The organism is Massilia sp. IC2-476 (assembly GCF_020707295.1).
Classification (GTDB): domain Bacteria; phylum Pseudomonadota; class Gammaproteobacteria; order Burkholderiales; family Burkholderiaceae_D; genus Telluria.
Genome location: NZ_JAJFER010000013.1, coordinates 1 through 57,323 on the forward strand (window position 1 = coordinate 1; position 57,323 = coordinate 57,323).

The window sequence follows — 57,323 nt, forward strand, 5'->3', positions numbered from 1 at the left end:
ACTACATCCACTATTACAATAACGACCGCATCAAGCTCAAATTAAAAGGCCTGAGCCCCGTTCAGTACAGGACTCAGGCCTTGGCCGCTTAGCAAACTAACCGTCCAACTTTACGGGGTCAGTTCACTTGCGTAGGCCCTTTTGTTTTATGCGGAGATGGGGGCGCCTTAGCGCCACTTCTTCATCCACTGATCGTAGAACCCCAGATCCCGCGGCACCGCCCCCGGAATCGCGCAGATCGCGCCCGCGAACTCGTTGGCACGGGCCAGTGACACATCCAGCGGCCAGTCCCGCATTCTGCCCAGCAGGAAAATCGCCGAGAAGGCATCCCCCGCTCCTACCGTGTCAATGACGAAGGGCGGCGCCGGGTTGTCGCGGTGCATGAGTATCCCACCATCCGCGCCGAAGTACACCGAACCGCGGTGTCCCAGGGTGACGATCAGGGCATCCAGGGAGAACATCTGCAGCAGGGCCTGGCAAGAGGCGTGCACTTCTTCCGCCGCCAGCGCCGGGGCGTCCGGCTTGATCTGGAAATACCAGCCGAACATGGCCTGCAGTTCTTCTTCGTTGACCTTGGCGATATTCGCCGCCTGCAGCGAGCGCGTGACGATGCGTTCGTCGACCTGGCCGTCGCGCAGGTTCAGGTCGAGGTAGCGCAGCGCCGAAGTCGCTTCCAGCAGTGCCGTCAGGGTGGCGCGCGAGCGCTCCTTGCGCTGGGCCAGGGTGCCGAAGTAGAGGATGCCCGGCTGCGCTGCTTCCAGGGCGCTGAGCGCCGCTTCGCGCTCGATGAAATCGTAGGCCTGGTTCGGCAGGATCGTGAAGCGGTGGCCGCGCGCGCCGCGTTCGACCAGCACGCGGCCGGTCTCTTCGATGGCATCGAGCTGCAGGCCGGCCTCGCGCATGGCGAAGCGCTCGAATTCGGCGCGCACCGCCTGGCCCGGCTTGTCGTTGCCGATGCGGGTGATCATCAGCTGCGGCGCCATGAAGGCCGCCAGGTGGCGCGCCACGTTGAACGGCGCGCCGCCCACCACCTGCTCGGTAGTGAAATCGTCGACCAGGGCTTCACCGAAAATGGCGGCGGTGCCCATGGCGCCGGCAGGCAGGCTCACTGGCGTGCTCAAGCGGTGAAGGGGACGGTGTCGCGGAACGACGGACGCTCGGCCAGCTTGTCGGCCAGGCGCGCCAGGTTCGGATAATCGCCGCGCCAGTCGATGTCGGGGAAGCGGAAGGACAGCCAGCCGAGGGTGCAGCCGACCGCGACGTCGGCCAGCGTGTAGTGGATGCCCATGCAGTAGGCCGAGTCGCCCAGCCTGGACGACATTTCGCGCAGGCCCGCATGCACCTTGCCCATCTGGCGCTCGATCCACTTGGCGCTCTGCTGTTCCGGCGCGCGATCGCGGCGCTCGATGAAGACCAGGATGGCGGCATCGAGCACGCCGTCGGCCAGCGCTTCCCAGACCTTGACTTCAGTACGGTCGCGGCCGTTCGGCGGCAGTAGCTTGCACACGGGGGAAATGGTATCAAGGTATTCGGCGATCACGCGCGAATCGTACAGCGTGCTGCCGTCTTCCATCACGAGGCAGGGGATCTTGCCCAGCGGGTTGACCTGCTGGATCGTGGTCTCCGGCACCCAGACGTTCTCTTGCTCGAAGCTGAAATCGAGCTTCTTGTCCGCCATGACGACGCGGACTTTGCGCACATAGGGACTGGTGACTGAACCGATGAGTTTCATACATGCCCGAAGTAGAAGATTGGGTGCCAGTATAGCATCGCCGTTTCCTCGCTTGTCTGCGCCAGACGAGCCTCCCTGACGCGCTGCGCGGCCGTGCGCACAAGGCTGCGTGCGGCTCCCGGTGGTAAAATCCGCGTTTTTGCACGGACCGCCCGCCATGACCTCTACCGTTCCCTCATCTGCCCCATCGGCTACCCTGTCGGCCCTGTCCCCGCTGGATGGCCGCTACGCGTCGAAGACCGACAAGCTGCGCCCGATCCTGTCGGAAGCGGGCTTCATGCACCACCGCGTGAAAGTCGAAATCGCCTGGCTGCAGGCGCTGTCGCAGGCGGGCTTCCCGGAGATAAAGCCGTTCTCCAGCGAAGCGAACGCTCACCTCGAACGCATGGCGGCAAACTTTGGCGAGGCGCAAGCGGCGCGCATCAAGGAGATCGAGGCGGTCACCAACCATGACGTCAAGGCGGTGGAGTACTGGCTCAAGGAACAGGTGAAAGACGTGCCGGAGCTAGTGGCGGCGAGCGAGTTCATCCACTTCGGCTGCACCTCGGAAGACATCAACAACACCTCGCACGGCATGATGCTGAAAGCCGCCCGTGATGGCGTGCTGCTGCCGGCCCTGCAAGGCATCATCGCCAAGCTGACCGAGATCGCGCACACCAATGCCGATCTGCCGATGCTGTCGCGCACCCACGGCCAGACCGCCAGCCCGACCACCCTCGGCAAGGAATTCGCCAACGTGGTCGCGCGCCTGCAACGCGCGGTCAAGCGCATCGCCGAGGTCGAGATCCTCGGCAAGATGAATGGCGCGGTCGGCAACTACAATGCGCACCTGTCGGCCTATCCGGGCTTCGACTGGCCGGCCTTCTCGAAGGACGTGATCGAGAATCGCCTGGGCCTGGTCTTCAACCCCTACACCATCCAGATCGAGCCGCACGACTACATGGCCGAGATGTTCGACGCCATCGCGCGCGCCAACACCATCCTGCTCGACCTGAACCGCGACATCTGGACCTATGTCTCGCTGGGCTACTTCAAGCAGAAGCTGCGGGCCGGCGAGATCGGTTCGTCGACCATGCCGCACAAGGTCAACCCGATCGACTTCGAGAATTCGGAGGGCAACCTGGGCCTGGCCAACGCGGTGCTGCGCCACATGGCCGAGAAGCTGCCGGTCTCGCGCATGCAGCGCGACCTGACCGATTCGACCGTGCTGCGCAACATCGGCGTCGGCTTCGGCTACGCGCTGCTGGCCTATGACAGCTGCCTGCGCGGCCTGAACAAGCTGGAAGTGAACGCGGCCCGCCTGGAAGCGGACCTGGACGCGAGCTGGGAAGTGCTGGCCGAGCCGGTGCAGACCGTGATGCGCCGCTACGGCATCGAGAACCCGTACGAGCAGCTCAAGGAACTCACCCGCGGCAAGGGCATCACCCGCGAAGCGCTGCAGGAATTCATCGGCAAGCTGGCGATTCCGCAGGACGCCAAGGACCTGCTGCTGCAAATGACGCCGGCGAACTACACCGGCCTGGCGGCACAGCTCGCGGCTGCGATCTAATCCGTAGGGTGGGCGGCTTGTGATCTGGTCCACTGGACCAGATCACCCCACGCGGTGATAGTTTGCAGCAAGATCATCCGGTACGGGAACAGAGCCGGTAACAATCACCGCGTGGGCGGGAAACCCGCCCACCCTACATTAATACTCCCACACCACCTTCACCCCCAGGCGCCGCTCGATCTCGGCCCGCGCCAGGATCGATCCGTATTCCCCATGACCGCCGGTGAGGCTCTCGCCGGTCACCGACAGTTCCAGCCCCGGGCGCACGCGCCAGCCGAAGCGCGCGTCCAGCGCCGTGTAGGACGGCACGTCCGGGAAGGATTTGCCCGCCACCTTGCGCAGCGTGAGCTCGACATCGCGCCGGTCGTCGATGCCGTAGACGGAGCGCAGCTGGAAGGTATGCGCCGGGTCGCGCCTGGCGACCAGCGTGGCGTTGACGTCGGTGCTGCCCGGCTTCAGGCGCAGCTTCTGGTGCAGCGCGGTCCAGCCGGCCGACAGGCGCCAGCGTTCGGCCGCCTGCCAACTGCCCCAGGCTTCGATGCCACTCGAGCGTCCTTCCATCAGGCTGTCGAAGGTGATGAAGCCGGCCGGGTTGGTCTCGGTCGTGCGCAGGTAGTCGTAATCGTGATGGAACAGGGTCATCGAATACGAGAGTGGCGCCACCGGGTTGCCGCGGTAGCCCAGCTCGAACACCCGCGCCACCTCGCCGCGCACGCGCGCGCCGCCGCGCAGCAGGAAGGGCGGGCGTCCCGGCAGGTAGGCGTCGACGTCGAGCCGCGACGGCGCGCGCACGGTGCGCGAAGCCGCCGCCCACAGCGCATGCTGGGGCGACATGCGCCAGGACAGGCGCGCGCTCGGCAGCCATTCGACGCCGGTGTATTCGTTGTACTCGACGCGGCTGCCCAGGGTCAGGAACAGGTCCTGGCGCAGCGCGATCTCGTCCTGGGCGAACACGCTGGCCCACTGCTGGGTGGTGCGCGCCGGCAGGAAGGCGACGGTCGGGCTGTTGTCGACGCGGTCGCGGCTGTGGCGGTAGTTGGCGCCCCACACCACGCGGTGCGCACCGCTTGGTGCCAGGGTGTGCTGGAACTGCAGGTCGGTGGTATACAGGCGCTCGCCGAACAGCGGTTCGGCGCGCCGCAGCGTGTGGTCAAAATAGGCCTGGGCCATCAGGCTGGCGCCATCGTCCAGCGCATGCTCCCAGCGCGCGGTCAGGTTGAGGCCGTCCGAGCGCACCTGGCCGAGCGTCGGGCGCACGCCCGGGGCGGCGATCTCGCCCGGGAAGGGCTGGTCGAAGCGGCCGCGGTAGGCATTGCCGATCAGGCTCACGCGATCCGGTCCGCGCTCCCAGTCGGCCCTGGCGCCGACCAGGGTGCGGCGATAGGCATCGTTGACAGGGGCGCCGCTGGCCAGTTCGCTGTCCTCGCGCCGGGTGGTCTTGCCGAAGGCGCGCCAGGCGACGCCGTTCGCAGTCGTGCCGCCCTGGCGGAAGCTGCCGGTCACGCCGTCGGTGGCGGCCTGCAGGACCGCCATGCTGCCCTGGGTCTCGCGTGCGGAGCGTGTCGTGATGTTGATGACGCCGTTGACCGCGTTCAGGCCCCACATCACGCCGCCCGGGCCGCTGATCACCTCGATGCGCTCGACGTCCTCCAGCAGCACCTCCTGGGCATCCCAGAACACGCCGGAAAACAGCGGCGTGTAGACCGAGCGTCCGTCGATCAGCACCAGCAGCTTGTTCGAGTAGCTGTTGCCGCTCTGGTTCAGGCCGCGCGCGCTGATCGAGTAGCTGTAGCCGCTGATGCGCGCCACGTGCAGGTTGGGCGCCAGGCGCAGCACTTCCGGCAGGGTCGCGGCGCCGGAGCGGCGGATGTCCTCGGACGTGATCACGAACACGGCGGCGGCGGCGTCCTGCAGGCGCTCGGGGCGCTTGGACACCGACATGACCGGGATATTGGCCAGTTCTTCGATCGACAGGTCGGCCAGGTTCTCGGGCCGGGCATCCATGTTCTCGGCCACGGCCGGCAGCGCCAGCAGCAGGGCAAGGCTGGCCGCAAGCCGTTTGAGCGGCAGGGAACGGGAAGCTGCGATGCGTGCGTTCATATTTTTCTTTCTGGCACTAAACGATATCGCCAGTAATCTCTGCTAAACGGTTTTTTTGGCGATTTTACATTCTTGCCGCTGTGGCTGTGCAGGTTTTGCAATCCGTGCTAGTGTACCCAGCGAAAAATTGCGCTCGGCAGCAGGGGCCCGTAAAGACTGGTATAGTTAGTTCTAACGCGTACAACTTTCCAAAGAATAATCTTTATGCACCGTTACACCATCCCGGCCATCGTCCTGCACTGGCTGATCGCGCTGCTGATCATCGCGACCTTCACGCTCGGGCTGGTGATGACGGACATTCCCGGCATTACGCCGACCAAGCTGAAGTACTTCAACTGGCACAAGTGGGCCGGGGTCACCGTGCTGCTGCTGGCCACGCTGCGCCTGCTGTGGCGCCTGCTGCGTCACCCGCCCGCCTATGCCGACGAGATGCCGGCCTGGCAGCGCGGCGCAGCCCACGGCCTGCACTGGCTGCTCTACATCCTGATGTTCGCGGTGCCCCTGTCCGGCTATTTCTACAGCCTGGCGACCGGCTATCCGATCGTGTGGTTCGGTGTGATCGAACTGCCGGTGCTGATGGGACCGGACCCGGCCCTGAAGCCGGTGCTAAAGGATGTCCATTACTGGCTCAACATGCTGCTGGCCGGCCTCGTCGGCCTGCACGTGGCGGCCGCGCTCAAGCACGTCTTCGTCGACCGCGACGGCGTGATGGCGCGCATGCTGCCTTTTTCCACCCGCTAGGAGTTCGAATGAAACCACTGAAAGGCCTGTTGCTGGCCTCCCTGTTCGCCAGCGCCATCGCCGGCGCCGCGCCCCTGAAAACCGACCCGGCCAAGAGCAGCGTCTCGGCCACCTTCAAGCAGATGGGCGTGCCGGTCGAGGCCAAGTTCAAGGGCTTCACGGCGCAGATCGACTACGACGCCGCCAAGCCGGCCGCTTCGAAAGCGACGGTCGAGATCCAGACCGCCAGCCTCGACCTGGGCGACGCCGAGTACAACAAGGAAGTGGCCAAGAAGGAGTGGTTCAACGTCGCGCAATATCCGAAGGCGACGTTTGTCTCCACCGCCATCGCCCCGGCCGGCGCCGGCAAGTTCAACGTCAAGGGCAAGCTGACGATCAAGGGCAGGAGCGCCGACGTGAGCTTCCCGCTCACCCAGAAGGTCGACAGCGGCAAACAGGTATTCGAGGGCCAGCTGCCGATCAAGCGACTGGCCTTCAACATCGGCGAAGGCGAGTGGAAGGACACCAGCATGGTCGCCGATGAAGTCATCATCAAGTTCCACATCACCGCCCAGTAATTCACCAGCAGCTCTTACCTACGCAAGGGAAAGTCCTATGAAAATCAAGCACCTGATCGCGGCCCTGGCCGCTTCGAGCACCCTTGGCGCCGGCATCGCCTTCGCCGCCGACACCTACAAGATCGAACCGAACCACACCTACCCGAGCTTCGAGGCCGACCACATGGGCATCTCGGTCTGGCGCGGCAAGTTCAACAAGACCGACGGCACCGTGACCCTCGATCGCGCCAAGAAGACCGGTACCCTCGACATCACCGTCTACATCGACAGCATCGACTTCGGCCACGACAAGATGAACGAGCACGCCAAGAAGCCGGACATCTTCGACGCCGCCCAATTCCCGACCGCGACCTTCAAGTCGAAGTCGATCACCTTCACCGGCGATGTGCCGACCTCGGCCCAGGGCGAACTGACCCTGCACGGCGTGACCAAGCCGCTGACCCTGACCATCAACAAGTTCAAGTGCATCGATCACCCGATGCTCAAGCGCGAAGTGTGCGGCGCCGACGTGACCGGCACCTTCCAGCGCAGCGACTTCGGCATCAACTTCGGCCTGCCGAAGTTCTCGCCGGAAGTGAAGCTGGCGATCCAGGTGGAAGCGGTCAAGCAGTAATCGCCCCCCATAGAAAAAGCCTCGGCGCCATTGGCCCCGAGGCTTTTTTTCATCCGCACGCCGCCCGCGTCAAGGGCGGCGCTGGCGCTAATTAGCGGCCGTCGCGGTCGGCGTCGCCCGGAATGGCGCGCTCGACCTTGTGCCATGCGGCGCGCGAGGCGTGCTTGGCCTGGTCCCAGCTCAGGCGCGAGGCGCCCTTGGTGCGTTCCCATTCGCTCGACAGCTCGTTCTCGTGCATGTCGTAGCTGCCCGGATAGCGGCCTGCCGAGTTGTAGCCCAGCGCATAGGCCGGTGCGTAGTCGTCGTAGGTGTAGCCCGGGGTGTAGTACGGCTGGGTCTGGTACTGACCGCGCCAGTGCGCATCTTCTTCCTGCGGGTTGACCATCTTGGCCACGCCCTTGCCGGCCATGCCGCCCACGGCTGCGCCGATGCCGGCGCCGACCACCGCGCCGACCGGGCCGCCCACGGCGCCGCCGATCACCGAACCGCCCACGGCCGCACCAGCGCCGGCGCCGGCGCCGGTTGCCAGGTGGTGGTCACGCAGTTCGTCGCCCGGTTTCGGGTTGATGACTTCGCCGGTGCCCTGGCCTGCCGCGCCGCCTGCCAGGCCGCCGATCACGGCGCCCGCTGCGGTGCCGATCGGGCCGGCCACCGAGCCTGCCGCCGCGCCGAGGGCAGCGCCGCCGCCGGCGCCGACGCCTTGTGCCAGGTTATGGTCGTTCAGGTCGTCGTTTGCTTTCGGGTTCACGACTTCGCCGGCACCGCGGCCAGCTGCGCCGCCCGCCAGGCCGCCGACCACCGCACCGGCAGCCATGCCGATCGGGCCCGCCGCCGCGCCAGCCATCGCGCCGACTGCCGCGCCGCTGCCGGCGCCCACGCCCTTGGCCAGGTAGTGTTCCGACAGGTCGTCGCCCGCTTTCGGGTTCACGACTTCGCCCACGCCCTTGCCGGCCATGCCGCCGGTGACCGCGCCGATGGCGGCGCCGGCCACGGTGCCGATCGGGCCGGCTGCCGAGCCGATGGCCGCGCCGGCGACGGCGCCGCCTGCTGCGCCGATGCCGGTGCCGATGATGTGGGTGCCGCCGCTGTCGGTCCACGATTGTTCGATGTGGCGTGCGTCTTCGTCCGAACGGGCGTGCACGCCCATCACGATGCCGCCGCTCTTGATGCCTTCTTCATAGTGCTTGGCGCGTTCTTCCGGGATGCCTGCGCCGATCAGTGCGCCGATCAGGCCGCCGGTGATGCCGCCGGCGCCTGCGCCGGCCAGGGCTGCTGCCAGCGGGCCGGCGACAACCACGCCCAGGCCAGGCAGCACGAGGGTGGTGCCGACGGCGGCGATGCCTGCCAGGACGGCGCCGATGGTGCCGCCGATACCTGCGCCGATGCCGGCGCCTTCGGCGGCCTTGCTGCCCAGTTCAGTGTCGGTGTCGTGGAAGTGGGTCTTGCGGGTGCTGTCCGACATCATCAGGTTGACGTCGTCCTTGCCATAGCCGCGGGTCGAGATCGAGCTGTAGGCGCGTTCAGCGCTGGCACGGTCAGGGAACAGGCCGGTAACCATGCGGGAATTCTGGTTGTTATTCGAATCGTAGTTGCTCATGGCGAATCCTTTCAGAAGGTTCAGGTACTGGTGACTGCAATCGGTATTCAGTGTTGCAAGTGTTGAAACCTTATGCTCGCCCCCTCACCTCTTCTGTTCGTTGACGCACCATACCCGGTTCTTTTCGCTCATCCGTTCGGCGCGCCAGAACAGGCTTGCAGATTCGCCGTCTAACGTTCGTTGCCGCACCGACCTGAAGGGGACTGGTCTCTAGACTTTTCTCCATGGCCACGGCAATTCAATCGGCCTGGGGGTTATGTTTTCTTACACTTGAAGGAGGTACACCATGTTATTCATCATTTGGATCGTTGTCGGTGGCATTCTGGGCTGGCTGGCCAGCATGGTCATGAAAACCGACGCAGAGCAAGGCATGATTCTCAACGTCGTGGTTGGTATCGTCGGCGCCTTCCTGGGCGGCTGGCTCCTGTCGCCGCTGTTCGGCACCGGCACCATCAATTCGGACGACTTCAGCGTTTCGTCGCTGCTGGTTTCGTTCCTGGGCGCTGTCATCCTGCTGGCTATCGTGAACCTGCTGCGTCGCGGCCGTGTTCGCTAATCAGCGATTGTGTAGCCCTTTCTAAAAACCAACGCTTCATGCGTTGGTTTTTTTACGCCCGCGTTTTCCCATGCGCCCAAAACTGTTCTGGACCATCCTCGTTACCGCCGCCCTGACCCTGGTTGGCGGCATTCTCGCGCTCAATTTCATGCCCGGCGAGAAGCAGATCGAAACCCGCCTGGTGCGCCAGTACGAGACCAATGACCCGCAATTCCGCCGCTCGCTCGGCGTGCTGCTCGGCCCGCCCATCCTGGAAGGCAACAAGGTCGAGGTCCTGCTCAACGGCGACCAGATCTTTCCCGCCATGCTGGACGCGATCCGTTCTGCGAAGAAGACGATCACCTTCGAGACCTATATCTACTGGTCGGAATCGATCGGCAAGGAATTCGCGGACGCCCTGATGGAGCGCGCCCGCGCCGGCGTCAAGGTGCACGTGATGCTCGACTTCATGGGCAGCATGAAGATGGACCTGGCGCAGATCGATGAAATGAAAAAAGCCGGCGTGCTGGTGCAGCGCTACCACAAGCCGGTATGGTGGAAACTGGCGCGCCTGAACAACCGCACCCACCGCAAACTGCTCGTGATCGACGGCAAGGTCGGCTTCACCGGCGGGGTCGGCATCGCCGACCAGTGGCGCGGCAATGCCCAGGACGAAAACCATTGGCGCGACACCCATTTCCGCATCGAGGGTCCGGTCGTGGGCCAGGTCCAGGCCGTGTTCAACGACAACTGGCTGAAGGCCACCGGCACCGTGCTCGACGGCCCCGACTACTTCCCGGCCCTGCAGCCCGTGGGCGACATGCCGGCCCAGATGTTCTCCAGCTCGCCCACCGGTGGCAGCGAATCGATGCACCTGATGTACCTGATGGCGATCACTTCGGCGCGCAAGACCATCGACCTGTCCGCCGCCTACTTCGTGCCGGACGAGCTGACCATCCACACGCTGATCGAAGCGGCGAAACGGGGCGTGCGCGTGCGCATCCTGATGCCGGGCAAGATCATCGACTCCGACCTGGTCAAGGCCGCCTCGCGCGAGCGCTGGGGCGAACTGCTGGCGGCCGGCGTCAAGCTGGCCGAATACCAGCCCACCATGTACCACGTGAAGGCGCTGATCGTGGACGAGCTGCTGGTGTCGGTGGGCTCGACCAACTTCGACAACCGCTCGTTCAGCATCAACGACGAAGCCAACCTGAACGTCCTGCACCGTGAATTCGCGCGCCAGCAGACCGCCATCTTCGAGGACGACTGGAAGCGCGCGAACACGGTGACGAAGGCGGAATTCCGCGAGCGGCCCTGGTGGCAGCGCGTGACCACGGGCGCGGCGTCCCTGATCGGGGCTCAGCTGTAAAGCGCGACTGCAGTATAAGTTCCCATAGGAAATCATTCGCTTTGTCAGCACGAAATATCGGTTGACGATATGCATGCGGATTACGGATACTCTTGCGTGCTCCGCGGAGCCCACGTTCCCTTCCCATACACACAGACGCGAATGAAAAAGACCCTCCTCTCGCTGGCCATCCTCACCAGCTTCGCCGCACAAGCGGACGAAGGCATGTGGATGCCGCAGCAGCTGCCACAAGTAGCCAAGCAACTGAAAGCCGCCGGCCTCAAGCTGGACCCGTCGACCCTGACCAAACTGACCGAATTCCCGATGGGCGCCATCGTGAGCCTGGGCGGCTGCTCGGCCTCGTTCGTCTCGCCGCAAGGCCTGGTCGTCACCAACCACCACTGCGTGTACAACAGCGTGGCGGTCAACTCGACCCCGGAACGCGACCTGCTCGCCAACGGTTTCCTGGCCAAGAACTTCGCTGAAGAACTGCCGGCCGCGCCGGGCAGCCGCGTCTACGTGACCGAGGAAGTGGCGAACGTCAGCAACCAGATCATCACCCCGGAAGTCGCCAAGCTGAGCGGCAAGGCCCGCATCGACGCCATCGAGAAGAACCAGAAGAAACTGGTGGCGGAATGCGAAAAGGAAGCCGGCTACCGCTGCACCGTGGCCAGCTACTACGGCGGCCTGGAGTTCTACCGCCTCAAGCAGCTGGAAATCCGTGACGTGCGCCTGGTGCACGCACCGCCGGCCGGCGTCGGCAAGTTCGGCGGCGACACCGACAACTGGATGTGGCCGCGCCACACCGGCGACTATGGCTTCTACCGCGCCTACGTGAGCAAGGACGGCAAGGCCGCCGAGTTCTCGAAGGACAACGTGCCCTACCAGCCGAAGCACCACCTGAAGATCGCCACCGAAGGCTCGAAGGAAGGCGATTTCATCATGGTGCTGGGCTACCCGGGCCGTACCAACCGCCACCGCCTGCCGTCGGAAGTCGAATCGACCTTCACCTGGAACTACCCGGCCTTCGTGGCGGCATCGGGCGAGACCCTGGCGATCATCGAGCGCGAGACCAAGAACGACCCGGCCGCCAAGCTGAAGTACGCCGGCCAGATCGCCAGCGTCAACAACTACTACAAGAACCGCAAGGGCATGCTGACCTCGTATGCCAACAGCGACTTCCTGCAGCGCAAGACCGCCGAGCACAATGCCCTGAAGGCATGGGTGAACGCGACCCCGGCGCGCAAGGCGCAGTACGCGGCCGACATCGAGCAGGCCGAGAAGCTGATCGCCGAGCGTGACGCGAACGCCAAGAAGAGCTTCTACCTGGGCTACGCCCAGCCGAAGTTCCTGTCCTCGGCACGTTCGCTGTACCGCCTCGCCAACGAGCGCACCAAGCCGGACGCCGAGCGCAAATCGGGCTTCCAGGAACGCGACATGCCGCGCTGGAACTCGGTGGTGGCAGGCCAGGACCGCACCTACGACGAAAAGGTCGACAAGGCGCTGGTGCTGAACTTCCTGACCAAGTACAACGCCCAGCCGGCGGCCGAGCATGACGCCGCTTTCGACGCCGCCCTCGGCATCAAGCCGGGCATGAGCCAGGCCGAACTGAAGACCGCACTGGACCGCATTTATGCAGGTTCGAAGCTGGCCAACAAGGAAGAACGCAGCGCGTGGCTGAAGAAGTCGCCGGCCGAATTCCAGGCCTCGAACGACAGCTTCATCAAGGCCGCTGTCGCGATGTATGACGCAGGCCTGAAGGAAGAAGCCCAGGAAGAGGAACTCGGCGGCAAGATCCAGCAAGCCTACGGCAACTACATGAAGGCCAAGATCGCCTACATGAATAGCAAGGGCCAGGCCGTCTATCCGGACGCCAACGGCACCCTGCGCGTCACCTTCGGCAAGATCGCCGGCCGTGACGTCGGTTCCGACGGTACCGAAGGCTGGACCGCGTTCACGACCATCAAGGGCGTGGTGGCCAAGCACACCGGCGAAGGCGAGTTCAACGCACCGGCAGCCCAGCTGGCCGCGATCCAGGCCAAGGACTTCGGCAAGTATGTCGATCCGAAGCTGAAGACCGTGCCGGTCAACTACCTGGCAACGCTGGACATCACCGGCGGCAACTCGGGTTCGGCCGCGCTGAACTCGAAGGCCGAGCTGATCGGCCTGGCCTTCGACGGCACCCTGGACTCGATCATCTCGGACTGGGACTTCAACAAGGCCATGACCCGCGACATCCAGGTCGACATCCGCTACATCCTGTGGAACATGAAGCACGTGGACAAGGCGGATAACCTGCTGAAGGAAATGAACGTGCAATAAGCAGGGCTAGCTTTAACGAACGCCACGCCGCCGAGAGGCCGCGTGGCGTTTGCTTTTGTAGGGTGGGCGTTCGTGTTTTAGGCCAGTGGCCTAAAACACGAACGCCCACGCGGTGATGTTAGCTGACCGCGTGGGCGGCATAGCCGCCCACGCTACAACTTCTCCAGCGCAGCCAGTGCGGACGCCAAACTGCGGTCGAGCGCCAGGGCCTTGCGGTAGGCTTCCCGCGCCTGCACACGCTCGCCGAGCGCCAGCTGCGCCGCGCCGATGCCGTCCCAGGCATACGCGGCCTGCGGATGCTCCTTCTCCCACATCCTGAACACCACCAGCGCCTCTGCCGGCAATCCTTTCGCCAGCAGCGCATGGCCGGCCCGGTAGAACGCCATCTGCACATCCGCGTAGCGGTTGCGCGGCCGGGCGCGCCAGCCGGCATAGGCCGTCGGCAGCGCATCGGGCGCCGCCAGCAGCAGGTCGGCCAGCGGTGGCGCCGGCCGGTAGGCCAGGATCGCCGTGAGTGCCGGGTCCTCGCCGCGGCGGTAGGCGTCAAAGCCGAGCGGCGCCGCCACCGTGGGCGCTGTCCATGGCCGCCGGTCGCGCTCGTCCTCCTGCCACCAGAGGGTCGATACCCGCACCGTGATGCCGCTGTTGGGCAGCGTGATCCGGCGCGAGTCGCTGTGGGCGTTCGGCCTGCCGCCGGTCGGCTCGCCGACCAGCACGGCCTCGGTATAGTGTTCCAGGTCATTCACCACGAACTGCGCCGCCGAGAAAGTGCTGCGGCCGACGATCGCGAACAGTTCGCGCCTGGCCTCAAGCGGCGTGGCGCGCAGCAGCGCGGCAATCAATGGGGGCGCCAGCATGCCGTTGCCGCCGCGGTTCAGGCGCAGGTCGAGCACGATCTTCTCCACCGGCTGGCTTGCCGCCGCCTGCTGGATGCGCGCCGCGAACTGCGCCAGCGTTTCCTCTTTCTCGTTGCCGACCTGGTTGAGCTGCACGTAGAGCAGCTTGTGCGGCTTGAGGTACTCCATGCGGAACTTGCTGTCGGCATCCTGCAGCCACAATGGCGTCGTGAGGCGCGCGTCGACCCAGCCGGGGCGCGGCATGAAGCTGGTGTCGGTATCGGGCGGCATCATGGTGGCGGGCTGCGGCGTGGTCAGTTCCACGGTACTGCGTTTGCCGTCGCGTTCGATGACGAGGCGCGCACGGTCGGGCGAGTCGGACAGGCCGAAGGCGTGCAGCACTTCCGGCATCACCAGCAGGTGCGGGACGAAGAACAGCGCGTTCTGCTCGTTGTCGCGGCCAACGATCTGGCGCAGCGCCGCATAGGCCTGTTCCACCGTCTTGCCGCCGACGCCGACGAGCTTCGCGCCGACCAGCTCCCGGTGCTGCTCGTGGGCCGCGCGCACGTACAGGCCGTCGTCGAAGAAGTAGAGCGCGATCGGAAACGCGCGAAAGCCGATCTTCGGATCGCGCGTCGGCGCGATGTTGGTGTGCCCGTCTTCCACCATGCCCACAATGCGCGCCATCTCGACAATGACCTGGTGGCGCGGCAAGCTGTCCAGCTTCGCGTCGAGCGCCGCGACGGCGGCCTGGAACTGCTCGCGCGACATCGTGTGGTAGAGGTTGCGGTGCCGCACTGGCATCGTCTCCGCCATCACCTTCAGGTCCTCGCGCCACTGCTGCGGCGTGAGCTGTGCTGTTTGCCCGAATGCGGGCAGGCTGCCGGTCATGCATACCGCAGCCGCGACCCAACGCCACATGGTGCCTCCCCCAGCTTGTCGATGCGATCATCCTACTCATGACCTCGCGTATCGGCGTGGAGCCTGCGACAGCCTGCGCATCGAAGGGAACAGGCCGCACCAGGACAGGATGGACGTTACCGTTCGCCCCGCCGATCGTGCAGTTCGTCGCGTAGCGGGTGCGCATATGCAGATGCCGGGCTATGCTATTTCCATTGACCGGAAAGGACGCACACATGAAGAGAGCATGGCTGTTCATTGGCGCGCTGCTGGCATCCGCCTGCGCCCTGGCGCAGGAAGCCCCTGACCCGTACGCGAAGTCGCGCGCCATCATCGAAGACCTCAATCGCATCAGCGCACCCGGCGGCGTGCAGGATTCATACAAGACCCGCATCGGCGGCGTCGACCAGTGGCTGAACGTGCGCGGCCAGGACCGCGACAACCCGATGATCCTGTTCGTGCACGGCGGCCCGGCCTCGCCCGTCACCCCGACCATGTGGCAGTTCCAGCGCCCGATCGAGGAATACTTCACCGTGGCGAACTGGGACCAGCGCGGCGCCGGCAAGAGCTATGCCGAAGCCGAGCCAAGCAAGGTCGGCGCGACCATCCGCATCGAGCGCTACGTCGACGATGCGATCGAAGTGGCCGAGCACCTGAAGGCGCGCTATGGCAAGCGCAAGCTGATCCTGATGGGCCACAGCTGGGGCACCATCGTCGGCATGCACGCGGCCCTGAAGCGTCCCGACCTGTTCTACGCCTACGTCGGCATCGGCCAGGTCCTGAACGTGCGCGAGAACGAGCGGATCAGTTTCGAGTACGCCTACAAGCGCGCCAAACGCGAGAACAACGTGGAGGCGGTCAAGGAGATGGCCTCGATCGCGCCCTACCCCGGCGACAAGCCGATCACGCGCGAGCGCATCATCATCGCGCGCAAGTGGCCCCAACACTACGGTGGCCTGTCGGCCTTCCGCAGCGAGTCCGGCTACTTCTTCCGCGGTCCCCTGCTCTCGCCCGAGTACACCCCAAGCCAGGTGAAGGACATCGACAAGGGCAGCGTGCTGACACTTGGCCGGGTGCTGCCGGAATTCCTCGACGTGGATTTTTCAAGCGTGAAGCGCTTCCCCGTTCCCGTCGTGATGTTCCTGGGTCGCCACGACTACACCACGCCGGCAGCGCCCACGGTGAGCTGGATGGAGAAGGTCGATGCGCCTTATAAGCGCGTCGTCTGGTTCGAGCGCTCGGCCCACATGGTGCCGTGGGAAGAGCCGGGCAAGCTTCTCGTCAGCCTGCTCGAAGTGGTCAGGCCGCTGGTGAAATGATGGCGTCCAGCTCACCGGCGATCTGCTGGCCGAGCTGGTGGATGTGGAAGCCGTCGACGAAGCCGTGGTGGGCCTGTACCGAGAACGGCAGCTCGAGGCGGTCGCCCGGCAGGTCGCGGTACTTGCCCCAGGCGAAGGACGGGATGTCCGGCTGCGCCAGCGAGGCGCTCGGATGCTGGATCGAGGTGAACGCCAGCCAGGGGATGCAGGTAATGAAGACCTGCTCCTTGGCCTGCAGGGGCGTGCGCGCGGCATATTCCATGTTCAGGGCCGCCATATTGCCGGCCTCCTCGCGCGCCGCCACGCCGCGTGCGACGAATTCGCGCAAGTCGTCCGCCCAGTCGAACTGGGCGAAATTCAGGTCATTGTGCAGGTTCACCACCGTAAACGAAGGAATCAGGCGCTCGATGCGAATCACTTCGCCGTCCAGGATCCGGTAGCGGAAGTTCTCGACCTTCAGCACCGAACGCAGCACGGCATACAGCAGCACGTGGAAGGGCGCCAGGCCCTGCGCTTTGCACCAGGGCCGGAAGTCCGGCAGCTCCAGTGGAAAGCAGATGTTGACCGCCGCGCTGTCCATCGCATCGAACAGCGCAAAGCGGTCGCGCCGCCGTTCGAAGCTCTCCATTTACTGTGCCTTGTTCAGGCGGCTGTGGCGCACGCTGTACAGGAAGTAGGTGGCAACCGCCACGGCCATCCAGATGAAGAACACGCGGAAGGTGGCCGGCGACAGGTCTTTCATGATGTACAGGCAGGCCAGCACCGACAGGCCCGGGATGACGTAGGGGCCGAAGGGCACGCGGAAGGCGCCCGGCTCGCCGCGGCCCTGCTTGGCGCGGATCACCGGCACCGCGATCGAGACGACGATGAAGGCGGTCAGGGTGCCCATGCTCACCATGTCCCACAGGAAGGTGGCGTCGACCAGGCCGGCCACGAGGGCGACCACGGCGCAGACGATCAGGGTATTGCTGACCGGAGCCTGGGTGCGCTTGCTCACCTTCTGGAAGGTCTTCGGGATCAGGCCGTCGCGGCTGATGGCGTACAGGATGCGGGTCTGGCCGTAGATCGTCACCAGGGTCACCGAGAACACCGACACGACGGCGCCGGCCGACAGCACCAGCGCCGGCCATGCCTGGCCGGTCACGTTCTGCAGGATCACCGACAGGCCGGCCTGCTGGCCCGCGAACATGTGCGAGGGCTGGGCGCCCATCGCGGCAATCGCCACCAGCAGGTAGAAGACGGTCACGATCAGGAGCGCGGCCAGGATGCCGATCGGGACGTTGCGGCGCGGGTTGTTGGTCTCTTCGCCGGCGGTGGCGATGGTGTCCAGGCCAATAAAGGAGAAGAACACGGTGCCGGCGGCGGCGGTGACGCCGGCCATGCCCACGTAGCCGCTGTCGGCGTCCGGGTTGAAGAAGGGCGTGAAGTTGTTGGCATCGAAGCCGGTCAGCGCGATCACGGCGAAGAAGATCAGGATCGCCAGCTTGACCAGCACCATGATGGCGTTGGTGGTGGCCGATTCTTTGGTGCCGCGGATGAGGAGGAAGCAGCACATCGCGATCAGGATCACCGGCGGCAGGTTGAAGTTACCTGGGGTGAAGTGGACATTATGGTGGTCCGATACGAACATCGGCGAACGCAGGTGGGCCGGGATCTCCCAGCCGAAGGCGTTCATCAGGAAGTTGTTCAGGTAATCCGACCAGCCGATCGCCACCGCGCTTCCCGCCAGGCCGTATTCGAGCAGCAGGCAGGCCGCCACGATGAAGGCGGCGAACTCGCCGACGGTTGCGTAGGCAAAGGAATACGAGGAACCGGCGGCCGGCACGCGCCCGGCCAGCTCGGCGTAGCACAGCGCGGTCAAGCCGGCGGTGAGGGCGGCGAGCAAAAAGGAGAGGATCACGGCCGGACCGGCCTTGGGCACGGCTTCGACCATGGTGAAGAAGATGCCGGTGCCGATGGTGGCGCCGACCCCGATCATGGTCAGCGGGAACAGGCCGAGCGAACGTTGCAGGCCCCCGCCGCTGTCCACGTCATCGTGGTGACGTTCAGCTGTTTTGGTGCGGATCAGCTTTTGGCCCAGGGTCAGATTCACGGCATGTCCTTTGAATTGGCGGCGTCTTCGACGGCCCGCAATCGGCCGCCGGTCAAAACCTGCGATTATAGGGGCAGTTGAAATATTCCAAGAAAATAGTTTTCCAAAAGATGCATTTGCTCAGCATCTTTTGCTAGAATGGTCGCGTCCGTACGGTAACAACGATCCAGTCCGGACCATTTTTTGGCTTTAAACATGCATATCTAATGCATCAATAAGGAAACCCATCATGATCTCGAACGCTTCACGTCCCTACATCGACGCCTCCGTCCCGGTCCTGCGCGAGCACGGCCTGGCCATCACCACCACCTTCTACCGCAGCATGTTCGACGCCCATCCCGGGCTGAAGAACCTGTTCAACATGGGTAACCAGACCAGCGGCGTGCAGCAGCAGTCGCTGGCCTCGGCGGTGTTTGCCTACGCGGCCAACATCGGCAACGCCGCGGCTTTAGGGCCGGTGGTAAGCCGCATCGTGCACAAGCACGCGTCGGTGGGCATCCGCGCCGACCACTACCCGATCGTTGGCCATCACCTGCTCGGCGCAATCAAGTCGGTGCTGGGCGACGCCGCCACCGAGCCGCTTCTGAAGGCCTGGGAAGAGGCCTATACGTCGCTCGCGCGCCTGCTGATCGATGCGGAAGCGAAGATGTACGAGGAAGCCGGTGTGCAGCCGGGCGAGACCCGGGCCATGCGCGTGACGGAAGTAAAGCGCGAAAGCGAGAACGTGATCTCGATCCGGCTCATTCCGGCGGACGGCGCCGCCCTGCCCCCGTTCAAGCCGGGCCAGTATGTAAGCGTGGCGGTCGACTTCGCCGACGGCCACCGCCAGCTGCGCCAGTACAGCCTGTCGGACGCCAACGGCAAGGACAGCCTGCGCATCTCGGTCAAGCGCGAGGATGGGGGCGCACATCCCGCGGGCGAAGTGTCGACCTGGCTGCACCAGAACGTGAATGTGGGCGACCTGCTGCAGGTGACCCACCCGTTCGGCGACTTCCTGCCCGATACCGAATCGAACGAGCCGGTGGTGTTCCTGTCGGCGGGCATCGGCATCACGCCGATGATCGCGGCTCTGAACCGCATCGCGGCGGTGAACCCTGGGCGCCGCGTGATCTTCGCGCACGCCGCACGCCATGCGGCGCACCACGCGCACCAGGATGACATTGCCAATGCCAAGGCGCGCATGCCACACCTGAACGTGGTGACGTTCTACGAGGAAGAGGATACAGCCGGCGTGTTGAAAGGGAAGATGGACCTGGCGCGCCTGCCTTCGTGGCCGCGCGGAGAGACCGACGTCTACCTGTGCGGTCCGCTGCCCTTCATGCAGGCGCAGTGGAATGCCCTGCTGGCGGCAGGAGCCCCGGCGGCGCGCCTGCACCGCGAGGTGTTCGGTCCGGACCTGCTGGACAACCTGCTCTAAGCTTCCCTCGCTTTACGTATCACCGCGTGGGCGGCAAAGCCGCCCACCCTACGGATGTCAGTCGATCAGGTGCACGTTGCGGCCGCTGACGCTGCGCTGCGCCGGGTGGCCATACACGCGGATGCCGCCCGAGCCGCCGCCGTGGGCGATCAGCGACTGCTTGACGGTGGCGCGGATCCCGCCCGAGCCGTCGGCCGCCAGGTCGGCGTCCTGGGTCGACAGGCCGGCCAGGTCCACGCTGCCGGAACCGGCCACGCGGGCGTTCAGCGAACGCACGGTGCCGCCGGCCTGCAGCACGCCCGAACCGGACACGCTGGCGCGCAGGTAGTCGCCACGGACTTCACCGATGTTCATGCGGCCCGAGCCCGACAGCCCGAGGTCGGCGCTGGCGCTCTTGAGTTCACCCGCATCGAGCACGCCCGAGCCGCTCACGCGCGCGAGCAGGCTATCCACCTTGCCCGCCAGGCGGACCTGGCCGGAACCGCTCTTGCGCACTTCCAGCGGCGCGCCGTTCAGGTCGCGCACCACAACCTGGCCGGAGCCGGAGGCATTCACGTCGCTCAGGCGCGGCGTGGTGTAGACGATGCGCACCGGGGTCTGGCTGCGCAGCTGGCGCTCGTTGTAGATCTTGAGGGTGTTGCCGCGCTCCTCGGTGCGGATATAGGGCAGCAGGTTGCCGTCGGCTTCGACCAGCAGCGAAGGCGCCGGGCCGACCCGCACCTCGACCAGCATCGAACCGCTCACGTCGAGCTGGCCATGCGCCGCCACCTGGCGCTGGTCGCGCGCGGCGATGCCGTTGCCTTCGACCGCGCCGCTGCTGAACACCGTGTGCATCCGCACGTCACCGTCATTTGGGGCGACGATGATGGCGCAACCGCTCAGGGAGGCGACGGCGGCGAGGGTGGCAAGGGCAATGAGCGAACGCATGGCATGAATCCTGTGTGGTTGTTGACAGATGCCACTCTAACAAGCACCCCACCCTGCTGCCTCCTCCATGCGACAGGCTGCAAAAAATGCCGGCTGAGCTGCGCCTGGGCGGCGCGAACGCCGACGCGTCGGCTAGCGCTGCCCCAGGCGCGTACTACCGAACAGCTCCTTGTATTCGCGCGGCTGCGAGCGCCAGTACTGCGGCGGCGCGAACACCTGGTCGCCCAGCTGGGCCGCGGCATGCCATGGCCAGCGCGGGTCGTACAGCATGGCGCGCGCCAGTCCGATGACGTCGGCCTGGCCCTGCTGCAGGATGTCTTCCGCCTGCTGCGCTTCGGTGATCAGGCCCACGCCGATGGTCGGCATCCCGGTCTCCGCCTTGATGCGCTGCGCGAACTCGACCTGGTAGCCCGGAGCCACGGGAATCTTCTGCAGCGGCGACAACCCGCCGCTGGAAACGTGCATGAAGTCGCAGCCGCGCGCCTGCAGCTCGCGCGCGAAGCGCACGCTCTGCTCGATCTCCCAGCCGCCTTCGACCCAGTCGGTGGCCGAAATCCGCATGCCCACCGCCATCTCTTTCGGCACGGCGGCGCGCACGGCGTCGAAGACCTCCAGCGGGAAGCGCATGCGGTTCTCGAGCGAACCGCCGTAGTCGTCCTCGCGCGTGTTGGAGAGGGGCGACAGGAACTGGTGTAGCAGGTAGCCATGGGCGCCGTGCAGCTCGATGCCGTCCAAGCCGAGCGCATGGGCGCGGCGGGCAGCCTGCACGAAGCCGTCGCGGATGCGCTGCAGGCCTTCGCGGTCGAGCGCCAGCGGCACGGTTTCACCTTCCGCGTGGGGCAGGCTCGAAGGAGCGACGGTCTGCCAGCCGCGCGGCTGGCCAGGTGGAATATTGGCGCCGCCTTCCCACGGCACCTCGCTCGAGGCCTTGCGGCCGGCATGGGCCAGCTGGACGGCGACCTTGATCGGCGAATGGCGCCGGATGGCGGCGATGATGGGTGTCAAGGCTTCCTGATGCGCGTCGGACCACAGGCCCAGGTCATCCGGCGAAATGCGGCCTTCTGGCGTGACGGCCGTCGCTTCGATGATGAGCAGGCCGGCGCCGGACAGGGCCAGGCCGCCCAGATGGATCATGTGCCAGTCGGCCGGCAGGCCGTCGACGGCGGAGTATTGACACATCGGCGCGATGGCGATGCGATTGGGGAGTTGCAGGGGACCCAGGGTGACTGGGGAGAAAAGCATGCTGGACATGAGGCCTCCGCGAGATGCAAAGGCCCCAGTCTAGCGCCAGGACGATTTGGGTGCTGCGAGCTTGCCCTAATTCAGCCGATGCGTCAGCCGATGCGCGTAACCATCAAGCCCGCACGCAGGCCAACCCGCACATCCGGATTCGGAAACACGACCAGCTCCTCGTCATGCTCCACGCGATACACGGTATCGCCATCCGTCGCAATCACCTCGCCCTTCTTCATCGGCGTGAAGTTCCAGGTCTCGCGCCCCACCGACATGCTGAAGGCATCGGACAGCTTGATCACCTGCCTTGCCGTCGCGAACACGTGCGGCGCAGCCTTGACCACACCCGCCGGTTGCCCGCGCAGCAGGCGGTCGAGCGCCTTCGAGGCATCGGCGAACTGCGACAGGTCGTTCTGCCCCAGCGTCCCGACCCGCCCCAGCTCCACGGTGCTGCCTGCGGCGCCATGGTGCTCCGACGAGTAGTAGCTGTAGGTGCCGACCGACTTCGGGTTCATGATGACGGCGCCGATCGCCGCCTCCCCCAGCCAGTCGATGAGCAGCTTGCGCGGTGCGTCGGCAATGATCTCGGGCACGATCGCGAACATCGGATAGTGCGAAGGCCGGATCGCCGTGTGCAGGTCGAGGTGCCAGCGCTGCGCTCCGGCGCCCTCGAAGAAGGCGCAGGTAGCGGCGATGAGCGCATCGGCCCGCGCCGCCTCGAAAGCAGAGGCGAGCGAGCCGCGGTCTGCGCGGAACATGCGGTTCAGATCCGCATCGATGAAGCGCTTGCCCTGCGCGATCGCGTCGATGTTCCCGACGCACAGCATCAGGTCCACCGACAATTCGCGCGGGGTGCGCGACAGGGCCTCGATCAGCCAGGCCACCATCTCGATCGGTCCGGTCTCGTCGCCATGCACGCCCACCGACACCAGCACGGCGGGACGGGCTGCATCACCAACATCCGCCTTCACCGTGAGGATGCCTGCAGCCGGCAGGCTGACCTTGAAGCCAGCCTCCGCGAAGCGCTGCGCGACTGCACCGAAATCAGCTTCGGCCAGTGCGCGCACCGCTTCCGGCAGCGCAGCGTTGTCAGCGCCGCTCATCCGCTTACGCAGCCAGACGGTCCGGGCTCGAACCTTCCGACAGCGCCCAGACGTCCAGCATGGCCTGCTCGAGCTCGACCGGCTGTGCGAAGCCGGTCAGGCCGCGCGCTTCGGTGACCTGCTTGACGGCTGCCAGCGGGTCGCCGCCCTGGCCGGCACGCTCGATCACCTGCAGCAGCAGGCGCTGCTGGGTGCGGCGCAGGGCCTGCATTGCGTAGTTGCGCAGCTGTTCCTGCGACTTGCTCTGCGCCGGCAGCTTCAGGCCGCGCTCGAGCGTGTCGATGCCGGCCTGCTGGCGCAGCGCCATGCCGACCTGCAGGAACTGGGCCAGGCTCATGCCGGCCGGACGCTGCACCGATACCGCAGCGAACAGGAAGGTGGCCAGCGACTCGATGGTCTCGACCGCCTTCCAGGCCGCGGTGAAGGTGGACGGCAGGCCGCTGTGGCCGTCGGCTTCCGAACGGGCCGGGCTCAGGCCGCGCAGCTGCTCGGCCTGGCCGAACAGCGTGGACAGCTCGTTCATGCCATCGGTGCCGGCTGGCAGCGACAGCACGCCTTCGATCACGGCGCGCAGCAGCGCACGGGTGCGCGCGTCGACCGCCATCGAGACGTCACGCGGGACCTTCAGCGCATCGGCGTCGAGCGCGTCGAACACCGGCGCCAGGTGCAGCGCCGACCAGGCGCGCGCCCAGGCCTTGACCACTTCGGTCTCGTCGACGCGGTGCTCGGCAGCCAGGTCGCGCAGCATCAGCGGACCGCAGCGGTTGACCGCTTCGTTGGCCAGCACGGTCGCCAGGATGGCGTTGGCCAGGGGGTGCTTCAGCGGATCGCGGGTGGCGACCAGCTGGGCCGGGAAGTAAGGACGCAGCAGCGAATCCGCCCAGGTCTCGCCCGTCAGGTCGATGGCCGACAGGGTGCGCTTGAAGCGGTTCTTCACGTTGGCGATGACCACTGCCAGCTCCGGCGCGGAGAGGCCCAGGCCCAGTGCCTTGCGGCGCTGCAGCTCGGTATCGCTCGGCAGCTGTTCCAGCTCGCGGTTGACGGCGCCTTCCGATTCCAGGTTCGTGATCAATGCGGCGTAGCCATCGACCACCGAGGCGGTAGCCTGCGCCTGCGCTTCGCGGGTCAGGAGGTGGGTCTGCAGGGTGTTGTCGCGCAGGACCAGGTCTTCCACCGCACCGGTCATCTCGTTCAGCACGCGGTTACGGTCGGCTTCAGGCAGTTCGCCGGCATTGACTTCGGTGTCCAGCCAGATCTTGATGTTGACTTCGTGGTCCGAGCAGTCCACACCCGCCGAGTTGTCGATCGCATCGGTGAAGATGCGGCCGCCGGCAAGGGCGAATTCGATACGGCCGGCCTGGGTCGCGCCCAGGTTGCCGCCTTCCGCCACCACCTTGCAGCGCAGTTCGTTGCCGTTGACGCGGATGCGGTCGTTGGCGCGGTCCTTCACCTGGGCGTGGGTCTCGCTCGAGGACTTGATGTAGGTACCGATGCCGCCGTTGTAGAACAGGTCCACCGGCGCCAGCAGGATGCGGTGCATCAGCTCTTCCGGCGACAGCGAGGTTTCCTTGATGTCCAGGGCAGCACGCACTTCCGGAGTCAGCTCGATCGAGCGTGCGGTGCGCGGGAACACGCCGCCGCCCTGCGAGATCAGACTTTTATCGTAGTCTTCCCACGACGACCTTGGAAGCGCGAACATGCGCTCGCGTTCCTTGAACGACACTGCGACATCCGGAGTCGGGTCCAGGAAGATGTGGCGGTGGTCAAAGGCTGCCACCAGCTTGAGCTGGCGCGACAGCAGCACGCCGTTGCCGAACACGTCGCCCGACATGTCGCCCACGCCGACCATGGTCACCGGGGTGCTGCTCATGTCGTGGCCCAGTTCGTAGAAGTGGCGCTTGACGGCTTCGAACGCGCCCTTGGCGGTGATGCCCATCTTCTTGTGGTCGTAGCCGTTCGAGCCGCCCGAGGCAAACGCGTCGCCCAGCCAGAAGCCGCGCTTGACGGCGATGCTGTTGGCGATGTCCGAGAAGGTCGCGGTGCCCTTGTCGGCGGCCACCACCAGGTAGGGATCGTCCTGGTCGTGGCGCACGGTGTTCTCCGGCGGGACGATGGCGCCGCGCACGCGGTTGTCGGTCACTTCCAGCAGGCTGGCGATGAATTCGCGGTAGCAGGCTTCGCCTTCCGCCGCCACCACTTCACGCGGGGCGCCGCTCGGCATCTGCTTGCACACGAAACCGCCCTTCGAGCCGGCCGGCACGATGACGGCGTTCTTGACCATCTGCGCCTTCACCAGGCCCAGCACTTCGGTGCGGTAGTCTTCCATGCGGTCCGACCAGCGCAGGCCGCCACGGGCGACCGGGCCGCCGCGCAGGTGCACGCCCTCGAAGCGGCGCGAGAACACGTAGATCTCGCGGTACGGACGCGGCTCCGGCGCCAGCGCCAGGTTGCTGGTGTCGACCTTGAAGATGATCTTTTCGCCGTCGTTTTGGAAGTAGTTGGTGCGCACGGTGGCCAGGGCCAGGTCGACCAGGGCCGCCATGATTTCCTCGGTGTCGGCGTGGTTCACGGTCGACAGGCCGGCTTTCAATGCTGCCAGCTTGGCGGTGCCGGTGCTGTGCTCGGAGTCACCCAGCTTCGGATCGAAGCGCAGCAGGAAGCCGGTGACGAATTCCTTCACCAGGGCCGGCTGGGTGCGCAGGGTCTCGGCCATGTAGCGCACCGAGAACTTGGAGCCGAGCTGGCGCCAGTAGCTGATGTAGGCGCGCACCAGCTGCACTTCGCGCAGCGACAGGCCGCCTTCGATGGTCAGGCCGTTCATGCGGCCGTCTTCGGCCTCGTTGTTGAACAGCGCGGTGAACAGCTCTTCGGCCACCGGGATGATGCCCGGCTTGACCAGCTTGGCGCCGCTCTCGTCGTCCACGGCCAGCGCGGTCACGTTGTGGATGCTGCCGTCCGGGTTCTTGATGCTCCAGGTTTGCTCGCGGTCGACCGCGATGCCGGCGTTCTGCAGGGCCGGCAGGATGCGCGACAGCGAAGGCACGGTCTCGCCCGAGTACATGCGGATCGAGGCGTCGATGCCGTTGGCGTCGTCGCCCGGCTCCACGCGCACGGCCACGCGGTCTTTCAGGCCGTTCTTGAGCACGGCCTGCAGGTCGCGGAAGGCGGTTTCCGGCGCGGTGTTGGTGACGAAACTGACCGGCAGGTTGGCGCCGAGCTTGCGCAGGCTGCTGCGCATGCCGGCGTCTTCGATGGTGTTCGAAATGGCGGCGAAGCGGTCGTGCCAGCCATCCAGCACGGCCAGCAGCGGCTGCTGGATGTCGGTTTCCAGGTCGAGCGGGTAGCGGGCGGCCTGGGCGATCAGGTAGACGCGCGCCAGCGGGCCGTCGGCCACCAGGGTCTGCACGCGCACCTCGCGTGCGCCCGAGCTGTCCTTCAGGGCGGCGGCCAGGCTGGACGCCACGGCGGCGCTGTAGCGCTCGCGCGGCAGGTAGACCAGCACGTTCAGGTGGCGCGCATACACGTCGCGGCGCGCGAACACTTTCGGGCGCGGCTGCTTGTACAGCGAGACCACCGACGAGCACACCTGGGCCAGCCATTCCGGGTCGGCTTCCAGCGCTTCGGTGCGCGGCAGCGACTCGAGGATCTCGACGAACTTCTCGGCGCGGAAGCCTTCCTGGCGCACGCCGGCGATCGACAGCACCTTGGCCACGCGGCCGCGCGCGAACGGCAGGCGCGCCAGCGGGGTCGCGGTGGCGGCGCGGGTGAACAGGCCGACGAAGCAGTGCTCGCCCAGGATCTTGCCCTGGGCATCGGTGTTGCGCACGCCGATGAAGTCGAGCGGCTGGTCGCGGTGCAGGGTGCCTTCGACGTCGGCCTTCACGATCGACAGGGTGTCGGCGCGGCGCGACAGGGTTTCGAAGTCGCCCGGGATATTGGCCAGGCAGGTGCCGTAGACCGGGTGGGTGGTGTCGGCCAGCACGCCGATGCGGCTCGGGATGTCGCGTTCGAGTTCGCGCACGCCTTCCTTCACCATGTAGTAGGCGTAGCCGAAGGGCTCGAAGCCTTCGTTCTTGGCCCACTCGAGGAAGGCGGCCACTTCCTGGCCTTCCGGAGTGCCGGCCTGGGCGGCGGCCGCGGCCACCGCGGTCATGCGGTCGGCCATCTTGACGGCGTCGCGGTGCACGGTGGCGGCATCGTTGGCAACCATGCGGATGCGCGCGGTCAGGGCATCCAGTTCGGAGAATTCGAGCTCGTCGCTCATCAGGATCAGCACGATCGATTCCAGCGGCGCGCCGGCTTCGCCGACGGCGCTTGCCAGGCCGTTCGCGTCACGGCGCACCGGCAGCACGGCGTTCATCACGCCGCTGGCGGTCTGGCGCTCCTTGCGCAGGGCCATGACAAAGGAATCGACCAGGTAAGGCATGTCCTCGTTCAGGATCAGCAGGGCAGTCGCCATGCCGCCGCGGCCGTCCGAATAGCGCATCGTGGCGATCTGGCAGCCGGTGCCGCTGCGCTGGGCCAGCTGCGAGAACCCTTCCCACAGCACGGGCGCCAGGCTGCGCGGCGCGGTGCCGGCCAGGTCTTCGTCGTCGAGGGAACCGAGCCAGGCGCTGATCAGGCTACTCACCTGCGCATTGGCGCCGGCGGGCTGGTTTGCGTTGACCAGGGTAAGCGTCTGGTTGCGCAAATCTTGAGACATGTCGTTCATGTTACTTCTCCAAAGTTTGTGTGCCCGGGGCGCTTCTGGCTTATGGCTTCGCGCCGCCCTGGCTTTATATGGACGGGGGTGTCCCGTCCGAATTCCGCGTGCGCCTTTTATTACGGGGCGCGACAATCCGTTATTAGAACATGCCCTTCGCAGCGGGTCACCCGCCATGCATGTGCGTGTGCAGCAGGCTTACGACAGGTCGTAAAGACCCGGCAGACCGAGAATGCGTTCCAGTTCCTCGAGAGCGGCTGCGCATTCGATCGCCAGCTGCGGGTCGGCCAGGTCCTTCGGCTCGATCCGGTCGCGGTAGTGCTTCTCGACCCAGGCCACCAGCTGCGCATACAGGGTTTCGGTCATGATCACGCCGCCGTGCATGGCCTGCGCCTCATCCTCGGTGAGGGCGACGCGCAGGCGCAGGCAGGCAGGCCCGCCGCCGTTGCGCATGCTCTGGCGCAGGTCGAACTCGATCAGCTCGTCGATCGGGCCGCTGCCCGCCACCGTCTCCGCCAGGAAGCGCGCGACCGCCGCATTCTCGCGGCATTCGTGCGGCACCACCAGCGCCATGCGGCCGTCCGGCCTGGTGAGCAGCTGGCTGTTGAACAGGTAGCTGGCGACGGCGTCGGCCACCGGCACGTCGCTAGAGGCCACCCGCACCGGCACCAGGTCGGTGTCGACGCTGGCCATGGCGCGGCGCAGCGCATCCAGGGTAAGGGCTTCGTCGAAGAAGGCCTGCTCGTGGTAGAACAGGACGTTGCCGTTGCCGACCGCGATCACGTCATTGTGGAACACGCCCTGGTCGATCACGTCCGGGTTCTGCGAGGCGAACACGGTGCGCGCCGGGTCCAGGCCGTGCAGGCGCGCCACCGCCTGCGAGGCTTCCAGGGTCTGGCGCGCCGGGTATTTCTTCGGGCTCGGGGCCGACGGGTCGAACTCGGCGCGGCCGTAGACGAAGAACTCGACGCCGGGGGCGCCGTGGGCGCTGGCAAAGCGCGTGTGATTGGCCGCACCCTCGTCGCCGAAGGCCGGCACCGGCGGCAGCGCGTCATGCACCACGAAGCGGCTCGAATCGGCAAAGATGGCGCGCAGGATGCGCGTGGCCTGCACGTATTCTTCCGAGCGGTGCAGCTTGTTGTTCAGGTTGGCCGGCGTGAAGTGCACGCGCGCATCCAGCGTGTCGCTCGACGGGCTGACGGTGGCCGCGTTGGCGGTCCACATCGGCGCGGCCGAATAGGCACAAGCCAGGATCACCGGCGCTTCGCGCCAGGCGCGCGCCAGCACGTCGGCATCGGTGCCGGAAAAGCCGATGCGACGCAGCAGGCGGAAGTTGGGCCGCGCCTGCGGCGGCATCACCGCCTGGGCGAAGCCGCGTGCCGCCAGCTCGCGCATCTTGGCCAGGCCCTGCAGGGCGGCCTGGCGCGGGTTGGAAGCGCTCCGCACATTGCTGAACGAAGCGACGTTGCCGAACGAGAGGCCGGCGTAGTTGTGGGATGGGCCGACGAGGCCGTCGAAGTTGTATTCGCGAGCGATACGCATAGTTTAAAAGGTCAGGCCCGGCGACAGCTTGGCCGGCAGTTCGAGTTCCGCCGTCTCGATCGAGGCGACCGGGTAGGCGCAGTAATCGGCGGCGTAATAGGCGCTCGGGCGATGGTTGCCCGACTTGCCGACGCCGCCGAACGGGGCCGAGCTGGCCGCGCCGGTGGTCGGGCGGTTCCAGTTGACGATACCGGCGCGAGCGCGCACCGAGAAGCGCTTCCACAGCGCCTCCGACGGCGACAGCAGCGCCGCGGCCAGGCCGTACTCGGTGGCGTTGGCGACGCGCAGGGCTTCATCGAAATCCTTCACGCGGATCACCTGCAACAGCGGGCCGAACCACTCTTCGTCCGGGATGCCTTGCGCGTCGGTAGTGTCGACGATGCCGGCCGTGACGAAGCCTGCGTTCGGGTCGAGCTGCTTCATCGGCAACAGCACCTTGCCGCCTTTTGCGGCCATGTCGGCCTGGGCCTGCACCAGGCGGGCGGCGACGGCTGCGGAGACTACAGGTCCCATGAAGGGCTGCGGCTCGGCCTTCGACGGGCCCACCTGCAGGGTCGATGCGACCTGCACCAGGCGCTCGAGGAAGGCCTGGGCCTGCGGCGAATCCTGGATGATGAGGCGGCGCGCACAGGTGCAGCGCTGGCCGGCCGAGATAAAGGCCGACATCACGGCGTGGTGCACGGCGGCGTCGAGCAGCTTCGGATCGCTCGGGATATCCCATACCACCAGCGGGTTGTTGCCGCCCATTTCCAGCGCCAGCATCTTGCCCGGCTTGCCGCCGAACTGCTTGTGCAGGGCCATGCCGGTCTGGCTGCTGCCGGTGAACAGGATGCCGTCGATATCCGGCTGTTGGCCCAGGGCCACGCCGGTGTCGCGGCCGCCGTTGACCAGGTTCAGCACGCCCTTGGGCAGGCCGGCCTGCTCCCACAGCTGCACGGTCTTGACCGCGGTGCGCGGCGCGTATTCGCTCGGCTTGAACACCACGGTGTTCCCGGCGATCAGGGCCGGCACGATGTGGCCATTCGGCAGGTGGCCCGGGAAGTTGTACGGACCGTAGACGGCGAACACGCCGTGCGGGCGGTGGCGCAGCACGGCATTGCCGTCGGCGACCTTTGAAGCAAGCTCGCCGGTGCGGGCACCATAGGACTGGACCGAGATGTCGATCTTGTTCGCCATGGTTGTCACTTCGGTACGCGCTTCCCACAGCGGTTTGCCCACTTCTTCGGCGATGATGCCGGCCAGTTCCTCGCTGTGCTCCTTCAGCAGGTCACGGAAGCGGGTGCAGATGGCGATGCGTTCTTCCAGCGGCGTCAGGGCCCAGGCTTCGAAGGCATCGCGAGCCGCCGTGGCTGCGCGCGCAACGTCTTCCTCAGTGGAGGCATTGCTGGTCCAGGTCTGCTTGCCGGTCGACGGATCGATCGTGGCCAGCTCCGCGCCGCTGCCGGCGAGCCACTCGCCGCCGATGTAGTTCGAGAGATTAGGCATTCGCGTTCTTCCTTGTGTTGAGGGGCAGCGTGCGTACTTCGTCGCCCGCCTGCACGTGCAGCTGCGACAGCTCCTGGGCCGACAGTGCAATGCGGGCGGCGCCGGGCACGCCGCGGGTCAGGATCATGCGGAAATCGGTCAGTTTGGTGTTCGACACCAGCAGGTGCTCAGTCTCGCCCTCGCCGTGTCCTTCTTCGGCGATAGCCAAGACGCTGTCGCGCACTGCGCGCAGCTCGGACACCCGGCCCTGCAGCACCGGACCGGCGTCGAAAATGTCGACATAGCCTTCGTAGTGCATGCCCTCGTTTTCCAGCAGCTTGCGCGCCGGCTGGGTCGAGGTGTGGACCTTGCCGATCACTTCGCGCGCCGACTCCGGCAGGTAGTCGACGTACAGCGGCTGGCGCGGCATCAGTTCGGCGATGAAGGACTTCTTGCCGATCGCGGTCAGGCCGTCGACGTGGTCGAAGTCCATCTTGAAGAAGTGGCGGCCCAGGCCTTCGTAGAAGGGCGACACGCCGTTCTCGTCCTGGAAGCCGCGCATCTCGGCGATGATCTTTTCGGTGAACAGCTGCTGGAACTGGGCGATGAACAGGAAGCGGCTCTTGGAGAGCCACTTGCCGTTGAACCCGGCGCGGTACTGGGGCAGCAGGAACAGCGAGCACAGTTCGGAGGCACCGGTCAGGTCGTTCGACAGGTACAGGGTCTCCATGCGCGTGAACACGTTCAGTTCGCGGCTGCAGTGCACCAGGGTGCCGATGCGGTAGTTGTAGAACGGCTCGGTGAGCCCGACCGCGCCCTTGATCGCGCACACGCCGGCGATGCTGCGGTCGCCCGTGTGCTCGAGCACGAACATGTAGTCGCGCTGCTCGGGCGGGATGCTTTCGTCGAACGAGGCCACCGCGGTGGCGACACGGTCGCCCAGCATCTTGCGGTCGGGTTTCAGCGTGGTCATGCCGCTGCCGGCCTGGCGCGCCATCTCGATCAGGGCGTCCAGGTCGTCGGTTTTCACTGCACGGATTACGAGCATCGGTTCCTCTCTCAGATGCGCACGCAGGTAACGCTGTCGCCGGCGGACACGCCCAGCGCTTGCTGGGCGTCGCGCGACAGGCAGATGGCCTGCGCCGAATCGACCGGCGGGCAGGACGTGATGACGGCGCGGAAGTTCGCTTCGCTGGTGGCCACCGCATACGTGACCAGCTCGTCCGAACCGGCGGCGCGGCCGGCGTTCTCGACCTGGCGCAGCTGCGACGCGCAGACGGAGCGCAGCGCGTTCTTGTGGGCCTGCAGGATCGGGCCGCCATCGAAAATGTCGATGTACTCGTCGGCCTCGAAGCCTTCTTCCGTCAGCAGGTTGAAGGCCAGCTGGCCGCTCGGGTGGATCTGGCCGAGCGCGGCCTGGGCGTCGCCCGGCAGCAGCGGCACGTAGACCGGATAGTGCGGCATCAGCTCGACGATCAGGGTGCGGTTGCGGGCGCCGTCGATGACGCGCTCGGCGTCGAGGAAGTCCATCTTGAAGAACTTGCGGCCCAGCGCGTTCCAGAACGGCGACTGGCCCTCGCCATCGGTGACGCCGGCCAGCGGCACGAAGAAGCGGTCGCCGAAGCGCTGCGGCGCCAGCACGGCGTACAGCAGGCGCGCGCGCGACAGCAGCGCGGCCTCGAGGCCGGCGCTGTCGCGGTTGCGGATGTAGAAGCCCGACAGGTGCGAATACGCGGTCAGTTCCGAGCACAGGGTCAGCGCGTGCACGCTGTGGCTGATGTTCAGGTCGCGCGACACCTGCTGGATCACGTCGTTGCGGAAGGCGAAATAGGTGCCGTTCGAGCCGGCCGAGGCGTGGATCGACGAGGTGCCGACCACCTCATGCGTGCGCAGGTCTTCCAGCACGAACTGGTAGGACTCCTCGCTCGGGATGTCGACGTGGGCGGCGAACGAGGCGATCGAGCGCTCGACCGCCGCGACGATGGCCTCGCGCGTGCGCGGCAGCGTGTGCACGCCGGGGATCGAGACCGCCCCCAGTGCCTCGAGGGCGCCGATATCTCCGCGCTCTACCGGACGAACTACATACATGCGAACTCCCTAAGATGGAGCAAACGGTTCAACTCAAAACGGCAAAGCCGGCCGCACCCGAAGGATTGGCCGGCCGCAGGCAGGCTGGGGATCAGCCCGCGATGAAGGCTTCGACGGCTTCGCGCATCAGGCGGTCGGCTTGCGCGATCTGCTCGTCCGACACGATCAGCGCCGGCGCCAGGCGCACCACGTCCGGACCGGCGATCAGCAGCATCAGGCCGAGCTTTTCGCAGACCTTGGTGTAGTCCTTGGAACGGCCCTTGTATTCGCCGGCCATCGGCAGGCCGATCAGGAGGCCCTGGCCGCGCGGCTTGCCGAACAGCTGCGGGTACTCGCCGGCGAGCTTCTCGAGGTTGGCGAAGATCTTGCTGCTCGCTTCCTTCACGCGCGCCAGGAAGCTTGGCTGGTTGATGGTCTCGACCACCTTCAGGCCGACGGTGGCCGCCAGTGGGTTGCCGCCGTAGGTGGTGCCGTGCGAACCGACGTTGAAGTGCTTGCCGATTTCCTCGGTGGTCAGCATCGCGCCGATCGGATAGCCATTGCCCAGGGCCTTGGCCGAGGTCAGGATGTCCGGGGTGACGCCGGTATCCATGTAGGCGTAGAAGGCGCCGGTACGGCCCACGCCCGACTGCACTTCATCGAACACCAGCAGCGCGCCGGTCTGGTCGCACAGTTCGCGCAGCGCCTTCAGGAAGGCGTGGTCGCCCGGGATCACGCCGCCTTCGCCCTGGATCGGCTCGACGATCACGGCCGCGACGTCGTCGGTGATGGCGGCGCGCGCGGCCTCGATGTCGTTGTACGGGATGTGGTTGATTTCCTGCGGCAGCGGCTCGAAGCCTTCGGTGTACTTCGGCTGGCCGCCCACCGAGACGGTGAACAGGGTGCGGCCGTGGAAGGACGACAGGAAGGACACGATGCGCGACTTGTGCGGACCGAACTTGGTGTGGGCGTACTTGCGGGCCAGCTTCAGGGCTGCTTCGTTGGCTTCGGCGCCCGAGTTGCAGAAGAAGGCGCGGTCGGCGAAGGTGGCTTCGGTCAGGGCCAGGCCCAGGCGCAGCACCGGCTCGTTGGTGTAGCCGTTACCCAGGTGCCAGACCTTGTTGGCCTGCTCGGTCAGGGCGGCGACGATCTGCGGATTGCAGTGGCCCAGGCTGGAGACGGCGATGCCCGAGGTGAAGTCCAGATACTGCTTGCCTTCCTGGTCCCACAGGTCCAGGCCCGCAGCGCGCACCGGCACCATCGCGGCCGGGGCGTAGGTCGGGACGAGGACTTCGTCGAAGGTCTGCCGAGTGACAGGCCGCGTGGTGACACCCGAATCAAGCTTTGCGTTCATGGCTTCTTCCTCATCAATAGTCGGTTGTGCGCGGACCACATGCCGCGCAGGTTCGAGCCATTATAGAAACCCATCCTGACAAGTTCTTGCAGAACTGCGACAGGGATTTTCGTTTTTAGTCGGAGAAATATTATGGGAATCGCAACTAGCCTCAACCGGCATCGTTAGCTCGTCGTACCGGCGCAGGCCGGTACCCAATTTTCCATGCCAGTCACCACGCGTCCGCGAAGCGCCGACACCGCTCAAGCGAATTGGATTCCGGCCTTCGCCGGAATGACGTGCTGAGGCGAATGGTGTAAGGAAGCAAAGAGGAATGCTGAGTCTACTGTCCCAGCTTACGCTGCCGTTCCTCACGCGGCGTGTTCCCGAACAGCGCCCCGAATGCCGTCGAAAAGTGCGATCCCGACGAAAACCCGCACATCAGCCCTACCTGCACGATCGAGTAGTTGGTCTCCAGCAGCAGCTTGCGCGCCCGCTGCAGGCGCAGTTCGAGGTAGTAGCGCGATGGCAGGCTGCCGAGGTATTGCTTGAACAGGCGCTCCAGCTGGCGTCGCGAAATCCCGGCCAGGCCGGCGATCTCGTCGGTGGACAGAGGTTCTTCGATGTTGGCTTCCATCAGGGCCACTGCCTCGGTCAACTTCGGCTGCAAGGTGCCGAACCTGGCCTGCAGCGCGACCCGCTGGCGCTCGTCCTTGCCGCGCACCCGGTCCACGCACAGGATTTCCTTCACCTGCGCCTGGACCGTGGCGCCGAAGATCGTCTCGACCAGGGTCAGGGCGAAGTCGATGCTGGCCGCGCCGCCGCAGCAGGTCAGGCGGTTGCGGTCGAATTCGTAGAGGTTGGGGGTGAACAGGGCCTGCTCGGCCAGCGCGTTGGTGTCCGGATACAGCGCCCAGGGCAGCGCGGTGCGCACGCCGTGCAGCGCGCCGGCGTCGGCCAGCCACAAGACGCCGGCGCCGACCCCGCCCCAGAACGGCGCCGCGCGGCAGCGCTCGACCAGGGCGCGGCAGTTGGCGGGCTTCAGGGCGGCCTCGGCCTCGTCCGCCACCAGCAGCACCAGGTGCCAGTGGCGTCCGGCGTCGGCACTGAACTTGTCGGGGCTGCGCACGTCGACGTGCAGCAGCTCCGGGCCCAGCAGCTTGGCCGCGAGGCGCAACGGCTGGACCAGGCCGGACCAGGTCAGCATGTCCGGCTCGCCCGCATTCACCAGCAGCACGCGCAGCGGCCGTTCCTGTGCCAGTTGGGACAGGTCAGCAGGCTGCATCGGGTCGGATTCGGGCGGGTCGCATGGCCCGACATCATACCGGAGAACATCGGAGACCATTTCCCGCCGTTCCGTCCGCCGCACATGCCGATCCGGCAAAACCGCGGTGGCCAGCTATAATCCTGCCCCATGGGGGAACGATATTTAAAGAGTGTCCGGCTGCTGGCCGAGTGCATGCAAGGCTTCGAGCGTTTTTCCGGCGAGTCCGTGCGCCAGCACGGCTTGACGCACGCGCAGTTCGATATCATTGCCACGCTGGGCAACACGCCCGGCATGAGCTACAAGGAACTCGGCGAGCGCACCCTGATCACCAAGGGCACGCTCACCGGCGTGATCGAACGGCTGGAGCAGAAAGGCCTGGTGCTGCGCGAACAGAGCAGCGACGACAAGCGCTCCTTCTTCGTGCGCTTGAGCCCCGCAGGCGAAGGGGTGTTCGCCGATGTGTTCCCGAAGGTCGTCGCGCACGGCAAGCAATTGTTCGCACAGTATGGCGAGGCCGACTTCGACGCACTGGAAAGCGTGCTGCGCAGATTGCGTGACCAGATCGCCGCCGGCGTTCCTCCCCACTCTCCACAAGCAAAGGAATTGCCTTGAAAACATCCCTGATCGAAGGCAAAAAGCCTGCCCATTTTGACAAGCACATCATCGGCAACATCCTGCTGGACGTCGCTCCGCTGGACGAAGTCAGGCAGGAAGCCATGCTGATCGGCGTGCGCAACGAAGCCGGCGAGATCTACCGCCTCATCGGCGCGACCAAGCTCAACAGCTTCATGAACGCGACCGAAGAGCTGCTCGACCTCGGCCTGGTCGACGAACTGCAGGATACCGAAGAACAAAGGGAAGGCTGCGACGCCATCTTCGGCGAAGCCTAAAATAGCCCCTAAGCAACTTCCGCATTGCCGGACGTGGCGATAGGGGTATAATTTTTGGATGGACCGACTCACTGCCCTCAAGAGCATCGCCGCCGAGGCAAGCCGTGGCGAACTCAGCTTTCCAACGAACGTCGACGCGACGCTCAAGCTGCAGCGCGCGCTGGGCGAGCCCGACTGCCATACCGAGATGGCGGCGCGCCTGGTGCAGGCCGAGCCCCTGCTGGCGGCACGCACCGTGGCGATCGCCAACTCAGTGGCCTACAACCGCGCCGGCCACGACGTCACCAACGTCCGCGCGGCCGTGCAGCGGGTCGGTTTCCGCACCCTCGGGGCGCTGGCCGCTTCCGTCATCGTGCGCCAGCTGGCCAGCGAAATCGCCGACCCCGACCTGCGCGCCAAGGCCGACGCCCTGTGGATCCACTCGGCCCACGTGGCCGCGCTGGCCCAGGTGATCGCGCGTCGCGTCTCCTTTGTCGACCCGGAAACCGCGATGTTCGCGGGCATCGTGCACGAGGTCGGCGGCTTCTACCTGCTCTCGCGCGCCGAGGAATTCCCTGGCCTGGCGGACGACTGCGCCGAGGAATGGATCGAACATGGCCAGGTGGCGATCGGCCGCGGCGTGCTGCTCAAGCTGGGCGTGCCGGTGCCGGTGATGGGCGCCATCGAGGCGCTGTGGAACGGCATGCGCGCGCTGCCGCCGGAAACCCTGGGCGACACCCTGCTGCTGGCCAAGGATCTGGCCCCCTTCCCTTCTCCGCTGCGCATCCGCCCTGGCGCCAGCACGCTCGACTCGGCCGCCACTATCGACTTCACCATCGGCGAAGGCACCCTGGCCCAGGTGCTGGCCGAATCGGCCGACGAAGTAAAGAGCCTGACCACCGCCCTGCTCTAGCGTGACCATTTGACCAACAGGTCAAAAAAAAATGCCCGCTCGATGGGAGCGGGCAAAGTCCAAAACTAGGGATGTCCTGAAAGAGACGCTTTCACTATAGGGGTTCGATGAGCCTGCTTCGGTGCGTTGATTCACACAAAAACGCAATGCCGGGATATTTTCGCGGAGGCGAAAAAAAACCCGCTCGATGAGGAGCGGGTGAAGTCCAAAACTAGGGATGTCCTGAAAGAGACGGTTCCACTATAGGGCCTGCGCCGGGTGCGCTCCGTGCGCTGATTCACTTACAGCATTCTCTTCCTGATCTTTTTTTTGCCCCGTACGGCCTATGTGCTGCAGGAATATGTCACCCAGTGCGGCACTTCGCCGCCTATGCGCATACCATTGCGCTGCTGCCACGGGCGAAGGAAGAGGTGTTTCCTTCTGGTCTATGACAAGCAGCGCACCCACGCCGAGGCGCAGCGCCGCGCCGGCGACTGGACCCGCGAGATGATCGAGACCGCCCTGGCCTTCGGCGGCCGCTACTACCACAGCAATTGCGGGAAATCAAACGCAGGGTCGACCCAGGCGGGCGCTTGTCCAATGCATTGTGGGCAGCCTACCTCCAGCCGTGAATCGGGCAAAAAAAACCCGCTCCGGTTGGGGAGCGGGTGAAGTCCAAAACTAGGGATGTCCTGAAAGAGACAGGTCCACTATAGGAGTCGGGCCCAGCCTACTCTGTGCGTTACCACACATAAACAGCCAAATTGTCACATTCCTTGATCTGGATGTAAAAAATGCCGCCACGGCAGGGGCCGGGCGGCATTTTTTGACACGGTCGGGTTTCAGACCACGGCGCCGTCGGTCTCGTCTTTTTCCTTGACCGGCTTGATCAGGTCTTCGCGCTTGACGCCCAGCCACATGGCCAGGGCCGCGGCGACGAACACCGAGGAATAAATACCGAAGCAAATGCCGATGGTCAGCGCCATGGCGAAATAATGCAGCGCGTGGCCGCCGAAGAACAGCATCGACAGCACCATCATCTGGGTCGAACCGTGGGTGATGATGGTACGCGAGATGGTGCTGGTGATCGCATGGTCGATCACCTGCTCCACGCTCATCTTGCGCTGCTTGCGGAACATTTCACGGATTCGGTCGAAGATGACGACCGATTCGTTGACTGAGTAGCCCAGCACCGCCAGGATCGCCGCCAGCACCGTCAGCGAGAATTCCCACTCGAAGAAGGCGAAGAAGCCCAGGATGATGACCACGTCGTGCAGGTTCGCGATGATGGCCGAGACGGCGAATTTCCATTCGAAGCGCACCGCCAGGTAGACGACCACACCGATGATCACCATCAACAGGGCGTTCAGGCCGTTCTGGGCCAGCTCGTCGCCGACCGCTGCGCCGACGGCTTCGACGCGCTGCAGGCTCACCAGTTCCTGGCCGGCCGCGCTGACGCAGCTGGTGCGGTTGACCTGCTGGCCCTTGTCGGTGGTCACCTGGGTCACCTTCGGCGTGCCCTGTTCCGAGGCGCAGACGGCGTTGAAGGCGCGGGTCGAGGTGCCGGCCGCGGCCTGGCCTTCGACGATCGGCAGGCGCAGCAGCACGCTCTGGGCGGTGCCGAAGCTGGTCACCTCAGGGGCTTCGAAGCCGTTCGCACGCAGCGTGGTGCGGATCTTTTCCTGGTCGGCGGCATGCGGGTACTGCAGCTCCATCACGGTACCGCCGGTGAACTCGACCGAGAAATGCAGGCCCTTGGTCACCAGGAAGAACACCGCCGCCAGGAAGGTCACCACCGAGATCGCATTGAGGATCAGGGCGTGACGCATGAACGGGATGTCCCGTTTGATCTTGAAAAATTCCATCTTTATTCCTGAGTCGCTTGTTGCTGATTAGGCGTAAAACCTTCTTTCCAGACCGTGCCGATCGAGATGTGGCTCAGCTTCTTCTTGCGGCCGTACCAGAGGTTGATCAGGCCACGGGCCACGAACACGGCCGAGAACATCGAGGTCAGGATGCCCAGGCAGTGCACCACGGCGAAGCCGCGGATCGCACCGGAACCGAAGATCAGGAGCGCCAGGCCGACGATCAGGGTGGTGACGTTGGAGTCGAAAATCGTATCCCAGGCGTGCTTGAAGCCGGCGTTGATCGCCACCTGCGGCGCCGCGCCCGCGCGCAATTCCTCGCGGATGCGCTCGTTGATCAGGACGTTGGCGTCAATCGCCATACCGAGCGCCAGCGCGATTGCCGCGATACCCGGCAGGGTCAGTGTGATCTGCATCAGCGACAGCAGCGCCAGCAGGAACAGCACGTTGGCCGCCAGCGCCAGTGCGCTGAAGAAGCCGACCAGGTGGTAGTAGAGGATCATGAAGACCGCGATCGCCACGAAGCCCCAGACGGTCGAGTGCAGGCCGCGCGAGATGTTCTCGGCGCCCAGCTGCGGGCCGATCACGCGTTCCTCGATGAATTCCATCGGCGCCGACAGCGCGCCCGAGCGCAGCAGCAGCGCCAGCTCGTTGGCGTCTTCGGAGGTGCCCATGTTGGTGATCTGGAAGGTCGAACCCAGTTCGCTCTGGATGGTCGGGGCCGACAGCACGCTGTACTTGCCCTTTTCCTTCAGCAGGATCGCCATGCGCTTGCCGACGTTGTCGCGGGTAGCCTGGCGGATGCGGCGGCCGCCGTCGCCGTTCAGGTCGAGGGAAACGGCCGGCTGCTGGTTCTGGTCGAAGCTGGCGACGGCGCTCGAGATGTAGTCGCCGGTCAGGATGATGTCCTTCGACACCACGACCGGGGCGCCGCGGCCTTCGGTGAACAGTTCCGAGTTCAGCGGGATGGCAGCGGTCAGCTCGGTGCCCGGGGTCACGGTCGAATCGACCATGCGCAGTTCCAGGGTGGCGGTGCGGCCGATGATGTCCTTGGCGCGCGCCACGTCCTGCACGCCAGGCAGCTGGACGATGATGCGGTCGGCGCCCTGCTGCTGGATCAGCGGCTCGGTGGTGCCCAGTTCATTGATACGCTTGGACAGGGTGGCGATGTTCTGCTTGACGCCGTCTTCCACGGTGCGCTTGAGCGCGTCCGGCTTGAGGGTGACGACCAGCTTCAACTCGGTGCCGTCGGCGGTCTCGGCAAACGCCAGGTCCTGGTATTGCGAAGCCAGCGCGCTGCGGCCCGCGGCGCGGGTCTGGGCGTCGCGGAAGCGCACTTCGATGCTGTCGCCAACGCGCTCGATGCCGGCGTGGCGGATGTTCTTATCGCGCAGCTGGCTGCGCACGGCGGCCTGGACGCCCTTCACCTTGGTGTCGAGCACGGCCTTGCCGTCGACCTGCAGCAGGAAGTGGACGCCGCCACGCAGGTCCAGGCCCAGGTTCATCGGCTTGGCGCCGATTTTTTCCATCCAGGTCGGGGTGTTCTTCACCAGGTTGACAGTGACGATGTAATCGGGATTTTCGCGGTCGCGGTTGAGGTCGCGTTCGAGCGCCAGCTTGGCCTTGAACTGGGCGTCGGTGCTGGCGAAACGGGCGCGCACCGAGGTGCTGTTGCCGGTGCCTTCGAGGCCGACCGCGGTGGCCGGAACACCGTTGCGCTTGAGCGCATCTTCGACCAGGCCGACGGTGGCGCTGGTGATATTGACCGTCGACTTACCGGTGGTGACCTGCAGTGCCGGCGACTCGCCGAAGTAGTTCGGCGCCGTGTACAGCGCGCCCAGTAGGAGCGCGACGGCGATCAGTAGATATTTCCAGACGGGGTAGCGATTCATAGTGTTCCAGCGTTCAATGTTAGGCACGGTGCGGCCCGGGGGCCGCGTGTGCTTACTGGCTTACAGGGCCTTCAGGGTGCCTTTCGGGAGCAGCGTCACCACTGCATTCTTCTGGACCACGATCTCGGTGCCGGTAGCGATTTCCAGCGTCACGTAGGTGTCGGCCACCTTGACCACGCGGCCGAGGATGCCGCCGGCAGTCGCCACTTCGTCGCCCTTGGTCAACGCATCCATCATCGCCTTCAGCTCGCGCTGGCGCTTTTGCTGAGGACGGATCATGAGGAAGTACATGACCACGAACATCAGGATCAGCGGCAGGAAAGTAGTCAGGCTACCCATCAGGCCAGGATCGGCTGCGGCGGTGGTTTGCGCGTACGCGTTGGAAATGAACACAAGGACTCCGATTGTGAGGATTAAAAAATAAGCGGTGTATTCTAGCACCGGCCATGGGGCCGGGGACAATCTGGAGGTATGTAGGTTTGCAATTCTGGATTGCAAGATGTTGCAGGAAAAATAATCGAAGGTAGCTGCTCTTCAAAGTAAATTGGGTTCCCGCCTTCGCGGGAAGTCGTAGGCGCCGGGGGCGCGTACGACGAATCAAGGGCAGTCGCAGAGAACATAGTCCCATTTGACCACGTACCTCAGCACGTCGTTCCCGCCACTGGCGGCAACGACTTCCCGCGCAGGCGGGAACCCAAGTTTTCCAGCTCAGCAGTTAGCGCTCGCTTACACTATAAGCCGCTCACACCCCGCGCGACCGATCCGCCCTGAACTGAATCCTGAACTCATTGAACCGGTCCGCATCGATCGCATCCCGCATCTCCTGCATGATCTTCAGGTAGAAGTGCAGGTTGTGGATGGTATTGAGCCGCGCCCCCAGGATCTCGTTCGAGCGGTGCAGGTGGTGCAAATAGGCGCGCGAGAAGTTCTTGCAGCAGTAGCAGTCGCAGCTCTCGTCCAGCGGCGCCGTATCATCTTTATAACGGGCGTTCTTGATCTTGACGTCGCCAAAGCGGGTAAACAGCCAGCCATTGCGGGCGTTACGGGTCGGCATCACGCAGTCGAACATGTCGACGCCATTGGCCACGCCCTCGACCAGGTCTTCCGGCGTGCCGACGCCCATCAGGTAGTGCGGCTTGTTTTCCGGCAGGCGCGGGCCGACGTGGGCCAGGATGCGCTGCATGTCTTCCTTCGGCTCGCCCACCGACAGGCCGCCGATCGCCAGGCCAGGGAAGTTGATGTCTTCCAGTCCGGCGAGCGACTCGTCGCGCAGGTGCTCGTACATGCCGCCCTGGACGATGCCGAACAGCGCGTTCGGATTTTCGCCGCGGTTGAACTCGTTCATCGAGCGCTGGGCCCAGCGCAGCGACATGCGCATCGACTTGGCCGCTTCTTCGCTTGTCGCCGGACGGCCGTCGATCTCGTACGGGGTGCATTCGTCGAACTGCATCACGATGTCCGAGTTCAGCGAGCGCTGGATCTGCATCGACACTTCGGGCGACAGGAACTGGCGCGAACCGTCGATCGGCGAGGCGAACTTGACGCCCTCTTCGGTGATCTTGCGCATGGCGCCCAGCGAGAACACCTGGAAGCCGCCCGAGTCGGTCAGGATCGGACCGTCCCAGCCCATGAACTTGTGCAGGCCGCCGAATTTATCGAGCACCGCCGTGCCCGGGCGCAGCCACAGGTGGAAGGTATTGCCCAGGATGATCTGCGAGCCCACTTCGCGCAGTTCGATCGGATCCATCGCCTTGACCGAGCCGTAGGTCCCGACCGGCATGAAGATCGGGGTTTCGATGGTGCCGTGGTTGAGCTTCAGGCGGCCGCGGCGCGCGTGCGACAGGCCGCTGGTGTCTTTTTTAAGAAGGGTAAATTCGAGCATCGGTGTTCTTTAGCGTGAACGCGTGGTAAGCAGCATGGCGTCGCCATAGCTGAAGAAGCGGTATTCGTTGGCGATCGCATGCTGGTAAGCCTTGCGGATCTCGTCGTAGCCGGCAAAGGCCGACACCAGCATCATGAGGGTCGACTTCGGCAGGTGGAAGTTGGTGATCAGGCGGGTGACGGTCTTGAAGGTGTAGCCCGGCGTGATGAACAGCGCCGTGTCGTCGCTGCCTGCCTTGAGCTCGCCCGACTGCGAGGCCGATTCAAGCGCGCGCAGGGAGGTCGTGCCGACCGCCACCACGTCGCGGCCCGCCGCTTTCGCGTCGCGCACCGCGTCCACCGTCGCCGCGGGAATCGTGTACCACTCGGAGTGCATCTTGTGCGCCGACAGGTCTTCGACCCGCACCGGCTGGAAGGTGCCGGCGCCCACGTGCAGGGTCACGTAGGCCAGTTTGACGCCTTTTTCGGCCAGGCGGTCCAGTAGCGGCTGGTCGAAGTGCAGGCCGGCGGTCGGCGCGGCTACCGCACCCGGCTCCTTCGAGTACACGGTCTGGTAACGCTGCTCGTCGAATTCGTCGGCATTGTGCTCGATGTAGGGCGGCAGCGGCAGGCGGCCGTGGGCTTCGATCAGCTCGAACACGTCGCCTTCGAAATGCAGGGTGAAGAATTCGCCGGCACGCTCGCCGGTGGTCACGTCGAATGCGTCGGCCAGGCGGATGCGGTTGCCCGGCTTGGGCGACTTCGAGGCCCGTACCTGCGCCAGTACGGTGCGGTTGTCCAGCACGCGTTCGACCAGCACTTCGACCTGGCCGCCGGTTTCCTTGACGCCGAAGAAGCGCGCCTTCAGCACCCGGGTATTGTTCATGACCAGCAGGTCGCCCGGCTGCAGCTGGTCGATGATGTCCGCGAAATGGCGGTCGGTGATCTGGTCGCCATCGAGCTGCAACAGGCGCGAAGCGCTCCGGTCAGGCAGCGGATGCTGCGCGATGCGCTCTGGCGGCAAGTCGAAATCGAAATCGGAAAGCGAGTACATTGTCTTCAATTCTGGGAAAATGGATGCTGCCAGCCTTACAATAGGGGCTGCAGAGCGTGCGGCGAACCCTCTATTTTACGCCAGCATCTGCTTAAATGCCGCAATATGCCCGCCACCAAGACGACTTCCGCCCCCAAAACCATTGAATCCAAGCTCGCCCGGCTGGGTTTACGCACCGACATGGACTTGGTGCTGCACCTGCCGATGCGCTACGAGGACGAGACCAAGGTGGTCACGATCCGCGAAGCGGCCATGCGCGGGCTGCAGACCTGGCAGGTCGAGGGGGTCGTGGTCAAGAATGAAATTACCTACAAGCCGCGGCGCCAGCTGCTGGTGCAGATCGCCGACGAGACGGGCGAGCTGCAGCTGCGCTTCATGAATTTCTACGGCAGCCAGGTCAAGCAATTGTCCGAAGGCGTGAGGGTGCGCGCCCGCGGCGAGCTGAAGCACGGCTTCTTCGGCGCCGAAATGGTCCACCCCACGTATAAAGTGATCAACGAGGGCGCACCGCTGCCTACCGCGCTCACGCCGGTGTATCCGGCCGGCGAAGGCCTGTCCCAGACCATCCTGCGGCGCGCGATCAACGACGCCATGAAGCGGGTCGACTGGCGCGACACCCTGCCCAACGCGTTCTTGAGTCGCCTGCAGCTGTGGGACTTCGAGCCCTCGGTGCGTCTGCTGCACTACCCGCCGGCCGACGTCGACGAATACGCGCTGACCGAACGCAGCCACCCGGCCTGGACCCGCATGAAGTTCGACGAGCTGCTGGCGCAACAACTGTCGCTGAAGCGCGCCCAGCGTGCGCGCCGCGAAAAGGGCGCGCCAACGCTGCGCGCGGTGGGCGAGCTGTCCGCCGCTTTCCTCGCCGCCCTGCCCTTCCAGCTCACCGGCGCCCAGCAGCGCGTGGTGAAGGAGATCGGGGCCGACCTGCGCGAAGGCTATCCGATGCAGCGCCTGTTGCAGGGCGACGTCGGCAGCGGCAAGACCGTGGTGTCGGCCCTCGCTGCCGCCCAGGCCATCGACAGCGGCTACCAGGCGGCGCTGATGGCGCCGACCGAGATCCTGGCCGAGCAGCACTTCCGCAAGATCGCGGCCTGGATGGAGCCGCTCGGCGTGAAGGTGGCCTGGCTGACGGGCAGCCTGAAAAAGAAGGAAAAGGATGCGGCCAAGGAGCTGATCGAATCGGGCGAAGCGAAACTCGTGATCGGCACCCACGCCCTGATCCAGGACACGGTGCAGTTCGCGAAGCTGGGCCTGGTGATCGTCGACGAGCAGCACCGCTTCGGCGTCGGCCAGCGCCTCACCCTGCGCAACAAGGGCAGCGACGGCCTGGTGCCGCACCAGCTCATGATGTCGGCTACGCCGATCCCGCGCACCCTGGCCATGACCTATTACGCCGACCTCGAAGTCTCGGTGATCGACGAACTGCCGCCCGGCCGCAGCCCGATCGTCACCCGCGCCATCGACCAGAACCGGCGCGAGGAAGTGATCGAGCGCGTGCACGCGGCCGCGCAGGAAGGCCGCCAGGTCTACTGGGTCTGCCCGCTGATCGAGGAATCCGAGGTGCTGCAGCTGCAGACCGCCACCGAAACCTACGAAACCCTGGCCGAGGCCCTGCCCGACTTGCAGGTGGGCCTGGTGCACGGGCGCCTCAAGCCGGCGGAAAAACAGGTGATCATGGACGCCTTCATCGCAGGCGAGATCCATGTGCTGGTGGCGACCACCGTGATCGAGGTCGGGGTCGATGTGCCGAACGCCTCCCTGATGGTGATCGAGCATGCCGAGCGCTTCGGCTTGTCGCAGCTGCACCAGCTGCGCGGTCGCGTGGGCCGCGGCTCGGCGGCGAGCGTGTGCCTGCTGCTGTATCAAAGCCCGCTGGGCCAGGTGGCCAAGCAGCGCCTGCTGACGATGCGCGAGACCACCGACGGCTTCGAAATCGCGCGGCGCGACCTGGAGATTCGCGGGCCCGGCGAATTCCTCGGCGCGCGCCAGTCGGGCGAGGCGATGCTGCGCTTCGCCGACCTCGAAGCCGACCAGTGGATCGTGGACAAGGCGCGCGACGTGGCGCAGTACCTGCTGGACAACGGCGACCGGCCCGAGTACATGGCGATCGTCGACGCCCACCTGACGCGCTGGCTGGGCGGGCGCGAAGAGTTCCTGAAGGTGTAGCATGGTCGGGGCAAGCGAAAAATTTTGCCCGACCTGTCACAGCCCGCCGCGCCAGGCCGTCTAAGAGGTATGGGAAGCGCAACGGGCGCTTCCGTTTTCCGAAGGAAGGCCTACCATGACGCATACCGCACGTCTCCCCTTTTACTCCCTCGCGCCGAAGTCGCTGCAGGCCATGATCGCGCTGTCGAAGTCGGTCAGCCAGGGCACGCTTGGCGAAAAGCTCGTCGAGCTGGTCAACCTGCGGGTCTCGCAGCTCAACGGCTGCGGCGTCTGCGTCGATATGCACTGGCGCTTCCTGCTGAAGGCCGGCGCTGACCCACGCCACCTGAACGCGGTGGCCGGCTGGCGCGAAGCCCCCTTCTTCAGCGCCCGCGAGCGCGCCGCGCTGGGCTGGGCCGATGCCCTCAACCGGCTCCCGCAGCACGACGATACGGATGCCGCATACGATGCGCTGCGTGAACACTTCAGCGACAGCGAGATCGTGGAACTCAGCTACGCTATTGCAGCCATCCGTGGCTGGAATGTGCTGAACCTGTCGCTGCGCAACCAGATCCCGGAACAACCCGCGCCTGGTTTCTGAAACCGCCTCCACCCTCACCCGCCATGACCGGTCAACCCGCTTCTCGCCACGATGCCCTGTTCGCCGCGCTGCGTCCGCGGCTGTTCTCGATCGCCTACCGCATGCTGGGCGTGCGCGCCGATGCCGAGGACGTCGTCCAGGATGCCTGGCTGCGCTGGCATGGCAGCGACAGGGAGCAGGTGCATTCCGCCGAGGCCTGGCTGGTCACCACCGTGACGCGCCTGGCTATCGACCGGCTGCGCAGCAGCAAGGCGGATCGTGAAGCCTACGTCGGCTGGTGGCTGCCCGAGCCACTGGTCGAACTGGACGACAACACGCCGGAACGCGCGCTGGAACTGGCTGGCGAGGTGTCGGTCGCCTTCCTGTGGGTGCTGGAACGCCTGTCGCCCGATGAGCGCGCGGCTTTCCTGATGCGCCAGGTATTCGAGTCGGACTATGCGGATATCGCCCAGGTGCTGGAGAAATCGGAAGCTGCCTGTCGCCAACTGGTGCACCGTGCCCAGGCGCGCATCCGCCAGGAGCGGCCGCGCTTCACCGTACCTGGTGAATCACACCGCGCCCTGCTGGCGACCTTCATGCAGGCGGCCGCCAGCGGCGACCTGGCAGCCATGCGCGGCCTGATGTCGGACGACGTACAGCTGGTGTCGGACGGCGGCGGCAAGGTGCGCTCCTTCATGCGCATCCTGCATGGGGCCGGCAGGGTGGCAGGGGTGTTCTGGTCGGTGGAGCACCAGCACCCGGGACGGGTTGCCTACCGTCCGGCACTGATCAACGGGGAACCGGGCCTGCTGCGCTATGTCGAGGGCCGGCTGGAATCCGCGCAGTCGTTCATTGTCGATGCAGGACGGATCGTGGCCGTCTTCGTCATGCGCAACCCGGACAAGCTCACCGGCGCGCCGCAGATGCTCGATGTGTCCAATTGATGCGCCGCGTGACAATCCGTGAGAAACCACGACGAGAATCCCGGTTATCGTGGCACTTTGTCCTCGACCTGCCACCGCCATGCCTTTCCTCGGACTCGGACTGCACCTGATCGTCGCCATCTTCTTCGCCGTCCATGCGGTGCGCACGGGGCGCCCGATGTACTGGCTGATGATCCTGTTCGCCTTCCCCCTGCTCGGCAGCATCGTCTATTTCGCGGCCGTGTTCCTGCCGCATTCGCGCCTCGAGCGCCAGGCCAGGCTGGCCGGACACGCGCTGCAGCGCAAGCTCGATCCGGGCCGCGACGTGCGCGAAGCCAGGGCCGCCTTCGACCTGACGCCGACTGCGCACAACCAGATGCGCCTGGCCGCTGCGCTGCTCGAGAGCGGCCAGACGGCGGAAGCGGTAGCCCAGTACGACGCCTGCCTGCAGGGTCCGTTCGCGAACGATCCCGAAGTGATCCTGGGCGCGGCGCGCGCCAGGTCCCTGCATGGCCAGCCGGAAGCGGCGATCAGCCTGCTCGCGCCGCTGCAGGTAAAGCAGCCTGGCTACCGCGCGGAAGAAGTCGGCCTGGTGCTGGGGCGCGCCTACGACGCTACTGGACGCCAGGTGGAAGCCGGCGCCCAGTTCACGGCGGCTGCGGAGCGCTTCGGCAGCATCGAGGCACGGGTCGAGCTGGCGCTGTGGGCACTGGCCAAGCACGACGATGCGGTGGCCCAGCGCGAGCTGAAGGAGATCGAACACGCGCGCCGCCATATGACGAAGTACACGCTGGACCTGCACCGCGAGCTGTTCCGCAGGCTCGATGCGGCGACAAGCGTGCGCTAGATTTGCTCGCCAGCAGGCGCCTGCTCCTTCGCCAGCCTCACCGTATAGTGCCCGCCATCCTCTTTTTTGGGAAAGATCAGGTCATATGACTTGATCATCTCGAGCAGACCTGAATATCCGAAGGCTGCAGGCGAAAATTCAGGGTTGGTTCGTCGCAGGTATTGCCCCAGCGTACTGAGATGGACCTTGCCTTCAGGCGTATCACTGGCCAGCAGGGTCACCGCTTCGACGACGAATTTTGGCCGCCGCTTCACGACCGGCGCCTCTGCCTTGGGACGCGGAGGCGTGCTTGGAACAGCGGGCGAGGCCTGCACAGAAGTCGGAGGCATCCACTCAAAGAACTGGTCACTTGCATTGCGCAAGGCCGTCGGTGTTTTCGCTTCCCCCACTATATACACAGTAGCGCCACGCTCCCGCAGCTTGCGGCACAGGTAGACAAAATCGGAGTCGCTAGTGACGACGAAGAAGCAATCGGCACGCTGGTCAAAGAGGATTTCCAGCGCATCGAGTGCCAGCGCCATGTCGGCAGTGTTCTTCCCCGCCGCGTACTGGTACTGCAGACAGGGCGTGAAGGCCAGCGACACCAGTGTGTCGCGCCAGCTGTTGGCCAGAGTCGCATGGTTGCCATACCCACGCTTGACGACGACGCGCCCGAATTTGGCGACCATACGCAGCGCGAACTCGACCGCTGCAGGATTCGTATTGTCGCAATCGACGAGAACCGCGACACGGGTTTCGTTATTCATGTGCGAACTCCGGTGACGCGATCAGGTACTGATCGCGTTGGTGAAGGTCAGCCGGTTTCCGAACGGATCCCTGACCGACATGTCGCGCGAGCCCCACGGCGTATCGCCAATGTCCGGCCTGGCGTAGCCGTAGTCCTTTGCTCGCAACTCCGCATGGTAGGCGTCGATGTCGTCGACCTCGATACGCATCGCCGCGCCGGGGCAGCAGTCGCCGTGGTGTTCGCTCAGGTGCAGGATGCAGCCGCCGCGCGAGAGCTGCAGGTAGAGCGGCAGGCCGGGCTCGAAGCGGTGCTCCCAGTCGACCTGGAAGCCCAGGAAGCCGACGTAGAATTCGCGTGCCTTGGTTTCGTCGAAGATGCGCAGGATGGGCGTGACGGTGCGCAGCTGCATCACTCGTCCCGGGTCAGTTCGACACCGTCCACCGTCATTTTCCACTTGCCGCCCTCGCGGTGCGGCGGCTTGCTGACCACGAAGGTGGTCGTCACGAAGCTCACGCCGGCCTCGAAGTTATTGCCCTTGAAGCGCTGCAGGTCGATGCTGAGATTGACCTGATCGTTCGGACGCCCGCGCTTGTATTCGACCTTGCCCTCCTTCGAGAGCGACAGCTGCATGTCCTTGCCCTGCCAGTTGCCGACGTAGGCCATCTTGTCGGCCGGGACCGGGGCGGCCCAGGCACTACCGGCGAGCAGGCCGGCCGCGAGGATGAGGGAAGCAAGGATACGCATGGAGACTCCGCTGGAAAGGTGATGGATGCCGCTCCAGTATTCGCACAGCCGTCGCGCTTGTCAATTCAGGCGGCATGGGCCGGCCGCACACTCCTGCGGTCGCTGTCGTAGGACAAGCCGATCTGGCGCCGGATCTCGTCCATCACGCCCATCAGCGCCAGCGTTTCTTCCAGGCGCATGGCCGGGCTTTCCAGCAGGCCGGTGCCGAAGCAGCGCTGCGCTTCCATGATTTCGTGCACGTAGCCGTTGCCGAGATAGGGCGTGTCGACCGTGCGCGTGCTCCCGTCCTCGAGCGTCACGCTCACGTTCTTCGCGCGGTGGAACATCGTGTTCATGCGCACATGGCCGCGCGTGCCCGACACCGTCAGCTCGCACGGCGTGCGGGCCTGGAAGGAGCAGCTGCAGACCGACATGCCGCCGCCTTCGTGGCGCAGGGTGAAGCCGGTCTGCACGTCGACGCCGGTGGCGCCCAGCTCGGCCTGCGCCTTGATGCCGGATACGGGACCCAGCAGCGCGGTGGCGATCGAGAGCGGATAGATGCCCAGGTCGAGCAGCGCCCCGCCGCCGAGTTCCGCATTGAAGACGCGGTGCTCGGGGCCGAAGCTTGCCGTGAAACCGAAGTCGGCCACCACCTGGCGTACCTCGCCGATCTCGCCGGAGGCCACGATGCGGCGCACTTCGTCGAAGGCCGGCAGGAAGCGCGTCCACATCGCCTCCATCAGGAACAGGCGGCGCGAGCGCGCCAGCGTGACCACCTGCTCGGCTTCGCGCAGGTTCATGGTGAATGGTTTCTCGACCAGCACGCCCTTGCCGGCGCGTAGCGCCATCAGGGCATTGTCGGCGTGCTGCGGATGCGGCGTGGCGACGTAGACCAGGTCGATGCCTGCGGCGTCGGCCAGCGCCTGGTAGTCGCCATAGGCTGCCGCGGCGCCAAACTCCTGGGCAAAGGCCTGCGCCTTCTCCAAGCTGCGCGAGGCCACCGCCGCCAGCCGCGCGCCCGGCACATCCTTCAGTGCGGTAGCGAAGGCGCGCGCGATCTTGCCGGTGCCGAGGATGCCCCAGCGTACGTCGTTTGCCATCCGGCTTGTCCTTTCAGTGCTGTCGTTTTGGACGGAACACCGTCGTGTCGAGATAAAAATCCTGGTCCTGCCCCGGCCACCAGCCCGGCACGCCGAGCACCGGCAGCGGCGTGAAGTTCGATGTGGCCAGTCCCTGTTCGGCCAGCTCGGCCGCCACCCGGGCGTCGAGCCAGGCGCGCTGCGCTTCAAGCGACAGCGCCATCACATCATCGCCCACGAAGATGACACGCGTATGCGCGGTGATGGCCTTGCGTGGCGCTACCAGCTTCTCCATCAGCGCGTGGCCAAACAGCCAGAGTCGCACATCGTGCCCGAACATGGCGCGCTTTTCATGCAGCGCCTCGCACCAGCGGTGAGCGCGCAGCGCGTCCACCAGTTCGCGCCCGGGGGCGCCCTCGCGCACCACCAGCAGCGCGGCATTCTCGTCGAAGATGGTGGCGGCGTCGCGCGCCGGACCGCGCGACTTGCCGATGCCGGCCTGGGCGATCTGGGCCGCCTGCAGGGCGTTCAGCTGGCGCTTGATGAGCGGGAAGGTCTGCCATACCAGCCCGTTGAAAAAATCATGCAGGTTGTCGCGCGTCGGCACCTGGCCGGTGGCGCCGATGAATTCCTCGTAGGCGCGGCCCTCCGGCAGCGCGCTTTGCGGCACGAAGCGCAGCGGCAAACCGGCGTCATTGCACAGGCCAAGCGCATCGGCGCTGCGGTTGAAGGCGGCAAGGAACTCCTCGCCACCCAAGCCCAGCCGCTCATAGGCCGGCCGTACCGCGTCGTACCACGGGCGCGACCAGTCGATCTGCGGCAGCATCGGGACGCTCAGTCCACCATCTTCCAGTTGATGGTCTCGCCGGCGTTGAGCGGCACCAGCTGGTGTTCGCCGAAGGGCACGGTCTCCGGCAGGGTCCAGGCTTCGCGCTTGAGCGTGATGGTCCCTTCGTTGACCGGCAGGCCGTAGAAGGCCGGTCCGTTCAGGCTGGCGAAGGCTTCGAGCTTGTCGAGCGCGCCCGCCTGGGCGAAGGCTTCGGTGTACATCTCCATCGCGTGCAGCGCGGTGTAGCAGCCGGCGCAGCCGCAGGCCGCGTACTTGGTGTGCACCGCATGCGGCGCCGAGTCGGTGCCGAGGAAGAAGCGCTCGTCGCCGCTGGTGGCGGCGGTCACTAGCGCCAGGCGGTGTTCCTCGCGCTTGAGCACCGGCAGGCAGTAGTAGTGCGGGCGGATGCCGCCGCGGAAGATCTCGTTGCGGTTGTACAGCAGGTGGTGGGCGGTGATGGTAGCCGCGATCGGACCTTCGGCTTCGGCCACGTACTGGGCCGCTTCCTTGGTGGTGATGTGTTCGAACACCACGTTCAGGGCCGGCATGGCGCTGCGCAGCGGGCGCATGACGCGCTCGATGAACACGGCCTCGCGGTCGAACAGGTCGATGTCGTTGTCCGTCACTTCGCCGTGCACCAGCAGCGGCATGCCGACTTCCTGCATCACTTCGAGCGTTTTATAGCACTTCTTGAGGTCGGTGACGCCGGCGTCCGAATTGGTGGTGGCGCCGGCCGGGTACAGCTTGACCGCGTGGACGAAACCGGAATCCATCGCGCGCCGGATCTCGTCCGGGTCGGTGTTGTCGGTCAGGTACAGCGTCATCAGGGGTTCGAAGCGCATCCCTTCCGGCAGCGCCGCCAGGATGCGTTCGCGGTAGGCGCTGGCCGCCGCGGTCGTGGTCACCGGCGGCTTCAGGTTCGGCATCACGATCGCGCGCGCGAACTGGCGCGCGCTGTGCGGCAGTACGCTGCTCAGCGCCGCGCCGTCGCGCAGGTGCAGGTGCCAGTCGTCGGGGCGGGTGATGGTGATGGTGTCGGGGGTTTCGATGATGGACATGGCGGCTCTCGGATTGCGGATGCCGACATTTTACCGGAGCCACAGCAGGAGTCGCACGCTCGCTGGCCCACATGTATATACAAGGCAAGCATTCTATCCTGACGGAAAATTTTACAGTGCACGACGCTGATTACCGCCTGGAAAAATTTTTCTCTTAATAAACAACGGCTTAAATTTCTGGCTTGAAACTTGCTTGTGGAAAAGCAGCCGCTTCATTGGCATGGCGGATGTCGCCAAGAATAATTATTTGAAATATCACGGAAATAGAGACTCATGAAAACCCTGAAAAACCTGCTGAAGATCGTTCCGCTGCTGGCATGCGCCTACGCAGGCTCGGCACAGGCACTGACGATCAACTTCACCTATGACCCTGCCATGGACGCACGCGCGCTGGCCGGCTTCCAGACCGCTGCCAACCGCTGGCAGAGCGTCCTGCATGACAACGTGCAGGTCAACCTGAACATCGCTTTCGCGGCGCTCGCTCCCAACGTGCTCGGCTCGACCAGTTCGCGCCAGGGCACCCTCAGCTACGCGGGCTTCCGCCAGGCCCTGATCCGCGATGCCAAGACCAGCACGGATTTCCAGGCCATTGCCAACCTGCCCGCAGGCCCGTGCCTGAGCGTCATGATGAACGGCACCAACGTCAACCCGGCCGGCGCCGGCAGCGCCGCCACCTTCGTCGACAACGACTGCGACGCGAACAACCGCGCCGTTACCGCGACCTGGGCGAATTTCCGCGCCCTGGGCCTGATTCCGGACAGCGACAAGGGCTCTGACGGTTCGATCTCGTTCAGCACCGGTTTCGCCTCGATCTTCGACTTCGACCCGACCGACGGCATTGGCGCCGGCCTGATCGACTTCACCGGCGTGGCCGCCCACGAGATCGGCCATGCGCTCGGTTTCATCAGCGGTGTCGACATCCTGGACCAGGTCTACACCCGCACCGACCTGGACGATTCAGCGTTCACCCTGGTCGCTCCGGCCGACCTGTACCGCTGCTCGCCGGCGAGCAAGGCTGCCGGCGCCGACATCGACTGGTCCGCGGATGCACGCGACAAGTTCTTCTCCCTGGATAACTGCACCACTACGCTGTCGATCTTCTCGAACGGCCGCGCCAACGGCGACGGCCAGCAGGCCAGCCACTGGAAGGACAACCGCGGCATCGGCCTGCTGGACCCGACCGCGGGCCGTGGCGAACTGCTGGCCATCAGCCAGATGGACCTGATGATGTTCGACGCCATCGGCTGGGACGTTCCGGAACCGGCATCGATCGCCCTGTTCGCGCTGGGCGCAGCAGGCCTGGCCGGCGCGCGCCGCCGCAAGCAGAAGCAGGCGTGATCGCTTGAACGCGTGATCAGCAGCGGCGCCCTCGGGCGCCGTTGTGCTTTCTAGTGGATGATCCGCGCCAGGAATTCGCGCGCCCGCTCCGACTGCGGGGCATTGAAGAACGCTTCCTTGGGGCTGTCCTCGACGATGGCGCCCTGGTCCATGAAGACGATCCGGTCCGCCACCTTGCGCGCAAAACCCATCTCGTGGGTCACCACCATCATGGTCATGCCTTCCTGCGCCAGCCCCACCATCACGTCCAGCACCTCGCCGATCATCTCGGGGTCGAGCGCGGACGTGGGCTCGTCGAACAGCATCGCCACCGGGTCCATCGACAGTGCGCGCGCGATCGCCACGCGCTGCTGCTGGCCGCCCGAGAGCTGGCCCGGGAACTTGTCCTGGTGTGCCAGCAGGCCGACGCGGTCCAGGTATTGCAGGCCGCGCTCGAGCGCCTCGCTCTTGCTGCGCCCCAGCACCTTGACCTGGGCCAGGGTCAGGTTGTCGCGTACCGACAGGTGCGGGAACAGCTCGAAGTTCTGGAACACCATGCCGATGCGCGCACGCAGCTGCGACAGCTTGGTCTTCGGGTCGCCCACCGCGATGCCGTCGACCGTGATCCGCCCCTGTTGGAAGGGCTCGAGGCCGTTGACGGTCTTGATCAGGGTCGACTTGCCGGAGCCCGACGGCCCGCACACCACCACCACGTCGCCGCGTGCGACGCGGGTGCTGCAATCGCGCAGCACCTGGAAGCTGCCGTACCACTTGCTGACGTTCTCGATCTCGATCATCTGGTGCCTGTATGTGCGCCGCCCGCGGCGGCGATTGTCCGCGCTGTTGCGCACGGTGTAAGCATGCTTGACAGCATTTCTAGCGACAAGGATACTTCGGAACTTGCCTTACCTACCAGAACGGCTCACCGTTCTCCCAACTCACTACCCAATAATTCGCCTTGCGACAGTGCAATCCCCTGCCGCGGGTTTATGCACAGGTCCACAAGACAGGAAGCATTATGGATAAAAAGAACCGCCTGACAACCTACATCCTGGTCGGCCTCGTGCTCGGGATCGTCGTCGGCTACGTGGCCAACACCAGTTTCGCCGACCCGGCAGGCTTCGCCGACACCATGGCACTGATCACGACCATGTTCCTCCGCCTGATCAAGATGATCATCGCGCCGCTGGTGTTCTCGACCCTGGTGGTCGGCATCGCCAAGATGGGCGACGCCAAGGAAGTGGGCCGCATCGGCGTCAAGGCGCTGGGCTGGTTCATCATCGCCTCGGTGATCTCGCTGTCGCTGGGCCTGGTCCTGGTCAACCTGTTCCGTCCGGGCGACGCGATGGCCCTGTCGGGCGCCGTGCCGCCGGTGGGCACCTCCTCGGGCATCACCACTTCCAGCCTGACCCTGAAGGATTTCATCACGCACCTGATTCCGGTCTCGATCTTCGACGGCATGGCCAAGAACGAGATCCTGCAGATCGTCGTGTTCTCGATCTTCTTCGGCACCGCGGCGGCCGCCGTCGGCGCGCGCGCCACCCCGCTGATCGACGCGGTGGACGGCATCGCCCACATCATGCTGAAGGTCACCGGCTATGTCATGAACTTCGCGCCGGTCGCGGTGTTCGCGGCGGTGGCGGGCGTGATCGCCAAGAGCGGCCTGGGCGTGCTCTCGACCTACGGCATCTTCATGGCCGAGTTCTACCTCGGCATCATCCTGCTGTGGGTGGTGCTGATCCTGATCGGCGGCATCTTCCTCGGCCGCCGCGTGCTGCGCCTGATCTCCGAGCTGAAGGAACCGACCATCCTGGCCTACACCTGCGCCTCGTCGGAAGCGGCCTTCCCGAAGACCCTGGAAGGCCTGGAGCGCTTCGGCGTCAAGAACCGCCTGGCCGCCTTCGTGCTGCCGATCGGCTATTCGTTCAACCTGGACGGCTCGATGATGTACTGCACCTTCGCGGCCGTCTTCATCGCCCAGGCCTACGGCATCGAGCTGGACCTGGCGACCCAGATGACCATGATGCTGGTCTTGATGCTGACCTCGAAGGGCATGGCCGGCGTGCCGCGCGCCTCGCTGGTCGTCATCGCCGCCACCCTGGCCCAGTTCAACATCCCGGAAGCCGGTCTGCTGCTCCTGCTGGGCATCGACCACTTCCTGGACATGGCCCGTTCGGCCACCAACGTGATCGGCAACGGCATCGCCACCGCGGTGGTCGCCAAGTGGGAAGGCGACCTCGCCGACCCGAACAAGGACCCCGCAGTCGCACCGCTGCGTTGAGCGTGCATCGATAGTGTCAGTACCGAAGGCCTTCCAGCGATGGAGGGCCTTTTTCATATAACCATAATGAGGAGCGAGACATGAAACAGCTGTACATGGCAGGCCTGCTGCTTGGCGCATTCGGCGGAGCGCATGCCGGCGGCGCATACGCCGCCGCCCAGACCGTCGACTGCGGCCGCCTGCTGGACGTCAAGAGCGGCACCTGGCGCGAGCGCGTCAGCATCGTGGTGGAAAACGGCGTGATCAAGTCGGTCGGCCCGATGACGCAGGCGGCAGGGAACGTCGACCTGTCGCGCCACGCTTGCCTGCCCGGCCTGATCGACATGCACGTGCACCTGACCAGCGAAACCGCGCCGGTGGTCGACGCCTACCGCGACCGCCTCACCGCCGATCCGCAGGACATGGCCTTCCGCTCGGTCAAGTATGCCCAGCGCACCCTGATGGCGGGCTTCACCACGGTGCGCGACCTGGGCGCGGCCGATGGCCTGAACGTCTCGCTCAAGCGCGCCATCAATAGCGGCGAGATCCCGGGTCCGCGCATGTTCACCGCGGGTAAGTCGATCGCCACCACCGGCGGCCATGCCGACCCGACCAACAACCTGTCGCACTTCCTGAGCGAGAAAGTGGGACACCCCGGTCCGGAACAGGGCGTCATCGACAGCCCGGAAGAAGGCCGCCAGGCCGTGCGCCAGCGCTACAAGGAAGGCGCCGACCTGATCAAGATCACCGCCACCGGCGGCGTGCTGAGCCAGGCCGCCAACGGCCAGAACTCGCAATACACCGAGGACGAGCTGAAGGCCATCGTCAGCACCGCCAAGGACTACGGCTTCCGCGTCGCGGCCCACGCCCACGGCGCCGAAGGCATGAAGCGCGCCCTGCGCGCCGGCGTCGACTCGATCGAGCACGGCACCCTGATGGACGACGAAACCGTCGCCCTGTTCAAGAAGACCGGCCACTGGTACGTGCCGACCATCTCGGCCGGCCGCTACGTGGCCGACAAGGCCAAGATCGATGGCTACTATTCGGCCCTGGTGCGGCCGAAAGCGGCCGCCATCGGCCCGCAGCTGCAGGCCACCTTCGGCC

Annotated in this window: 49 protein-coding genes (1 of these 49 running past the window's edge); 20 read left to right on the forward strand and 29 right to left on the reverse strand. The window is 65.5% G+C overall.

What is annotated here, in order from left to right; all coding sequences use genetic code 11:
* Window positions 1–92, forward strand: a 92-nt coding sequence (locus LK539_RS23250; RefSeq protein WP_227803510.1) for an IS3 family transposase, incomplete at its 5' end; no start/stop codon positions are given.
* A gap of 75 nt (window positions 93–167) precedes the next feature.
* Here LK539_RS23250 and LK539_RS23255 read toward each other — a convergent pair.
* Both LK539_RS23255 and LK539_RS23260 read right to left on the reverse strand, forming a co-directional pair.
* Window positions 168–1,109, reverse strand: coding sequence for a PfkB family carbohydrate kinase (locus tag LK539_RS23255; RefSeq protein WP_227803448.1), 942 nt, complete (start codon window positions 1,107–1,109; stop codon window positions 168–170).
* An 8-nt stretch (window positions 1,110–1,117) separates the two neighbouring features.
* The gene (locus tag LK539_RS23260; protein ID WP_227803449.1) at window positions 1,118–1,732 is read right to left on the reverse strand and encodes a glutathione S-transferase C-terminal domain-containing protein; all 615 of its coding nucleotides are present in this window, start codon (window positions 1,730–1,732) and stop codon (window positions 1,118–1,120) included.
* Window positions 1,733–1,889: 157 nt separating this feature from the next.
* Between LK539_RS23260 and purB the strand changes: the two genes are divergently transcribed.
* Window positions 1,890–3,281, forward strand: a complete 1,392-nt coding sequence (gene purB, locus LK539_RS23265; RefSeq protein WP_227803450.1) for an adenylosuccinate lyase — start codon at window positions 1,890–1,892, stop codon at window positions 3,279–3,281.
* Window positions 3,282–3,419: 138 nt separating this feature from the next.
* Here purB and LK539_RS23270 read toward each other — a convergent pair whose 3' ends face one another.
* Window positions 3,420–5,381: a TonB-dependent siderophore receptor gene (locus LK539_RS23270; protein WP_227803451.1), complete on the reverse strand. Its 1,962-nt coding sequence runs from the start codon at window positions 5,379–5,381 to the stop codon at window positions 3,420–3,422.
* Window positions 5,382–5,585: 204 nt separating this feature from the next.
* On the opposite strand from LK539_RS23270, the gene LK539_RS23275 reads away from it, so the two are divergent.
* Genes LK539_RS23275 through LK539_RS23285 form a run of 3 tightly spaced genes read left to right on the forward strand, consistent with a single transcriptional unit; the run spans window position 5,586 to window position 7,292 of the window.
* Window positions 5,586–6,122, forward strand: coding sequence for a cytochrome b (locus LK539_RS23275; RefSeq protein WP_227803452.1), 537 nt, complete (start codon window positions 5,586–5,588; stop codon window positions 6,120–6,122).
* Between the two features lie 8 nt (window positions 6,123–6,130).
* Entirely contained in the window at window positions 6,131–6,679 is a 549-nt protein-coding gene (locus LK539_RS23280) for a YceI family protein (RefSeq protein ID WP_227803453.1), read from the forward strand.
* A gap of 37 nt (window positions 6,680–6,716) precedes the next feature.
* Complete coding sequence (locus LK539_RS23285; protein ID WP_227803454.1) at window positions 6,717–7,292, forward strand: YceI family protein; 576 nt, start codon at window positions 6,717–6,719, stop codon at window positions 7,290–7,292.
* 91 nt (window positions 7,293–7,383) lie between these two features.
* Here LK539_RS23285 and LK539_RS23290 read toward each other — a convergent pair whose 3' ends face one another.
* Entirely contained in the window at window positions 7,384–8,889 is a 1,506-nt protein-coding gene (locus LK539_RS23290) for a glycine zipper domain-containing protein (RefSeq protein ID WP_227803455.1), read from the reverse strand.
* 286 nt (window positions 8,890–9,175) lie between these two features.
* On the opposite strand from LK539_RS23290, the gene LK539_RS23295 reads away from it, so the two are divergent.
* The 3 genes from LK539_RS23295 (at window position 9,176) to LK539_RS23305 (ending at window position 13,094) form a co-directional block, all read left to right on the forward strand.
* On the forward strand, window positions 9,176–9,445 hold the full coding sequence (locus LK539_RS23295; protein ID WP_036212790.1) for a GlsB/YeaQ/YmgE family stress response membrane protein: 270 nt from the start codon (window positions 9,176–9,178) through the stop codon (window positions 9,443–9,445).
* Window positions 9,446–9,515: 70 nt separating this feature from the next.
* Window positions 9,516–10,793 (forward strand): cardiolipin synthase, encoded by a 1,278-nt coding sequence (cls, locus tag LK539_RS23300; protein ID WP_227803456.1) that lies wholly within the window; start codon window positions 9,516–9,518, stop codon window positions 10,791–10,793.
* A 141-nt stretch (window positions 10,794–10,934) separates the two neighbouring features.
* Entirely contained in the window at window positions 10,935–13,094 is a 2,160-nt protein-coding gene (locus tag LK539_RS23305) for a S46 family peptidase (RefSeq protein WP_227803457.1), read from the forward strand.
* A gap of 152 nt (window positions 13,095–13,246) precedes the next feature.
* On the opposite strand, the gene LK539_RS23310 is transcribed toward LK539_RS23305, so the two are convergent.
* Entirely contained in the window at window positions 13,247–14,851 is a 1,605-nt protein-coding gene (locus tag LK539_RS23310; protein ID WP_227803458.1) for a S41 family peptidase, read from the reverse strand.
* Between the two features lie 215 nt (window positions 14,852–15,066).
* Here LK539_RS23310 and LK539_RS23315 point away from each other — a divergent pair, with 215 nt between their 5' ends.
* A complete protein-coding gene (locus LK539_RS23315) occupies window positions 15,067–16,149 on the forward strand; it encodes an alpha/beta fold hydrolase (protein ID WP_227803459.1) in 1,083 nt (360 codons plus the stop codon).
* On the opposite strand, the gene LK539_RS23320 is transcribed toward LK539_RS23315, so the two are convergent.
* Together LK539_RS23320 and LK539_RS23325 are read right to left on the reverse strand one after the other, a co-directional pair.
* The gene (locus LK539_RS23320; RefSeq protein ID WP_227803460.1) at window positions 16,130–16,777 is read right to left on the reverse strand and encodes a CatA-like O-acetyltransferase; all 648 of its coding nucleotides are present in this window, start codon (window positions 16,775–16,777) and stop codon (window positions 16,130–16,132) included. The two genes, LK539_RS23315 and LK539_RS23320, sit on opposite strands and share 20 nt — an antisense overlap.
* Window positions 16,778–18,241, reverse strand: a complete 1,464-nt coding sequence (locus LK539_RS23325; protein WP_227803461.1) for an amino acid permease — start codon at window positions 18,239–18,241, stop codon at window positions 16,778–16,780.
* A gap of 229 nt (window positions 18,242–18,470) precedes the next feature.
* Here LK539_RS23325 and hmpA point away from each other — a divergent pair, with 229 nt between their 5' ends.
* The gene (gene hmpA, locus LK539_RS23330) at window positions 18,471–19,658 is read left to right on the forward strand and encodes an NO-inducible flavohemoprotein (protein ID WP_227803462.1); all 1,188 of its coding nucleotides are present in this window, start codon (window positions 18,471–18,473) and stop codon (window positions 19,656–19,658) included.
* 57 nt (window positions 19,659–19,715) lie between these two features.
* Here hmpA and LK539_RS23335 read toward each other — a convergent pair whose 3' ends face one another.
* From LK539_RS23335 to LK539_RS23380, 10 genes are all read right to left on the reverse strand, one after another.
* A complete protein-coding gene (locus LK539_RS23335; protein WP_227803463.1) occupies window positions 19,716–20,585 on the reverse strand; it encodes a head GIN domain-containing protein in 870 nt (289 codons plus the stop codon).
* Between the two features lie 132 nt (window positions 20,586–20,717).
* Window positions 20,718–21,836, reverse strand: a complete 1,119-nt coding sequence (locus LK539_RS23340; protein WP_227803464.1) for an NADH:flavin oxidoreductase/NADH oxidase — start codon at window positions 21,834–21,836, stop codon at window positions 20,718–20,720.
* An 83-nt stretch (window positions 21,837–21,919) separates the two neighbouring features.
* Entirely contained in the window at window positions 21,920–22,921 is a 1,002-nt protein-coding gene (locus tag LK539_RS23345) for a succinylglutamate desuccinylase (RefSeq protein ID WP_227803465.1), read from the reverse strand.
* 4 nt (window positions 22,922–22,925) lie between these two features.
* Window positions 22,926–27,632 carry an NAD-glutamate dehydrogenase domain-containing protein gene (locus LK539_RS23350; protein ID WP_227803466.1) on the reverse strand — a complete coding sequence of 1,569 codons (4,707 nt, stop codon included), beginning with the start codon at window positions 27,630–27,632 and terminating at the stop codon, window positions 22,926–22,928.
* Window positions 27,633–27,821: 189 nt separating this feature from the next.
* Window positions 27,822–29,165 carry an N-succinylarginine dihydrolase gene (gene astB, locus LK539_RS23355; RefSeq protein WP_227803467.1) on the reverse strand — a complete coding sequence of 448 codons (1,344 nt, stop codon included), beginning with the start codon at window positions 29,163–29,165 and terminating at the stop codon, window positions 27,822–27,824.
* A 3-nt stretch (window positions 29,166–29,168) separates the two neighbouring features.
* Complete coding sequence (gene astD, locus LK539_RS23360; RefSeq protein WP_227803468.1) at window positions 29,169–30,650, reverse strand: succinylglutamate-semialdehyde dehydrogenase; 1,482 nt, start codon at window positions 30,648–30,650, stop codon at window positions 29,169–29,171.
* Window positions 30,643–31,677 (reverse strand): arginine N-succinyltransferase, encoded by a 1,035-nt coding sequence (astA, locus tag LK539_RS23365; RefSeq protein WP_227803469.1) that lies wholly within the window; start codon window positions 31,675–31,677, stop codon window positions 30,643–30,645. Before astA ends, astD begins: the two co-directional genes overlap by 8 nt.
* Before the next feature lie 11 nt (window positions 31,678–31,688).
* Window positions 31,689–32,717 (reverse strand): arginine N-succinyltransferase, encoded by a 1,029-nt coding sequence (locus LK539_RS23370; protein WP_227803470.1) that lies wholly within the window; start codon window positions 32,715–32,717, stop codon window positions 31,689–31,691.
* Window positions 32,718–32,808: 91 nt separating this feature from the next.
* The gene (gene astC / locus LK539_RS23375) at window positions 32,809–34,050 is read right to left on the reverse strand and encodes an acetylornithine/succinylornithine family transaminase (protein WP_227803471.1); all 1,242 of its coding nucleotides are present in this window, start codon (window positions 34,048–34,050) and stop codon (window positions 32,809–32,811) included.
* A gap of 322 nt (window positions 34,051–34,372) precedes the next feature.
* A complete protein-coding gene (locus LK539_RS23380) occupies window positions 34,373–35,314 on the reverse strand; it encodes a GlxA family transcriptional regulator (RefSeq protein ID WP_227803472.1) in 942 nt (313 codons plus the stop codon).
* A gap of 174 nt (window positions 35,315–35,488) precedes the next feature.
* Between LK539_RS23380 and LK539_RS23385 the strand changes: the two genes are divergently transcribed.
* The 3 genes from LK539_RS23385 to LK539_RS23395 are packed head-to-tail and all read left to right on the forward strand — an operon-like array spanning window position 35,489 to window position 37,078.
* Window positions 35,489–35,908 carry a MarR family winged helix-turn-helix transcriptional regulator gene (locus tag LK539_RS23385; protein WP_227803473.1) on the forward strand — a complete coding sequence of 140 codons (420 nt, stop codon included), beginning with the start codon at window positions 35,489–35,491 and terminating at the stop codon, window positions 35,906–35,908.
* A complete protein-coding gene (locus LK539_RS23390; RefSeq protein ID WP_227803474.1) occupies window positions 35,905–36,186 on the forward strand; it encodes a hypothetical protein in 282 nt (93 codons plus the stop codon). The genes LK539_RS23385 and LK539_RS23390 overlap by 4 nt, the downstream gene beginning before the upstream one ends.
* Before the next feature lie 58 nt (window positions 36,187–36,244).
* Complete coding sequence (locus tag LK539_RS23395) at window positions 36,245–37,078, forward strand: HDOD domain-containing protein (RefSeq protein ID WP_227803475.1); 834 nt, start codon at window positions 36,245–36,247, stop codon at window positions 37,076–37,078.
* Between the two features lie 821 nt (window positions 37,079–37,899).
* Here the strand turns inward: LK539_RS23395 and secF are convergent.
* From secF to queA, 5 genes are all read right to left on the reverse strand, one after another.
* Window positions 37,900–38,922 carry a protein translocase subunit SecF gene (gene secF, locus LK539_RS23400; RefSeq protein WP_227803476.1) on the reverse strand — a complete coding sequence of 341 codons (1,023 nt, stop codon included), beginning with the start codon at window positions 38,920–38,922 and terminating at the stop codon, window positions 37,900–37,902.
* Window positions 38,923–38,924: 2 nt separating this feature from the next.
* Complete coding sequence (gene secD, locus LK539_RS23405) at window positions 38,925–40,814, reverse strand: protein translocase subunit SecD (protein ID WP_227803477.1); 1,890 nt, start codon at window positions 40,812–40,814, stop codon at window positions 38,925–38,927.
* A gap of 60 nt (window positions 40,815–40,874) precedes the next feature.
* Complete coding sequence (gene yajC, locus LK539_RS23410; protein WP_227803478.1) at window positions 40,875–41,207, reverse strand: preprotein translocase subunit YajC; 333 nt, start codon at window positions 41,205–41,207, stop codon at window positions 40,875–40,877.
* A 349-nt stretch (window positions 41,208–41,556) separates the two neighbouring features.
* Complete coding sequence (tgt, locus tag LK539_RS23415) at window positions 41,557–42,696, reverse strand: tRNA guanosine(34) transglycosylase Tgt (RefSeq protein WP_227803479.1); 1,140 nt, start codon at window positions 42,694–42,696, stop codon at window positions 41,557–41,559.
* A 9-nt stretch (window positions 42,697–42,705) separates the two neighbouring features.
* Entirely contained in the window at window positions 42,706–43,728 is a 1,023-nt protein-coding gene (gene queA, locus LK539_RS23420) for a tRNA preQ1(34) S-adenosylmethionine ribosyltransferase-isomerase QueA (protein ID WP_227803480.1), read from the reverse strand.
* A 105-nt stretch (window positions 43,729–43,833) separates the two neighbouring features.
* On the opposite strand from queA, the gene recG reads away from it, so the two are divergent.
* The 4 genes from recG (at window position 43,834) to LK539_RS23440 (ending at window position 48,226) form a co-directional block, all read left to right on the forward strand.
* Window positions 43,834–45,897, forward strand: coding sequence for an ATP-dependent DNA helicase RecG (gene recG / locus LK539_RS23425; protein ID WP_227803481.1), 2,064 nt, complete (start codon window positions 43,834–43,836; stop codon window positions 45,895–45,897).
* A 115-nt stretch (window positions 45,898–46,012) separates the two neighbouring features.
* Entirely contained in the window at window positions 46,013–46,477 is a 465-nt protein-coding gene (locus LK539_RS23430; RefSeq protein WP_227803482.1) for a carboxymuconolactone decarboxylase family protein, read from the forward strand.
* A gap of 23 nt (window positions 46,478–46,500) precedes the next feature.
* Window positions 46,501–47,400, forward strand: coding sequence for an RNA polymerase sigma-70 factor (locus LK539_RS23435; protein ID WP_227803483.1), 900 nt, complete (start codon window positions 46,501–46,503; stop codon window positions 47,398–47,400).
* 79 nt (window positions 47,401–47,479) lie between these two features.
* The gene (locus tag LK539_RS23440; RefSeq protein WP_227803484.1) at window positions 47,480–48,226 is read left to right on the forward strand and encodes a tetratricopeptide repeat protein; all 747 of its coding nucleotides are present in this window, start codon (window positions 47,480–47,482) and stop codon (window positions 48,224–48,226) included.
* On the opposite strand, the gene LK539_RS23445 is transcribed toward LK539_RS23440, so the two are convergent.
* The 6 genes from LK539_RS23445 to pyrC all read right to left on the reverse strand — a co-directional run bounded on the left by LK539_RS23445 (window position 48,223) and on the right by pyrC (window position 52,642).
* Window positions 48,223–48,972, reverse strand: a complete 750-nt coding sequence (locus tag LK539_RS23445) for an NYN domain-containing protein (RefSeq protein WP_227803485.1) — start codon at window positions 48,970–48,972, stop codon at window positions 48,223–48,225. The two genes, LK539_RS23440 and LK539_RS23445, sit on opposite strands and share 4 nt — an antisense overlap.
* A gap of 21 nt (window positions 48,973–48,993) precedes the next feature.
* The gene (locus LK539_RS23450; protein WP_227803486.1) at window positions 48,994–49,362 is read right to left on the reverse strand and encodes a glyoxalase superfamily protein; all 369 of its coding nucleotides are present in this window, start codon (window positions 49,360–49,362) and stop codon (window positions 48,994–48,996) included.
* Window positions 49,362–49,697: a hypothetical protein gene (locus LK539_RS23455; RefSeq protein WP_227803487.1), complete on the reverse strand. Its 336-nt coding sequence runs from the start codon at window positions 49,695–49,697 to the stop codon at window positions 49,362–49,364. The genes LK539_RS23450 and LK539_RS23455 overlap by 1 nt, the downstream gene beginning before the upstream one ends.
* A gap of 65 nt (window positions 49,698–49,762) precedes the next feature.
* Window positions 49,763–50,776: a Gfo/Idh/MocA family protein gene (locus LK539_RS23460; RefSeq protein WP_227803488.1), complete on the reverse strand. Its 1,014-nt coding sequence runs from the start codon at window positions 50,774–50,776 to the stop codon at window positions 49,763–49,765.
* Between the two features lie 13 nt (window positions 50,777–50,789).
* Entirely contained in the window at window positions 50,790–51,581 is a 792-nt protein-coding gene (locus LK539_RS23465; RefSeq protein ID WP_227803489.1) for a DUF3025 domain-containing protein, read from the reverse strand.
* An 8-nt stretch (window positions 51,582–51,589) separates the two neighbouring features.
* Entirely contained in the window at window positions 51,590–52,642 is a 1,053-nt protein-coding gene (gene pyrC, locus LK539_RS23470) for a dihydroorotase (RefSeq protein WP_227803490.1), read from the reverse strand.
* A gap of 273 nt (window positions 52,643–52,915) precedes the next feature.
* Here pyrC and LK539_RS23475 point away from each other — a divergent pair, with 273 nt between their 5' ends.
* Window positions 52,916–53,980: an NF038122 family metalloprotease gene (locus LK539_RS23475; RefSeq protein WP_227803491.1), complete on the forward strand. Its 1,065-nt coding sequence runs from the start codon at window positions 52,916–52,918 to the stop codon at window positions 53,978–53,980.
* Window positions 53,981–54,030: 50 nt separating this feature from the next.
* On the opposite strand, the gene LK539_RS23480 is transcribed toward LK539_RS23475, so the two are convergent.
* A complete protein-coding gene (locus LK539_RS23480; RefSeq protein WP_227803492.1) occupies window positions 54,031–54,756 on the reverse strand; it encodes an amino acid ABC transporter ATP-binding protein in 726 nt (241 codons plus the stop codon).
* Between the two features lie 221 nt (window positions 54,757–54,977).
* On the opposite strand from LK539_RS23480, the gene LK539_RS23485 reads away from it, so the two are divergent.
* Together LK539_RS23485 and LK539_RS23490 are read left to right on the forward strand one after the other, a co-directional pair.
* On the forward strand, window positions 54,978–56,240 hold the full coding sequence (locus LK539_RS23485) for a dicarboxylate/amino acid:cation symporter (protein ID WP_227803493.1): 1,263 nt from the start codon (window positions 54,978–54,980) through the stop codon (window positions 56,238–56,240).
* A gap of 80 nt (window positions 56,241–56,320) precedes the next feature.
* On the forward strand, window positions 56,321–57,323 hold the 5' portion of the coding sequence (locus LK539_RS23490; RefSeq protein ID WP_227803494.1) for an amidohydrolase family protein. It continues 299 nt past the right edge of the window; 1,003 of the gene's 1,302 nt are visible here — the first part of the coding sequence; it begins with the start codon at window positions 56,321–56,323; its stop codon lies beyond the right edge, outside the window.

Bases quoted from the DNA above. Each gene is read 5' to 3' on its own strand.
- LK539_RS23260 (WP_227803449.1), bottom strand. From the start codon at position 1,732: ATGAAACTCATCGGTTCAGTCACCAGTCCCTATGTGCGCAAAGTCCGC.
- LK539_RS23450 (WP_227803486.1), bottom strand. From the start codon at position 49,362: ATGCAGCTGCGCACCGTCACGCCCATCCTGCGCATCTTCGACGAAACC.
- LK539_RS23280 (WP_227803453.1), top strand. From the start codon at position 6,131: ATGAAACCACTGAAAGGCCTGTTGCTGGCCTCCCTGTTCGCCAGCGCC.
- LK539_RS23285 (WP_227803454.1), top strand. From the start codon at position 6,717: ATGAAAATCAAGCACCTGATCGCGGCCCTGGCCGCTTCGAGCACCCTT.
- LK539_RS23340 (WP_227803464.1), bottom strand. From the start codon at position 21,836: ATGTCCAGCATGCTTTTCTCCCCAGTCACCCTGGGTCCCCTGCAACTC.
- LK539_RS23370 (WP_227803470.1), bottom strand. From the start codon at position 32,717: ATGTATGTAGTTCGTCCGGTAGAGCGCGGAGATATCGGCGCCCTCGAG.
- LK539_RS23435 (WP_227803483.1), top strand. From the start codon at position 46,501: ATGACCGGTCAACCCGCTTCTCGCCACGATGCCCTGTTCGCCGCGCTG.
- LK539_RS23270 (WP_227803451.1), bottom strand. From the start codon at position 5,381: ATGAACGCACGCATCGCAGCTTCCCGTTCCCTGCCGCTCAAACGGCTT.
- LK539_RS23345 (WP_227803465.1), bottom strand. From the start codon at position 22,921: ATGAGCGGCGCTGACAACGCTGCGCTGCCGGAAGCGGTGCGCGCACTG.
- secF (WP_227803476.1), bottom strand. From the start codon at position 38,922: ATGGAATTTTTCAAGATCAAACGGGACATCCCGTTCATGCGTCACGCC.
- astC (WP_227803471.1), bottom strand. From the start codon at position 34,050: ATGAACGCAAAGCTTGATTCGGGTGTCACCACGCGGCCTGTCACTCGG.
- recG (WP_227803481.1), top strand. From the start codon at position 43,834: ATGCCCGCCACCAAGACGACTTCCGCCCCCAAAACCATTGAATCCAAG.
- LK539_RS23310 (WP_227803458.1), bottom strand. From the start codon at position 14,851: ATGTGGCGTTGGGTCGCGGCTGCGGTATGCATGACCGGCAGCCTGCCC.
- hmpA (WP_227803462.1), top strand. From the start codon at position 18,471: ATGATCTCGAACGCTTCACGTCCCTACATCGACGCCTCCGTCCCGGTC.
- LK539_RS23320 (WP_227803460.1), bottom strand. From the start codon at position 16,777: ATGGAGAGCTTCGAACGGCGGCGCGACCGCTTTGCGCTGTTCGATGCG.
- LK539_RS23295 (WP_036212790.1), top strand. From the start codon at position 9,176: ATGTTATTCATCATTTGGATCGTTGTCGGTGGCATTCTGGGCTGGCTG.
- pyrC (WP_227803490.1), bottom strand. From the start codon at position 52,642: ATGTCCATCATCGAAACCCCCGACACCATCACCATCACCCGCCCCGAC.
- LK539_RS23315 (WP_227803459.1), top strand. From the start codon at position 15,067: ATGAAGAGAGCATGGCTGTTCATTGGCGCGCTGCTGGCATCCGCCTGC.
- LK539_RS23305 (WP_227803457.1), top strand. From the start codon at position 10,935: ATGAAAAAGACCCTCCTCTCGCTGGCCATCCTCACCAGCTTCGCCGCA.
- LK539_RS23455 (WP_227803487.1), bottom strand. From the start codon at position 49,697: ATGCGTATCCTTGCTTCCCTCATCCTCGCGGCCGGCCTGCTCGCCGGT.
- LK539_RS23460 (WP_227803488.1), bottom strand. From the start codon at position 50,776: ATGGCAAACGACGTACGCTGGGGCATCCTCGGCACCGGCAAGATCGCG.
- queA (WP_227803480.1), bottom strand. From the start codon at position 43,728: ATGTACTCGCTTTCCGATTTCGATTTCGACTTGCCGCCAGAGCGCATC.
- cls (WP_227803456.1), top strand. From the start codon at position 9,516: ATGCGCCCAAAACTGTTCTGGACCATCCTCGTTACCGCCGCCCTGACC.
- LK539_RS23395 (WP_227803475.1), top strand. From the start codon at position 36,245: ATGGACCGACTCACTGCCCTCAAGAGCATCGCCGCCGAGGCAAGCCGT.
- astB (WP_227803467.1), bottom strand. From the start codon at position 29,165: ATGCGTATCGCTCGCGAATACAACTTCGACGGCCTCGTCGGCCCATCC.
- LK539_RS23380 (WP_227803472.1), bottom strand. From the start codon at position 35,314: ATGCAGCCTGCTGACCTGTCCCAACTGGCACAGGAACGGCCGCTGCGC.
- astD (WP_227803468.1), bottom strand. From the start codon at position 30,650: ATGCCTAATCTCTCGAACTACATCGGCGGCGAGTGGCTCGCCGGCAGC.
- LK539_RS23480 (WP_227803492.1), bottom strand. From the start codon at position 54,756: ATGATCGAGATCGAGAACGTCAGCAAGTGGTACGGCAGCTTCCAGGTG.
- LK539_RS23475 (WP_227803491.1), top strand. From the start codon at position 52,916: ATGAAAACCCTGAAAAACCTGCTGAAGATCGTTCCGCTGCTGGCATGC.
- tgt (WP_227803479.1), bottom strand. From the start codon at position 42,696: ATGCTCGAATTTACCCTTCTTAAAAAAGACACCAGCGGCCTGTCGCAC.
- LK539_RS23275 (WP_227803452.1), top strand. From the start codon at position 5,586: ATGCACCGTTACACCATCCCGGCCATCGTCCTGCACTGGCTGATCGCG.
- secD (WP_227803477.1), bottom strand. From the start codon at position 40,814: ATGAATCGCTACCCCGTCTGGAAATATCTACTGATCGCCGTCGCGCTC.
- LK539_RS23430 (WP_227803482.1), top strand. From the start codon at position 46,013: ATGACGCATACCGCACGTCTCCCCTTTTACTCCCTCGCGCCGAAGTCG.
- LK539_RS23335 (WP_227803463.1), bottom strand. From the start codon at position 20,585: ATGCGTTCGCTCATTGCCCTTGCCACCCTCGCCGCCGTCGCCTCCCTG.
- LK539_RS23385 (WP_227803473.1), top strand. From the start codon at position 35,489: ATGCAAGGCTTCGAGCGTTTTTCCGGCGAGTCCGTGCGCCAGCACGGC.
- LK539_RS23440 (WP_227803484.1), top strand. From the start codon at position 47,480: ATGCCTTTCCTCGGACTCGGACTGCACCTGATCGTCGCCATCTTCTTC.
- LK539_RS23465 (WP_227803489.1), bottom strand. From the start codon at position 51,581: ATGCTGCCGCAGATCGACTGGTCGCGCCCGTGGTACGACGCGGTACGG.
- LK539_RS23445 (WP_227803485.1), bottom strand. From the start codon at position 48,972: ATGAATAACGAAACCCGTGTCGCGGTTCTCGTCGATTGCGACAATACG.
- LK539_RS23350 (WP_227803466.1), bottom strand. From the start codon at position 27,632: ATGAACGACATGTCTCAAGATTTGCGCAACCAGACGCTTACCCTGGTC.
- purB (WP_227803450.1), top strand. From the start codon at position 1,890: ATGACCTCTACCGTTCCCTCATCTGCCCCATCGGCTACCCTGTCGGCC.
- LK539_RS23485 (WP_227803493.1), top strand. From the start codon at position 54,978: ATGGATAAAAAGAACCGCCTGACAACCTACATCCTGGTCGGCCTCGTG.
- astA (WP_227803469.1), bottom strand. From the start codon at position 31,677: ATGCTCGTAATCCGTGCAGTGAAAACCGACGACCTGGACGCCCTGATC.
- LK539_RS23290 (WP_227803455.1), bottom strand. From the start codon at position 8,889: ATGAGCAACTACGATTCGAATAACAACCAGAATTCCCGCATGGTTACC.